A 57671-nucleotide genomic window follows, 5' to 3' on the forward strand; every position below is an offset into this window, starting at 1 on the left:
CCCCCGGGCGGCCGGGTGCCCACCCCGGGGCCTCCCCCCCCCGCCCCCCCCTACCACGCGCGGCCCGCCCCCCCCCCCCCGCGCCGGCCGCAGCACGTGCTGCGGCCGGCGCCTCGAGGTGCTGCTGGGTCGTGACTAGAGGCTGATGGTGCCGCTCTGGCCGTCCTGCGGCTCGGGGTCGGCGTCGGTGCCCTGGACCTTGCCCTTGAGCAGCTGGACCGCGATCGCGACCTTGCCCGGCGACTCCCAGTACGAGGCGGTGTCGGCGGTGACCGTGAGCAGCGTGCTGTTCGGGTCCTCGGGGCCACCCTCCATCCACGCGCTGGCGGAGGAGTCCCACAGCCGCTCGAGGAGCGCGCGGTCGTCGTTGCGCGCCCCCGTGCCGGCCAGGCTCACCCAGCCCTTGTCGGAGGAGTAGGCGACGTTGACCTGCGGGTTCGCGGCGATGGCGTGCATCTTGTCGGTGTCGGCCTCGGTGATGAAGTGCACGCGGCCCGGGTCGTCGAGGTCCTGCGTGCCCATGGGCGTCGAGACGAGTCGACCCTGCGCGTCCACGTAGGTGAGGATCGCGATGTGGGTCTCTTTCATGATCTCGGCGACGATCTCGTGGGGGTCCTGCTCAGCCATGTCAGCTCCTGACGGTCGACGGGTGGATTCGTCTCGACGGTAGGCCAGGCGGAGGGGCCGACGGGGTCGGAGCAACCTGGGCTGTCCAGGGTCCGTCCGGACCGCTCAGAGCGAGCGCATGAGCCCCTCGAGCCGCTCGGAGGCCTCGCACCCGCAGCGGGCCGGGCCGGCGAAGGCGACCCGGATGTCGCGGTGGCAGCCGGGCAGCTCCTCGCGCAGGACGATCCCGCCCTCGTCGGCGAGGACCGGGCGCACCCGGGCGGCCGCGTCGAGCGAGGTGACCGACCCGGCGAGGCAGCGCAGCGACTCGCCGTGGCACGCGTCGAGGTGCGCCATCCACTCGTCCTGCCACCCGCCGAGGGGGTCGACGAGGGCGCCGGCGAGGCGGTGCGGCTCGACCGGCACCGGCCCGCCCGCCCCCGCGCCGCTCTCGACGTGCCACTCGAGGGTCACCGAGCGCGGCACGACCCGGGCGACGAGCTCGCCGGGTCGGGCGCCGAGGCGCTCGACGAGGTCGTCGGAGGGGTCGGTCACCGTCTCGAGGACCCCGGAGAGCCGGACCGTGCCGCGCACGCGGTCGGCAAGCGGCACCGAGGTGACGTCGGAGGCGACGGCGTGCACGAGCGGCCCCTTCGCCCCGGGCACGACCCGGTCCGCGCACTCGGGCGCGAGCCGCGCGAAGGGGAAGAGCAGGCCCCCGGTCTGCTCGACGGCGTGGCGCCACAGGCGCACCCGCCGGCCGGCGCAGCCGACCTCGACCGAGGTCGCCGTCGCGAGGACGGTCTTGGCCCGACGTGCTGCATCCATGACGCCACCCTTCGTGAAGTTAGGCGACCCTAACCTAGGGAGGTCGTCGTGCGCACCCCCTCGTCTCAGGACCGGGCGAGCGCCGCCTCGACGAGGACGCGCGCCGTCTCCTCGCCGGCGGCGATGGAGGCGGCGTCCGGCTCACGCAGCATCGACACGATCGTGCCGGCGTAGGCGATGCCGACCTGGCGCACGAGCGCAGCAGCCGCCTCTTGCGTCAGCGGCAGGTCGGCGACCGTCGCGGAGATCCGGTCGTGGAGCATCGCGCGCTCCTCGGCGAGCACCGCCTCGAGCTCGGGGCTCGGGTCGGGCACGGCGGAGGTCGTCGCGGAGAAGGCGCACCACCGCTCGCGCAGGTACTCCTCCTGGTAGGCGCGCAGCGCCGGGAAGACGGCGAGCACCCGCTCGACCGGGTCGTCGGTCGCGTCGATCGCCCGCTGCCACACGCCTGCCCACACGTCGAGCCGTCGGCGCAGCGCCGCCGCGAGGAAGCCGTGCTTGTTGCCGAAGTGGGCGTACAGGCTCGGCGGCGAGGCGCCCGCGGCGCGGCAGATGACGTCGACGGGCGTGTGCACCGAGCCGTCGACGAAGAGGACCTCGTCACCGGCGTCGAGCAGACGCTGGCGGACCGGGGTGCTTTGACGAGCCATGCCCCAAATCTATAACGTGCGTTACTGAAACGTGCGTTATCGGCCGTTCGACTGACCGGCCGCCCCGACCGAGAAGGAGAGCGATGTCGAGCCTCTACGTCGACGGCCAGTGGCAGGCCGCAGCGTCCGGAACCACCCGTGAGATCCGCTGCCCGGCCGATCAGGAGGTCGCCGCGACCGTGAGCGAAGGGGGGCCGCAGGACGCCCGGGCCGCCGTCGCCGCCGCGCGTCGGGCCTTCGACCACGGGCCGTGGCCGACCACCCCCACCCCCGAGCGGGCCGCGGTCCTCACCCGCGTCGCCGACCTCCTCGAGGCCGAGCTCGAGGAGGTCGCCCGCCTCGAGTCGCTCGACACCGGCAAGCGGCTCGTCGAGTCGCGGATCGACATGCAGGACGTCATCGGCGTCTTCCGCCACTTCGCCGCGCTGGTCCAGGGCGAGGCCGGCCGGGTCGTCGACACCGGCATGCCCGACGTCGCGTCGCGCGTCGTCCACGAGCCGGTCGGGGTCTGCGCGCTCGTCACGCCCTGGAACTTCCCCCTCCTGCAGACCTCGTGGAAGGTCGCCCCGGCCCTGGCCGCCGGCAACACCTTCGTCCTCAAGCCCAGCGAGCTCACCCCGCAGAGCGCGATCTGGCTGCTCGGCGCGCTCGAGCGGGCCGGCCTGCCCGCGGGCGTCGCCAACCTGGTCCTCGGCACGGGCGCCGAGGTCGGCTCGGTGCTCAGCGAGCACCCCGACGTCGACCTCGTGTCCTTCACCGGCGGGCTGCAGACCGGCCGCACGATCATGGCCGCCGCCGCCCCCACCGTGAAGCGGGTCGCCCTCGAGCTCGGCGGCAAGAACCCCAACGTCGTCTTCGCCGACGCCGACCTGCCCGCCGCGATCGACAACGCCCTCACCGCCGTCTTCCTCGACTCCGGTCAGGTCTGCTCGGCCGGCACCCGTCTCGTCGTCGAGGAGAGCATCCACGACGAGGTCGTCACCGAGCTCGTCCGGCGGGCGAAGGGGATCCGCCTCGGCGGACCCTTCGACGAGGACGCCGAGACCGGCCCGCTCATCAGCGAGGCGCACCGCGCGAAGGTGCACGCCTACGTCGAGGCCGCCGTCGCCGAGGGGGCACAGCTGCTCACCGGCGGCGAGATCCCCGGTGGTGACCTCGCCGGGGGCTGGTACTACCCGCCGACGATCCTCGACGGCTGCACGCAGGAGATGGGCTGCGTCCACGACGAGTCCTTCGGCCCGGTGCTCACCGTCGAGACCTTCTCCGGCGCCGACCACGACGCCGCCGAGGACGCCGCGGTCGCCATCGCCAACGACACGATCTACGGCCTCGCCGGGGCCGTGTGGACCCAGGACGCCGGCCGTGCCGAGCGGGTGGCCCGCCGGCTGCGCCACGGGACGATCTGGATCAACGACTTCCACCCCTACGTGCCCCAGGCCGAGTGGGGCGGCATGAAGCAGTCCGGTGTCGGGCGCGAGCTCGGCCGCGCCGGTCTGCACGAGTACGTCGAGACCAAGCACGTCTGGCACAACACCCGTCCCGCGAGGGCCGACTGGTTCGCCGACCGCGGCTGACCCCCCTTCGCCCCCCGCCACACACCACCCACCCACCGCACCACCGCACCACCGACGCACGACGCCACCTACCCCGCGACCTACCACGCAGTACTGGTCGTGATCACGACCAGTACTGCGTGGTAGCGGGATCACCTACGGAACGAGAGATACCTATGCGCACCCGGTACGACTACGTCATCGTCGGCGGAGGATCCGCCGGCTCCGCCCTGGCCAACCGGCTCTCCGCCGACGAGAGCACGACCGTGCTCGTCCTCGAGGCCGGCCGCTCCGACGTCCTGGCCGACCCGCTCATCCACATGCCCGCGGCGCTGATGTTCCCCGCCGGCAACCCCCTCTACGACTGGGCCTACGAGTCCGACCCCGAGCCGCACATGGACGGCCGGCGCATCCCCCACGCCCGCGGCAAGGTCCTCGGCGGCAGCTCCTCGATCAACGGCATGATCTTCCAGCGCGGCAACCCCGGCGACTACGACGCGTGGGCCCGCCACGACGGCATGGAGCAGTGGGACTTCGCCCACTGCCTGCCCTACTTCCGCCGGATGGAGACGTGCACCGAGGGCGCCGACGCGTGGCGCGGCTCCGCCGGCCCGCTCAAGCTCGAGCGCGGCCCGGCGTCGAGCCCGCTCTTCCAGGCCTTCTTCGAGGCCACCCGCGAGGCGGGCTACGCGCCGACCGACGACGTCAACGGCTACCGACAGGAGGGCTTCGCCCCCTTCGACCGCAACGTCTACCAGGGCAGCCGGATGTCGGCCTCGCGCGCCTACCTGCGCCCGATCCGCGACCGCAAGAACCTCGACATCTCCACCCTGTCGACCGCCACCGGGCTGCGCTGGGAGGGCACCCGCGTCACCGGTGTCGACTACCGCCGGATGCGCACCCAGCACAGCGTCGACGCCGGCGAGGTCATCCTGTGCGGCGGCGCCTTCGCCTCGCCGCACCTGCTCCAGGTCTCCGGCGTCGGCAACCCCGACGTCCTCTCGGCGGCCGGCGTGCAGACGCGCGTCGCGCTGCCGGGCGTCGGCGAGAACCTCCAGGACCACCTCGAGGTCTACCTCCAGCACACCTCGCTGCAGCCGGTCTCGATCGCGCCGTGGCTCAAGAAGTGGAAGGCGCCCTACATCGGCGCCGAGTGGCTCTTCCGCAACCGCGGGGTCGGGGCGAGCAACCACTTCGAAGGGGGCGGCTTCATCCGCACGAACGACGAGGTCGAGTACCCCAACCTCATGTTCCACTTCCTGCCGATCGCCGTGCGCTACGACGGCACCGCGGCGGAGGGCAAGCACGGCTACCAGGTGCACATCGGACCGATGAACTCCGACGTGCGCGGTCGGCTGCACATCACGAGCGACGACCCGTCGGTGCGCCCGTCGATCCTCTTCAACTACCTCTCGACCGAGCGCGACCGCCGCGAGTGGGTCGAGGTCGTGCGTGCCGCGCGCCACATCCTCTCCCAGCCGGCGTTCTCCCCCTTCGACGGCGGCGAGATCAGCCCCGGCCCCGGCGTGCAGAGCGACGAGGAGATCCTCGACTGGGTCCGCCGCGACGCCGAGACCGCGCTGCACCCGAGCTGCTCGGCGAAGATGGGCGTCGACGAGATGTCCGTCGTCGACCCGACGAGCATGCGCGTCCACGGCACGCAGGGGCTGCGCGTCGTCGACGCCTCGGTCTTCCCCAGCATCACCAACGGCAACATCTACGCGCCCGTGATGATGGTCGCCGAGAAGGCCGCCGACCTCATCGCCGGCAACACCCCGCTGGCCCCCCAGGACGTGCCGGTCTACCGCGCCGGCCAGGGCATGCCGCTCTACCCGCAGGGCGACCCGCGCAACGACGCCTGGGACGCCGCGGCCGAGCAGCCGAGCGCCCTGACCGCCATGGCCCGCGCGACGGAGGAGACCCGATGAGCACGACCACCACGAGCACGCCGCCAGGTCCGAGCACCACCCGCACGAAGTGGCCCGTCGTCCTCGCCGTCGGCGCCGTCACCGCCGTCGTCGCGCTATGGGCGCTCATCGCCCCCGAGCGCTCCGAGGAGGTCCTCGGCTCCGTCGTCGGGTGGACGAGCGAGTGGTTCGGGTGGTTCTACATCCTCCTGGCCACCGTCATCCTCGTCTTCGTCGTCTACGTCGGGCTGCGCTACGGCAAGGTCCGCCTCGGCCGTGACGACGACCGGCCCGAGTTCTCCACCTTCGCCTGGGCCTCGATGCTCTTCGCCGCCGGCATCGGCACCGACGTGATGTTCTTCGCCGTCGCCGAGCCCGCGAGCCAGTACCTCGCCCCGCCGCAGGGCGAGGGCGGCACGCTCGAGGCGGCTCGCGAGTCGACCGTGTGGACGCTCTTCCACTACGGCATCACCGGGTGGGGCATGTACGCCCTCATGGGCATCGCGCTCGGCTTCTTCGCCCACCGCAAGGGCCTGCCGCTCGCGGTGCGCTCCGCCCTCTCGCCGATCCTCGGTCGGCGCACGAAGGGGGCGGCCGGCGCGGCCGTCGACATCGCGACGATGCTCGGCACGATCTTCGGCATCGCGACCTCGCTGGGCATCGGCGTCGTCATGCTCAACGTCGGCCTCGACATCCTCTTCGGCATCCCGCAGGGCGTGCCCGCGCAGATCGGGCTCGTCGTCCTCGCCGTCGGCGTCGCGACGGTCTCGGCGGTCACCGGTGTCGACCGCGGCATCCGCGTGCTCTCGCAGCTCAACGTGCTGCTCGCGCTGCTCCTCGCCGCGTGGGTGCTCGTCACCCGCGACACGGCCTTCCTACTGCGCGCCGCGGTGATGAACGTCGGCGACTTCGTCTCGCTCTTCCCGGGCATGACGATGGACACGATGGCCTTCGACTACGACGCCGAGTGGATGGGCGGCTGGACGCTCTTCTTCTGGGCGTGGTGGATCGCCTGGGCGTCCTTCGTCGGGATGTTCCTCGCCCGGATCAGCAAGGGGCGCACCATCGGCCAGTTCGTCGTCGGCACGCTGACGATCCCCTTCTGCTACATCGTCATGTGGGTCACGGTCTTCGGCAACAGCGCGGTGCAGAAGATCATGGAGGGCGACACCGGCTTCGGCGAGGCAGCGGTCAACACGCCCGAGGCCGGCTTCTTCGCCCTGCTCCAGGACACCCCGGGCGCGCTCGTCCTCGTCGCGCTCGCGACCTTCGTCGGGCTGCTCTTCTACGTCACCTCGGCCGACTCCGGCGCGCTCGTCATGGCCAACCTCTCGGCCGAGCTCGAGGACCCCGACACCGACGCCGCCCCGTGGCTGCGCATTCTCTGGGCGGTCGCGACGGCGGTGCTCACCATCGCGATGCTCGTCGTCGGCGGGATCCCGGCGCTGCAGAACGCGACGATCATCATGGGGCTGCCCTTCGCCGTCGTCATGGTCCTCGTCATGTGGGGCCTGCACCGGGCGCTCGAGGAGGAGCGGGTCATGACGGACGCGATCCGCACCTCGCTCGCGAGCTCGTTGGCCGGGCGCTCGCGCGGTGCCGGGTCCTGGCGTCGTCGTCTGTCCGAGGGCTTCGGCCGGGTCTCCCCCGAGCAGGCCGCACGGCGGCTCGACCGCGTCGTGCTCCCCGCGCTGCAGGACGTGCGTGAGGGTCTGGCCGGCGAGGGCCTCGACGCCGTCGTCGAGGAGTCCGAGGGCGAGGGCCGGCTCGTGCGCTGCGCCGCGCTCGTCGTGCCCGGCGAGGTCACCGACTTCCGCTACGCCGTCGAGGTCCGCCGCTCTCCGGCGCCGAGCTACGGCGCGGGCGTGCGCGAGGCCGACGACATGACGACGGTCCTCGAGGTCGTCCTGCCGACCGGCGGTCGCTACAGCCTCATGGACCGAAGCCAGGACGAGATCTGCCACGACGTCCTCGACCACTACGAGCGCTGGGCGACGAGCTCCGCGACGACGGCCGAGATCGTCGGCTGACCGAGCCGCACCACGGCGAAGGGGGCGGGTCCAGCACGACGGGACCCGCCCCCTTCGCCATGGGCTAGGACCAGCCACCCCCCGTACAAAACCCTGCTGGCTGGGTCTTGATGAGCCAGCAGGGTCTCGACAGGGTCCTGGCACGTCGAGAGGCTGCTGGCAGGGTTTTGTAGCCGGGGGCGGGCAGGACGACGAAGGGGGCGGGCCCAGCACGGCGGGGCCCGCCCCCTTCGTCATGCGCCCGGGACCCGGTACTTCTAGGACCCCGTGCGCCTAGGACCAGCGCGCCACCATGACGTCGTAGGGGCCGGCGGGGGTCGTCTCGCTCGCCGCCGAGGCGGGCACGACGTTGCGCATCGTCATCGCCGTCGAGCCCTCGCCGAGGTCGAGCTCGACCTGCCAGCCCCACTCCTGCTCGTACGTCGCCTCGAGGCGCAGGTGCCTGCCCTCGCGGCGACCGGTGAGCGTCATCAGGCCCGGGTGCTGGTGCCACGTGTCGTACCAGGCGGCCTCGACCGCGCCCTCCTCCGCGCGTCCGACGAGCAGGCTTCCGTGCTGGTCGCCGTCGGCTGGGTGGGTCCAGCGGTAGCCGAGGACGACCGCGCCGTCGGGCAGCGTCGTCAGGGTCGCGCTCGACGCCGCCTCGGCGAGGGGGTCGTCGGGCATGAGGCGGAAGGAGCAGCTGCCGGTGAGCGTCACGACGTCGGCCATGAGGCCAGTGTGCTCCGCCGCGGAGGTCGGCGTCAGGCGCCGGGGACGAGACCGGCGACGGCCTCGCCCGCCCGACGGTGCCAGCGCCACGGCCGGTCGAGCATCGCGTGGTTTCCCCCAGGCACGCCCTCGAAGGTCGCGTCGACGCCGGCGCGCACGGCCCGCTCGACGTAGGCCCGCGAGCGCACCGGGCTGCACACGGTGTCGGCCTCGCCGTGGATGACGCGCACGTGCGCGTCGGAGCGGACGAGGTGGTCGACCCCTTCGCCCTCGTCGACCCACGGGGCGAGGGCGACGGCCCCGGCGACACCGGGCTCGTCGGCGATGCGCAGGGCCGCCCACCCGCCGCTGGAGTGCCCGAGGAGCACGACCGGCAGCCCGTGGGTCTCGCTCAGCCCGCGCACGAGGGCGCGCGCCTGGACGAGCCCGCTGCCGGACGAGGCGATCCACCCGCCGTGGGTGTTGTGCACGAGGTAGGGGGCGACCCGGCCGCGGGAGGCGCGCATGACGGCCATCCCGAAGGGGAGCATCCGCAGGTAGGAGATGTCGCGGAAGCGGTCCGGCTGGGTCTTGACCGAGCGCCCGCCGTGGAGCAGCAGCGCGATCGCGCTCGTGCGCCGGGTGACGCGCAGGCTCCCGGTCCGGATGTCGGCGAGCAGCCGGTCGACGTCGTGGTGAGGAGGGGTCACGAGACCACCTTCGCACCGCCCACCGACGGTCCACCCCTCGCTGTCGAGGTGCGTCAACTCCCTAAGGGACTTAGGTTTGGCTTACCTAACCAAACGTAGGAGGACTGACGTGCGCGACCGCACCGACTCTCGCACCCCGGAGCGGGTCGACCTGCTCGGGGTGGGGCTCGGCCCCTTCAACCTCGGGCTGGCGGCCCTCACCGAGCCGCTCGGCGCCGCGAGCACGGCCTTCGTCGAGGCCGACGCCGACTTCCGCTGGCACCCGGGGATGCTCATCGAGGGCTCGACGATCCAGCTGCCCTTCATGGCCGATCTCGTGACGCTCGCCGACCCGACCTCGCCGTACTCCTTCCTCGCCTACCTCAAGGCGTGCGGGCGGCTCTACTCCTTCTACATCCGCGAGGACCTCAACCCCCTTCGCGCCGAGTACGAGCGCTACTGCCGCTGGGTGAGCGACCAGCTGCAGACCCTCCACTACGGCGAGCTCGTCGTCGCCGTCGAGCGCGACGCCGAGGGCTTCGTCGTGACGAGCGAGCGCGACGACGGAGCCCCCGTCGAGCGGCTCACCCGGCACCTCGCGCTGGGCATCGGCACCGAGCCGAGCTATCCCGCCGCCGCGGCCGGCATCACCGGCACCGTCGTGCACAGCGGGCACTACCTCCAGCGCCGCGACGACCTCGCCGCGCTCGACCACGTCACCGTCGTCGGCTCCGGCCAGTCCGCCGCCGAGATCTACCACGACCTCCTCCAGCGGGCCGAGGGCACGGGCCGGCACGTCGCCTGGGTGACGCGCAGCCCCCGCTTCTTCCCCATGGAGTACACGAAGCTCACGCTCGAGATGACCTCGCCGGACTACGCGCGCTACCACCGCGAGCTGCCCGAGCCGGTCCGCGCCGGGCTGGCCCGCAGCCAGCGCCATCTCTACAAGGGGATCAGCAGCGCGCTCGTCGACGCCATCTACGACACCCTCTACCGGATCGAGGTCGAGCAGGGCGGCGTCGCGACGACGCTCGCCACCTCGAGCGAGCTGCGCGGCGGGCGCGACGAGGACGGGCGTACCGTGCTCGACCTGCACCACCTCGAGCAGGACCGCGGCTACACGCTGACGACCGACGCCGTCGTCCTCTCCACCGGGTACACCCCGCGGGTCCCCGCGATGCTCGACCCCGTGCTCGGGCACCTGCGCCGCGACGAGCGCGGCCGTCTCGTCACCGACGCCGCCTTCCGCGTCGACCTCGCCGAGCCCGACGCGCCCCACGGCCGCGTCTACATGCAGAACGGCGACGAGCACGTCCACTCGCTCATCGCCCCCGACCTCGGCATGGGCGCGTGGCGCAACTCCGTCATCCTCGCCGACCTGCTCGGCGAGGAGATCTACCCCGTCGAGCGCCGGATCGCCTTCCAGGACTTCGGCGTCCCCGCCGGGGCGGGCGCCCCCGCTCCCGCCCGCCCGGCCCGCCACCTCGAGGTGACCCGATGACCGCCACCCTCGAGACCACGACGACGAAGGGGGCGACGGTCACCCCTTCGCCCCGCCTGCGCCTGCCCTCGCCGATCGGCGAGATCACCATCCGCCCGCTCGACCTCGGGCTCGACGCCGACCGGCTGCACGCCTGGGTGACGACGCCACGGGCGCGCTACTGGCAGATGGAGGGCTGGAGCGCCGAGCAGGTGCGCGAGGCCTACGCGCAGATCGACGCCCGCGACGACCACGACGCATGGGTCGGCGAGGTCGACGGCCGCCCGACCTTCCTCGTCGAGACCTACGACCCGGCGGGCAGCGAGCTCGCCGACCTGCCCGAGATCGCCCGGGGCGATCTCGGCATGCACGTCCTCGTCGCGCCTGCCGAGCACCCCGTGCCCGGCACGACGACCGAGGTGATGCGCGCGGTGATGGAGCTGTGCGTCGGGCCGCTCGGCGCGCTGCGCGTCGTCGTCGAGCCGGACGTGCGCAACGACGCGATCCACGCGAAGAACGCCCTCGCCGGCATCCGCGTGCAGCGGGCGGTCCCACTCGCGGGCAAGACGGCGCTGCTCGGGGTCGTCACCGCGCACGAGTACCGCACGAGCGAGCTCGGGCGACGCACGCTGCTGGCCCACCTGCGGCCGGACGTCGCGGAGCGGGCCCACCGCCACGTCGCCGCGAAGGCGCTGGGCGAGCTGACGCACGAGCACCTCATCACCCCAGAGGTGGTCGAGGAGGTCGGTGGTCTCGAGGCTCGGGCGCAGGGCGCCCGTCGCACCTCGACCAGCGACCAGCGCTACGTCGTCACGACGCCGAGCGGGGCGCGGTGGAGCTTCGCCGCGACGCGGCACGCGCTCGAGCACTGGCGGGTCGACCCGGCCTCGGTCGAGCACGACTCCGGCCCGGTCGACGCGCAGCTGCTCCTCAGCCAGCTCGCCCCCGTCCTCGGCATCCCCGAGCACCTGCGCTCGGTCTACCTCGAGGAGATCGCCTCGACGATCGCCTCCTTGTGCCACAAGTGGACCCACCAGCGCCGCACGAGCGCCGAGCTCGTCGACGCCGACTTCCAGGACGTCGAGCAGGCGATGAGCGAGGGGCACCCGGCCTTCGTCGCGAACAACGGGCGGATCGGCTTCGGCGTGCTCGACCACGCCCGCTACGCCCCCGAGTCCGGTGCCCCGGTGCGCCTGGAGTGGCTCGCGGCCCGCCGCTCGCTGACCCACCTCGCGCTCGGCGGCGACCTCACCGAGGAGCGGCTCTACCGCGAGGAGCTGGGCGAAGGGGTGATCGAAGGCTTCCGCGTGCACCTCACGGCGCTCGGGGAGGACCCCGACGACTACGTCTGGCTGCCGGTGCACCCGTGGCAGATGGAGCACAAGATCGCGGTGACCTTCGCGCCCGACCTCGCCCGGCGCGACCTCGTGCACCTCGGGGCCGGCGAGCAGCACTACCGGGCGCAGCAGTCGATCCGCACCTTCTACCCGCTGGAGCGGGAGAGCCGGTACGTGAAGACCGCCTGCGCGATCCAGAACATGGGTTTCCTGCGGGGGCTCTCGCCGGCGTACATGCGGGTCACCCCGGCGATCAACGCGTGGGTCCTCGACACCCTCGACGGCGACCCGGTGCTCGCGTCGTGCGGCTTCACCGTGCTGCCCGAGGTCGCCTCGATCGGCTACACCGGCGACGCCTACCACCAGCTCGGCACCCGCACCGCGCACACGAAGATGGTGGCCGCGCTGTGGCGCGACCACCCGGCTCCCCTGCTCGCCCCCGGCGAGCGGCTGGCGACCCTCGCCGGGACGCTGCACCGCGACCGCGAGGGGGTGTCGCTGCTCGGGGCGTGGATCCGCGCGAGCACGGTCGACCCGGAGCAGTGGGTGCGTGCGCTGCTGCGCGCGTACGTGCGCCCGGTCGTGCACTGCCTGCGGGTGCACCGCATGGCCTTCATGCCGCACAGCGAGAACCTCGTGCTCGTCCTCGGGCCGGACCACGTGCCGGCGCGCGCGATCATGAAGGACATCGGCGAAGAGGTCGCCTACCTCGGCTCGGGGCCGCTGCCCGAGGAGGTCGAGCGGGTGCGGATGGCCGACGACGTCGAGCTCACGGCGCAGTCCTTCTTCACCGACGTCATGGACGGCGTGCTGCGCTACGTCGCCGAGATCCTCGCCGACGACGGGCTGCTCGACGGCGACGACTTCTGGGCGCTCGTGCGCGAGTGCGTCGCCGAGACGGTGCGCGACGGCGGCCCGGTGGCCGCCGACCTCGCGCTGGACCGGGCGACCGTCGCCCACTCGTGCCTCAACCGGCTCCAGCTGCGCAACACCCTGCAGATGGTCGACCTCGCCGACCAGGCCTCGTCGCTCACCTACGTCGGCGAGCTCGTCAACCCGATCGCCGATGCCTGAGGTCACGCCGGCGCTCGTCGCCTCGGGCCCCCGGTGGCGGGTCGAGCACGACGAGCACGGCATCGCCCGGTGCGTCGGGAGAGGGCTCGACGACCTCGCGTACGCCCAGGGCTGGGCGTGCGCGCACGACCGGGCCTGGCAGGTCGAGACCGACCGGCGCCGCAGCGTCGGCGGGCTCGCCGACTGGCTGGGCGACGAGTCGAGCCGACCCGTCGACGAGCTCGCCTCCCGGGCACGGCTCGACGCGCTCGCGCTGCGCTGCTGGGCGCGGCTGCTCGAGGAGGAGCCCGAGGTCGCGGCCTGGTTGCAGGCCTACGTCGACGGCGTCAACGACGGCATGCAGATCGGTGCGGCCCGCTCCCCCGAGATGGCCGCCGCCCGGGTGCAGCCCGGGCGGTGGGCGCCGTGGTCGCCGATCGGGGTCCTCCTCGTCAACCACGTCCTCTTCGGCAGCTACCCCCACGAGCTGTGGCGCGAGCACGTCGAGGGCGTGCTCGGCGAGCGGTGGGCCGACGTCCTCGCGCCGACCCACGGTCACCCGGCCCTGTCGGGCAGCAACGCGTGGGCGGTGACGCCGTCGCGCAGCGCGACCGGTGCCCCGCTGCTCGCGGCCGACCCGCACCGGCTGCTCGAGTGCCCGGGCATCTACCAGCAGGTGCATCTCGTCGCCGAGGACGACGGGGTCGACGTGCTCGGCCTCGCCTTCCCCGGCGTGCCCGGCGTGCCCCACTTCGGGCACACGGGCGACGTCGCGTGGGTCATCACCAACGCGATGGCGCACTACCAGGAGCTCGTCGACGACGGGCCCCAGGTGGACGAGGCCACGGACGGGCCGGTCGTGCTCGACCCCGTGGCCGGGCGGCCCGCACGTCGGCTCCGGACTCCCGCGTGGGTGGGTTCGCGGGTCGGCGTGCGGGCCTGGCGCGACCTGCTGGTCGCCCACGACGTCGAGGACGTCGACGCCGCGCTCGAGCACTGGGTCGAGCCGGTCAACGCCGTGCTCGTCGCCGACAGCACGGGGCGGGTGCTCGAGCGGGTCGCCGGGCTGACCGCCGCGGGGCCGACGACGCGGACCACCCGCGTCGTGCCCGACGGGTCGGTCGCCGTGCACGCGAACCACGCGAGCGCGCTCACCGCCCCGTGGGGCCGGGCCTTCGCGCCCGACCACCGGGCGCGACGGGTCGAGAGCCTCCTCGAGCCGCACGACCAGGTCACCCTCGACGACTGCGCACAGATCCAGCGGGACGCGGTGAGCGGGTCGTGGCCCGTCCTGCGCGGGCTGCTCGCCCGCCCGGTCGTCGGGCGTGGCCTCGACCCGGCCGCGGCGCAGGTCCGGGAGGAGCTGCTCGGCTTCGACGGCGCGATGGTCGCGGCGAGCGAAGGGGCGGCGCTCGCCGCCCGCTTCCGCCTCCACCTCGCGCAGGCCGTCCTCGACGACCCGGCGCTGCTCCCCCTTCGCCCCGGGACGGGTCTGCCCGATCTCTACGCGCCGTGGACCGACCCGCTCGCCCGGGTGACGACGAGCCTGGAGCGCGTCGTCGAGCGCGGCGAGGGGCTGGGCCTCGCGCTCGAGCCGGCGACCCGGGCGGCCCTGCACGCGGTGGCCGCGGAGGGTCGGCCGGCGACGTGGGGCGAGCTGCACCGGGTGCTCCCGCTCGTGCCGCCGGGCTCCACGACCCCGCAGCTGCGGACCCCGGTGAGCGGGGCCGACGACGCGGTGTGCGCGACGAGCACCCACACCGGCACCGGGCACGACGTCGTCCGCGGACCCGCCGCCCGGGTGCTGTGGGACCTCGGCGACCGCTCGCGCAGCCGGTGGGTCGTCCCCTTCGGCGCCGACGGGGTGCTCGACGCCCCTCATGCCCTCGACCAGGCCCCGCTGTGGGCCGCCGGCACCACCCTCCCCGTCCCGACAGGAGACCCGATGACCGTGACCATCCCGCTGCCCGGGGGCGCCGCTGCGAGCGCCCGTCTGCTCGACCCGCGTGGTGACGCCGCGCTCGTGCACCGGTGGGTGACGCAGCCGCGGGGGCGCTTCTGGGGCATGGGCGACCAGAGCGTCGAGGAGGTCGCGCAGACCTACGAGTACGTCGCGTCGCTGCCCGCGCACGACGCGTACCTCGTGCACGTCGACGACCGGCCGTGCGCGCTCGTGCAGCTCTACGACCCGGCGCAGGACCCCCTCGGCGAGGTCGTCGAGGTGCGCGAAGGGGACCTCGGCCTCCACCTCTTCGTCGGGCCGGGGGCGGTCGGCGTCGCGGGGCTGGACCGGACCGAGACGGCGATGATCGCCGCGATGCGGCTCGCCTTCGGGCGTGACGGGGTGCGGCGGGTGGTCGCCGAGCCCGACGAGCGGAACGTCGCGATGATGCGCCGGCTGGCGCAGGCCGGGGCAGACATCGGCGAGCGGATCCGCGTGCACGACAAGGACGCTCGCTACGTCGTGCTCGACCGCGAAGCCTTCGAGCGGGCGGAGGCGCGGGTCCTGGCGGCGTCGGTGGCGCGGGTCTGAGGGCGACCGCCCGGCGCAGGACCATGCCGGACGACCCGTGTCGTGAGGCGGCGGGGCGGTGACCTGGGCATACTGCTGCCATCTCGCACCGGCGACGCCACGTCCGGTGCCTGCAGGGGAGGTACCACCCGATGCGCGCTGCCCACCGCACCGCTCTCGCCGTCGCCGCTGTCTCGCTCGGGCTCGCCACGCCCGTGCTCGCGAGCCCGGCCCTCGCCGCGGCCGGAGGTGCGCTGTGCGAGCCCGGCACGACCGTGACGATCACCAGCGCCGCCGACGCCGCGACGACCGATGCCGTGCGCGACGCCCTCGTCGCCCGGGGGCTGGCCCCGGCGGCGTCCGGGGGCGCGCTCACCGCGACCCTCGCGCCGGCCGACACGCTCGTCGCCGGGGGGTCGCCGTCGGTCATGGCGCTTGCGCTCCACGCCGGCGAGCTCGACCCGGCCGCGGCCGTCGAGGGCTCGGACTGGGCGCCCATCGGTCTGACCGGTGGAGGCGCGGCGACCGAGTCGCTGCTCACGCAGGCATGCGGTGCGCCCGAGGTGCCCGCGGTCGAGGCGCAGGCGCCGGCTCAGGCGCCGGCGCCGGCTGCTGACGCGGCGCCGGCTGCTGACGCGGCTCCGGCTGCTGACGCGGCTCCGGCCGCCGCACCCGTGGCCGCTCCCGCCGAGGCCCCGGTGGCCGCGCAGCAGCAGGCGCCCGCCGCAGCACCGCAGGTGGCAGCCCCGAAGGCTGCCGCTCCCCAGGCCGCGCCGAAGTCCGTGCCTCGGGCCGCGACGAAGGCTGCGGCACCGAAGGCCGCCGCACCCAAGGCGGTCCCCGCGGCCAAGGCTGCGCCCGCGAAGCCCGTCGCTGCAGCACCGAAGGTCGCCGTGCCGGCGGTCGGTCCGAACGACAAGGACTGCCGCGACTTCGGCTCGCAGGCCGAGGCGCAGGCGTACTACGTCAGCAAGGGTGGCCCGACCGCCGACCCGGACGGTCTGGACGCGGACCGCGACGCGGTCGCGTGCGAGACGTGGGACTACGGTTCGTCCGACCGCAACGGAGCGATGCTCATCGACAGCGGCTTCGGCGACCAGGCCGACCTCCTCGGTCTGCTCGGCGGCAGTCTCCTCGTCGCCGCCGGTGTCGGCTGCGCCCTGCGGATCCGCCGCGTCGCCTGACCCGCCGCTGATCCCCCTTCGACCGCTCGTGACGGCACCCGCGTGAGCCCGGACGCGAAGCGGGCCACCCTGCTCACCCTCGCCGTCGCGCTCGTGAGCGTCGGCGGGCTCGTCATCTGGATGTCCCTGCGCACCGAGCCGCCGGTGGCCGCGCTGAGGCCGAGCGAGACGTACGTCGTCGCCGAGCCGACGCCCGACCCGGTGACCGCGGCGCCGGTCGAGCCGATCCCGGACGACTCGTCCTCGAGCGCGCCGGCAGACCCGGTCGGGCAGATGGACCCCGACGACATGGGGCCGGACCGGCTCTACGTGCCGGCTCTGCGGATCTACGCGAGCCTGGCGCCGGTGCGCTTCAGCGGAGGTCGGCTCACGGTGCCGGACCAGCCGTGGCGGGTGGGCATCGACACCGAGTCGGCGGGCCTGACCGCCGGTGAGGGCACGACGCTGCTCGCCGGTCACGTCGACCTCGGCGGCACCCCCGGGGCGCTGTCGCCGCTGGCGCAGATGCCGGTCGGCGCGCGCGTCTACGTCACCGACGAGCAGGGCCGGCGCAGCGACTTCGTCGTGTCCTCGCTGCAGCAGTACTCGAAGGTCGCCCTCCCCCGCGAGATCTTCGCGACCGACGGCACCCGCCAGCTCGCGCTCGTCACGTGCGGCGGCCCGGTGATCTCCGACGGCATGGAGCGCCACTACCGCGACAACGTCGTCGTCACCGCCCTCCCCGTCTGACTGCTTCTGGTGGCTGAGGTGCGAGGACGCTCAGCGCCCGAGCTTGTTGCTGGTCGAGGTGCGAGGGCCGCCAGGCCCGAGCCTCGAGACCACCACCACCCGCCGAGCGGTCACCCCTTCGCCCGCTCCTCCGCGAGCGCCTTCAGCTGCACGAGCCCGCGCTCGAAGTCGCCGCCGAGCTTGTCGTCGAGACGCAGGACCTTCGCGAAGACCTGGCCCGCGACGCTCCGAGTGCCGCGCATCGTCCACGTCACGTCGGTGCCGCCCTGGGCGGACGGGACGAGCGCGAAGGTCACCTGGTTCGTCGCCTTGAAGGGCTTGAGGAAGGCGAGGTCGACGTCGACCTGCTGCGGGGTCGAGCTCGTGACGGTCATCGAGCCCTGACCGGCCTTGGCGTTGCCGCGCCACTCGTAGCGCGCGCCGGTCCCGCGCTCGGCACGGGAGTACGTGCGCTGCAGATCGGGGTCGCTGCCCTCCCAGGGCGACCACGCGACCCACTCGTGGAAGTCGTCGACGCACGCGCGGACGACCTCCGGGTCCGCGGCGACGTGGGTGGAGCGCGAGATGACGAAGTCGGCCATGGGCCGATCGTAGGACCGCGGTGGCACGCTGGTCAGATGACTGAGCAGACCCGCCCGACCCCCGCCCTCGACGTCATCCGCGAGGCCTTCGAGCGTGTGCGCGACGGCTTGCCCGACCAGGTCCGCGGTCGCTCGGCCGACGACCTGCTGTGGCGCCCCGCGCCCGACGCGAACCCCGTCGCGTGGCTCGTCTGGCACCTCGCGCGGGTCCAGGACGACCACCTCGCGGGGGTGGCGAAGGGGGTGGGTCACCCCGTCGAGGAGGCGTGGTCGCAGTGGGAAGAGCGCTTCGGGCTGCCGTACGACTCCGACTCGATCGGGTACGGGCAGAGCAGCGACGAGGTCGGCGAGTTCTCGGTGGGTGACGCCGAGCTGCTGCTCGGCTACCTCGCGGCCGTGCACGAGCGGACCGAGGAGGTGCTGGGGTCGATGAGCGACGAGGACCTCACGACGGTGGTCGCCACCTTCGACGGCGAGGACGTCACCGCGCAGGCCCGGCTCGTCTCCGTCATCGGGGACATCACGCAGCACCAGGGGCAGATCGGGTACGTGCTGGGGCTGATCGAGCAGCGGTGACGGATCAATTCTCGGTCTCGTCGAGCAGACGCTCCACCTCGTCGGCCGCCGCGGCGGGGTCGACGTGCTCCCAGATGCGCAGGACGCGCCACCCGGCGGCCTCGAGCAGGCCGTCGGTGTCGCGGTCGCGGCCGTAGTTCGCGGCGAGCTTCTGCTCCCACCAGGCCGAGTTCGCCGCCGGCCTGGTCCCGTGCTCCGGGCACCCGTGCCAGAAGCAGCCGTCGACGAAGACAGCCAGCCGCTGCCGAGGGAAGGCGATGTCGATCGTCCGCCGGTTGTTGCCGGGCACCTTGACGACAAGTCGGAACCGTCGACCGCGGGCGTGCAGCTCGCGGCGAAGAGCCACCTCAGGAGCGGTGTCGCGTCTCCTCGCGACGGACATGCGGGCCGAGAGCGAAGGGGATGAAGCCCCGGGATGACGGGGGACGTTGAAGGTCGCCACGGTCCGTCCCCCTTCGTTGTCGGTGCTCGATGGTGAGATCTCGGCTCACGATCAATCACACCATCTGCAGGGTCGAGCGGGGGTGCCGACCTGCGGAGGTAGCGTGCTGCAACAATCGTTCGACCTCGACCTGAGGACACCCCGAAGGAGCTCCCAAATAGCTGACGCTTCAGCTGCTAAGCTCGTACACGTGAACGAGCTCACCAGCGTCAACCGGCACGACCGACCGAGCGACCTCGCGTCCCCGGGCGCTGCTCCGGCCTTCCGCTACGTAGACCTGTTCGCCGGGATCGGGGGCTTCCACGCGATGCTCGACCACGCCGGTGGCGAGTGTGTCTACGTCTCCGAGATCGACCGCGAGGCACGCATCACGTACGCCCGCAACTGGATCGACCCGCTCCCCGAGCACCGCCGCCCCATGGTCAACACGGACATCACGCTGGACACCCCGGAGGACGAAGAGGTCGGGGTCCCCGAGCACGACCTGCTCGCCGCCGGGTTCCCATGCCAGCCCTTCTCCAAGTCCGGGTACCAGCGCGGGATGGACGAGGCCCGTGGCACGCTCTTCTGGAACATCGCCCGGATTCTGCAGGACCGGACGCCCGCCGTGGTGCTGCTGGAGAACGTCCGGAACATCGCCGGGCCGCGCCACCGGCACGAGTGGGAGACGATCATCCGCACGCTGCGTGAGATCGGGTACCGCGTCTCCGAGACGCCGACCGTCTTCTCCCCCCACTTCCTGCCGCCGAAGATGGGTGGCACGCCGCAGGTGCGCGACCGGGTCTTCATCCTGGGCACCTTCATCGGACCTGAGCGCGTGCGCAAGGAGCTGGAGGCAGGCTTGCAGCCTGCTCCGACGGTGGTTCGCGCCCCAGTCGACGGCTGGAAGGCCACGGACTGGCGCACGGAGTGGGTCCTCGACGCAGACGAGTCGATCAAGGACATCCAGCGTTACCGGCTGAGCGCGGACGAGGTCGCCTGGGTCGACGCCTGGGACGACCTCGTGCAGCGCATCTGGTCCAGGACTGGCACGCGGCTCCCTGGCTTCCCGCTGTGGGCCGATCACTTCGTGCCGGAGCGCACGCTTGATCCCCTCGAGCTCGAGGCCCTCCCGCGGTGGAAGAGCCAGATCCTCATCAAGAACGCTCGCTTCTACGACGACAACAGGACGGTCGTCGACGAGTGGCGCAAGGCCCACCCCGGTTTCAAGGCCTTCCCGGCTTCCCGTCGCAAGCTTGAGTGGCAGGCGCAGGACACCGCCAGCCTGTGGGACACGGTGATGCACTTCCGCCCGTCCGGCATCAGGGCGAAGGCCGCGACCTACCTTCCCGCCCTGGTCGCCATCACGCAGACCTCGATCTACGGACCTCGGCGTCGGCGCCTCACCCCGCACGAAGCCGCTCGTCTGCAGGGCTTCCCCCGCTCCTTCACCTTCGGCGACCAACGGGACTCGGCCTCGTACAAGCAGGTCGGCAATGGCGTTGCCGTCGGCGCGGCCTGGCACGTGCTCCGCTCTCACGTCGAACGCGACGCAGCCGACCTCCCGGCTGAGCTCGTGAGGTCTGTCCTCCACGCGGAAGACAACCCCGCCAGGGACGCCGTCTCCAGTAACGGCCGGCAGGCCGCCGACGTCGCCACCTCGGAGCCGGTGCGGCCGGTCGCAGTCTGAGCGCGGTCAGGACCGCGAGGGCGCAGGCTGGTCGACCGTGTGGGAGTAGATCAAGAAGTTGTCGACGTTCCTCTTCTTGATCATCACCTTCAGCGCCCGCGCCGCTCCGTCAGGTTGCTGACCCTGGGCAAATTCGCCAAGTACGACACCGGCGTTCGCGTCGTTGACCTCGAGGACTGACATCCGGGTGAACCGCACGGACTCCTTGAAGCGGCGGGCGTAGGAGAGGGGGTTGTAGCCCTTCCGAGCAAGATGTCCCGCCGATCGCCTCCACTCGTTCCAGGCGATCGTGGCCACGTCACCGTTGTCGCGCGCGTGGACGGTTTCGTGCTCGTAGACCACGTACCAGAACCGCCCGAACTCCGCCAGGCACCGGGCGAAGTCCTCAGCGTCGTTTCCTGGCGATTCCTGCTTGACGACATCTGACGCCTTGAGATCTCCGTAGTAGGCCACGGTGGCGCCCGACTTGAAGGCAAGGTCGTAGTCGTAGCGTCCATTGGCCTTGACCTTCTGGAACTCGACGAGGCCTTGGACGCCCTCCGTCCTGACGAAGCGGTCGAACTCGTACTCGAGGAAGAACCCAGGCCACTCCCCCTGGAATCGGTCGGGCCAGCGCACCTCATGCATCGCGTTCACGGCAGTCAACGCGTCGATACGCCCCATGGAGAAGAGGTGCGAGCTAAAGGCGCGGAACACATCCAGCCTCGGCTGGTGAGAGTCGTACCCCTCGATCAGGTAGCGCTGCAGCGAGTCGGCCCTGACGCTGGTCACCACGTTGCCGCTTCGGTCGACCCGCCTGAACCGGCCATTCACCTGCGCCTGGTGCAGATCATTGGTAGCGACGTGGGCCGCAGAGTTGTTCGCCTTCTGCCGCGCGTATCTCGCGGGATCGAAGTCGACGAAGATCGTCACGCCGCAGTAATGGTAGATGCCGACGAATCGCGTCTGGAGATCACTCGCGGACGCCTGGCGCTCGACTTCCAACCAGGTGCGGGGGATCTGGATGCGCTTCTTGAAGCCAGGCCAAGGCCTGCCCAGATGAGTCACCTGCTTCTTGAGGATGACCTGATCGCGAAACCGCACGACCCGGACCCCGGCCACCACGTCCGTCACCGCGCCGGGCAACGCCTCGAGGAGTAGACGACTCTTGGTCTCCTCGCTCAGACGTGGGTCGACATCGAGCAACAGCTCCCCATCGGGTCCGATCTGGTCAACGACCTCTCGTGCCAAAACCTGCTCCCCATAACCTCGGATGTAGGGCGAGAGTACAGATGGACCACCCTGGCATCGCCCCCTTCTACCACCCCAGCTAGACGTGCAAGCGATCTCTTCGACCGTGCGCAAGGCGAAGTACATCCAGTTATTAGTCGATCAGAGAGGAGAGCCCGATTGGAGGATGACCTGGGTCGATGTGTCCACACTCGACACTGAAACGCACTTCTGTGACCCCATGCGGCACAGCCCCGACTCTTGGAATGTCCGAAGCTCGTAGAATCCGCATCGAATCAATAGCCTGCTGAGCGTCGAAGGCTCGCTTGACATGCCGATACCACTCAGGGCCAAGAGTTGACGATACAACTTCGTGCACCCGCATCTGGCGCTCGGGGTCACCGCTGAGCGACTCTTGAATGGCGGCAATCATCCACTGCAGGCTTGACCCAGCCAACGTCTCTGTCGTCATTATGGAGACAACGCTGGTAACTGCACCCTGCACCGGGAGCAACTGCTCAAGCGAGAACTTGTGCCGCCGCTCACTGAGCGTGGTCGTCTTTACTTCGAGACGACTACCCGGCGCCGCGAAATCAAATCGATCATCAATATTGCTGTGCCAAGAATCAAGAGCCAAAGTCGTGCTACCCATCTGGCGCAACAGTAGCAACTCACCCCAGAGCCCTAGCACACTGCCGCGCGGGGGCGCAGCGGCGTCGAACAAGCGCACCAACCGCCGCATCGCGATACTCACGCGACCAGGCTCAGGGTCCTGACCAACAACATTTACAACGTTTGCGATCACGGACACAAACGTATCTAGATACTCAACTTCACCAAGATTAAGCTGGACGAGGCCCCACCATCCCTCCTCGATAATGCCGTTCGGGTGACGCACTTGTAGACGCGCACTTGGCTGCAGTGAAATCCGCTGGAGCTGCGTGGGTGGCTCCGGCGCAGTGTCGGCCGGGGTCAGCAGGACTATGGCTGCGCCCTCGGCCCTGCCGACCTTGAACCCTGGAGCCGCCGGAATATCTATTACGTCAAACCCGGCCCAATGAGTCGGGATCACTTTGCCGATGCTTTGACGAATCCCATCGGCGGTTATCACTCGTCTGCCTTGTACTGAAAAATCGCAGCACCAGATAGATCCTCCGGTACACGAATACGCAGCCCCACCGCACCCCAGACCGGCTGACCGTCCTGGTTCATCACATTGTGCAACTGAACCGTCAACACGTCACCATCGAACGACTGCCCATCGCCCTGATAGCCTATCTTGGGGTTGCGTCCTTGGGCCAAATTGACTCTGTCACCGTCGGCACCAAGGGAGCGCTTACGAGGCTCGAAACCATCCATCGAGTAGACGGCAACTCTTAGGGTCGGGTCATCGTCGAGATGGGCCTGCATGACCAGCGTGAGCTGCTGCAACACAATGGCATCCTCGACCGGCCCCTCCCAGTCAGCCAGCAGTGCCAGAACCTCGCCTAGAGGTACATAGAACCGGTGATTACCCGGGTTGGTCCGAGGATCCATCGGGTCCAACTCGATATCGGAAGCGTATCTCGCCCGAAGGAGATCGACCGCACGCCTATTTTTAGACGCCTTCGCGGACGGCATCTTCCCCAGACGATCGACCGACGTCCACGACCCGCCCCGGAATTTGTTGTGCAGGATCGGGAGTTTGATGACTGCTCGACGTGTCGCCTTCATCGAGGCGTCCAGCAGCATCTTTCGAGTCCACTGCTTGAGATTGATCCCGTCAGCCTGTGCTTGTCGCATCTCCTCTCGGAGGTGCTTTTCGTGATCTACGTAGTCTCGATAAGCCTGCGCCAGATCACTGGACATCCATGCATGGCACAGATCCTGGTAGCTCTTCTTGTACCCGAAGAAGCGGGCTCTCTGCTGGATCGTGTCTGCATTTCCGACTCCTGCACCACGGGGCATATACGTGATTGCAAGCCCCTGGATTGTGAATCCACGATCTAGGGCGTTCCCGCCGATGACGATCCAAGCGGGCGCCTCGTCCCATGTGAGGTCGCTCGTCTTGTCGCTGTTCACAACGCGGACTCTTGTCACGGACATCCAAGCGGGTAGGGTGGCGAGCATCTCGTCGAGCGGGGGTACCTCCCGTCCGCCCGCGGCCAGCCGCTGCACCGCCTGCTCGAAGTGGGCAGCCACCAGCTCATCACGGTCTGGTCCGGCGCTGTTGAGGAGTTGCGACCACGCACTCATGAGGGAGTTTACGTAGCCCTCATAAACTGTGTGCAGGTCCTTCGTGTGCGAAGGATGCACCAACATGGAAAGAACTTCCTCTGGCATCTGGGTCTTCGCCAGAAGAAAGGTGGCTAGAGCATCTTTTAGTGACTCTGGTGGGGACCCGCTCGACGTGTCGAGCGCCTCAGACAGGTCTGCTGCAGACATCACCGTCACGAAGTCATTGTCATTCGCGTCAGACCCGAAGAAGTCCTGACCTCCGGTATAGCCTGAGCCAGGCGTGAGCACGTTGACGAACTCGGGTGAAAGTGAATCGGCGAGGCTGATCAATAGAGGTGCTTGCGGCGTTGCGGTGTACATGACGTACGAGTTATTTGGCACCTTATTGCGCAACTCCACTATGGTCGCATAAGTTGGAGTCTCCGACTTCTCTCCCCCATCAGCCTTACCGGCGTTCATACCCGCCTGGTCGGCCTCGTCATCAATAAGAATCACCGGCAGATCGGTAGTGTCGACACCCTGGGTCGGCAACTTGGCCAGCAGTCCGGCCACCTTCATCATCCGACTCTTGTTCTTCATGACTGTTATTACTGTCGTCTGACGAAATTGCGGTGGCATCTTCGGATCGAGCGTGTTCTTGAGCTGCGTCGCCAGCTGAGCGACCGAGGTGGCGGAGTCATCAGGATTGGTCATTACCGCCCAGGGACTAATCCCACCCTTTCGCTCTACCCGAAGGTCGCTTCGCAGGCGAGCAACCGTCTGCGCGTGCAGATTCGTCTTGGTTCCTGCTAGCAGGATCACGAGCGGGATTTCATTGTCCCGCGCCATGGCTGTGAGAGTTGTGAATGAAAGAGTCTTCCCGCTTTGCACCTGACCAATGACTAGGCCGGCTATCCCATGTACAGGTTCGACTGCTGGACCTGCACAGCGCGCAAGGATCTGCTGAGTTTCAGCTAAAACTCGGGCTCGTTCATACTCGTCTGTAAGGGCGCTCTCCACAACTGAAAGCGTCTCTCCTCCAATAACCGGCACCCAATGAGATAGCGGGTCATTAGAGTCGTTATTAAAGACGACTTTCGCGAGTTGCTGGTCAGTCATCAGACAGCCTTCCTGGAAAGATAGGTCCTGAGCAGTTCATTTGTGGCATGGACGACGAGCGACGGCATCGTTGCGCCTCCCTGTCGTGCCAGCGCCTGTCCTATTCCCAGAGCGATCGCCACTCTGTACACCGGCTCCAACTCGGTGCCGGGTAGTTCGCAGTACGCACGCATGAAAGGATGGGCTTGATTGACCTTCAACTGGATCGCGCGCGGATCGCTCATGTCCTCCCTGACGTCCAGCCAGTTGCTATTCGCCTCGTCAGCTGTCAACTCAAAGTCGACGTGCCAGGTAGTACCGTGGCGTTGGATTGTCATGCTGCGATTCGCAGAGACGACCTCGTCTGTGAACGGTTGGTCGGGCAGTGCGTCTACCTTGGGAAACTCAACTTCTATACTGGTCGGCAGAGGTGGTTCCGTTTGATCCTGCTCCGGCCCACGAGAGGCGGCGAACGATGAAGCTACGCTCTCAAGTAGGTCGCTTGCAGTTTTCTGCGGCGTCTTCTCCACTCGTCGCGATCGGTATTCTTTGGCTTGGCGAAGGACAGGCCACGGGCCCCCCTCTAGCTCAGCCCTCAAGGCTTCGAGGAAATCGTCTTCCTCGTCGTACCAGACCAGCGCATCCTTCGTATACGTCACGTTGAAGTCGTCCATGTGCAGCTCGCCAAAGAGCCGTTGAGAGCGGAAGTCGTTCGACGCACCAAAAATTTCGCGCGGGCGGTAAGTCTCTTCACCGGCCCCGGTGACCACCTTGTTCCGGTAGAAGAGGGCTAGGCCAGCAGATGCAGTGGCCCCCTTCTCTCGAATTCCCACAAACCCAAGAACACGCCGCCCGGAGTCAAGTCGAAGATTCACCTCGTGCCGCCACGTATGCATCTCACCCTCTGGATCAGACCACAGAGGAGCGGTCAACACTGCAGGCTCGACGTACTCGATCGCATCACCGTTAAAAGTGATTACTACGTCACCGTTGCGGAGAAACTGTCGATAGATCCCACCGAGATATGCATGGATCTTGCTGATGGTCCGAGTCTGCGGTTTCCGGTACAGCATCTCCATGCGCACCTCTGTGAAGTGCACACTGGCTGCATGTGACTCGGTGATTACCTCTAGCGTCTCGTCTCGTGTCTCCACAATCATCGGAACGTCGAAAACGACTGCCCTCCCCTCCGTCTCACCTAACGCGGAAGAACGGACTGACCACCTCTTCGCGAACCAACAACAGGCCGCCTTCATCCCTACTCCGAACTGCGACAGGCCGCTATTGTCAGACGGTGGGTCGGCAACCCGAAACGCTCGTTGCCAGTCGGCCGAGGCGATGCCTGCGGCATTGTCGCGAACGGTGATCGTGTCGCTGACTCGATCTACCTCGATCTCGATTCTCAGCCGGTAGTCTGCGCCTTCGGCATCTCGCAGGGAATCGCGGTTTGCGATATAACTCTGAATCGCATTGTCGACGAGTTCGCCCAGCGCATACCATGGCTGGTACTTCATGTTCGGGAAAAGGTTAAGCATCCCAACCTCTGGCCGAATGCTTATACTGGTGTTTATACCGGTGCTCGTCATTGCGCCCCTATCGCAAGGTGGTGAAGAGGTCGAGCCATCAGAATTTCATTCGCGCTTGTTCAGGACGATTTCTCGGCATGGCGTGAGCCCATTCGAATACTTCGATCCCGCCGCTTCGGCCCAGCGGTCCAAACGGTCCACGGCCCGCAGGCGTTTTCGGAGCGGAGTCGAGTGCTGGCCCGAAGGTCCTCATGCGACCAGCCTGTCAGGTCCGCCCGTCCCGGGGGCGTGATTTGTACAGATTGCACCAAGAAGATCGCTTCAGCCGCACGCCCGCAGTGCTCTCACCCGCTTGACGAGGGGTCTTCCATGTCATCCGTGAGGTGAGCGCGGATCTCGTCGCACACCTCCGTGATCTCCTCGTCTGCCACCTCCGCAGCTGCGTGCCTCCCCTGCCCGCCGGACCTGCAGGCCGTCGAGCGTCAGAATCATGTGCACCGGACGCCCGTCCGCGTCGACCTGATGGCGCGCCAAGGTGAGCGTCCGGGTGAAGTGCGACGCCCGGTGCGTCGACATGTAGTGGTGACCCATGACGTATCGACGGGACGCACGGGCAGCTCGTCGGCCGAGTGCGTTAGCTCGCACTTCTTCGCCCGCTGCCGCCACAGCTGCCAAGCGGGTCGGCTCGCCCTTCGTAGACCCGACGGGATCTCGTACTCCCAGATCCCTCCCTCCAGCCGTCCGCCGTCACCCAACTCGATCGGTCCGAACTGCGTCGCTGAGGTAGCCCGTGCCGTCAATCTTCACGACGATCGCGAGATGCGGTCGCGGGGCCCTCTGTCGGTCGCCCACCCGCGAGAGCCGCAGCTGCGCGTCGCACCCGAGCGCGGTCACCACGGCCGGAGGAGCGTCGCGTGCTCGAGGCAGTAGCCGCCGCGCCCACCTTCGACCCTCAGGTGCACGTGAGGTCAACTCCCGCAACGACATCCGTGCGATGCTCGGCCCCGTGACGAGCAGCGCGCGCAGGGTCCGAGGCCGGCAGTCCCCGGGTCGGCTGCTGCTCGACGAGATCTCGCCGTACACGTGGGGGCTCATCGGGCTGCTCGCCGTGGCGAGCATCTACGGCAGCTACGACAGCCTGAGCGACGCGTACGGCGACCGGCACCTCGGTCAGGTCCCGCTCGCCGCGCCGTCGGTGGTCGCGGTCTGGGCGAGCTTCGAGCTGCTGTGGCGTCGGACGGCCCTCCCGCTCGCGCAGCGGCTCTTCATCGCCTGCATCCTCACACCGCTGCCCAGCGTCATCATCTCGACGGTCGTGTGGGTCGCCTTCGGCGCGAGCGGGTACGGCCAGGACCTCATCACCTCGACGAGCGAGGGGATCTACGACCACTACTACTGGCCGCGTGACGCGCGGGGCTTCGCCGCGGCACCGCTCATGTTCTTCGGCGGGTGGGGCGTCGCCGGCTTCATGGGGTTGATGTCGCTGCTCGTCGTCGTGCTGCCGGTCAAGGCCTTCCTCGCCACCCGAGAGGTCATGGACGGGACGCGGCTCGACCCGGCGGCCGCCACGAGCGCGGCCGTCGTGCGCATCGCCTTCGGCGCGATGTCGATCGGCACGCTCACCGCGATCTCCTGGGCCGCAGGCGGCCCCGCGGCGCTCACCCTCGGGCTGCTCGTCGTCACCGCCGCGCTGCTCGGCTGGGCGGCGGCCACCGCCGTGAAGCTCCCCCGGCGCTGACCCGGCCAAAATCGCGTCGACGCTGTCCTCCCCCTTCGCTAGCCTGACAGCGACCGACGTCGGCGGTGACAGCACCGACGCCCTGCCACCCAGAAGAGCCGAGATGACCGAGATCCGCGGAGCCGCGACCACGCGCTGACCCGACGACCACGCATCGTCGACGCACCCGTCAGCGCCCCGACGCTCGACAGGATCTCCCATGGCCCAGCCCGCCATCACGCTCACCCACGCCCAGCTCGTCTGGCCCGACGGCACCGTCGTCTTCGGCCCGCCCGAGGGCCTCACCGGATCCCTCGGTCACGGCACCACCGGCCTCGTCGGCCGCAACGGCGCCGGCAAGTCCACCCTCCTGCGCCTGCTGGCAGGAGACCTCGCGCCTACCGCGGGACGGGTCGACACCAGCGGCACCGTCGCGACACTGCCGCAGCACCTCGCCCTCGGCCCGGGCACCGTGGCCGACGCCCTCGGGGTCGGTCCCGTCCTGCGCGCCATCGCCGCGATCGAGTCCGGTGACGTGTCGACGGAGGTCTTCGAGACCGTCGGCGACCGCTGGGATGTCGAGGCCGAGGCCCTGGCCACCCTCGCCGGCCTCGGTCTGCGCGGCGACGCCGCCCTCCTCGCGCGCCCGGTCGCCTCGCTGTCCGGGGGCGAGGCCGTGCTCGTCGGCCTCGCCGGCATCAGGCTGCAGCGAGCCGACATCGCCCTGCTCGACGAGCCGACGAACGACCTCGACGCCACCGCCCGCGCGCTCGTCCACGAGGCCGTCGCCACGTGGCGCGGCACCCTCGTCGTCGTCAGCCACGACACCGCGCTCCTCGAGCGGGTCGACCGCATCGCCGAGGTCCGCGGCTCCGAGCTGCGGACCGTCGAGGGCCCGTACTCGGTCTACCGCGAGGCGGTCGAGGCCGAGCAGGCCGGGGCCGCCCAGGACGTGCGGGACGCTCGCGCCGAGGTCCGGCGGGAGCGAAGGGAGCGCATCGAGGCGCACGAGCGGCGGCAACGGGCCGAGGCGGCCGGGCGTCGGGCGCAGCTCGCGGGCGGGATGCCGAAGATCCTCGCCGGCGGGCTCGCCGCGCGCTCGGAACGCACGAGCGCTCGGTCCAAGGCACTGCACGAAGGGAGGGAGGCAGGCGCGCAAGCGGCCCTCGAGTCGGCGGAGGGTCGGGTGCGCGACGACGCGACGATCCGCGTCGACCTGCCGCAGACCCGGGTGCCGACCGGGCGCGACGTACTCACGCTGCAGCCCGCCGACGGACCACAGGTCGTCGTGCGCGGGCCGGAGCGCATCGCGCTCACCGGGCGCAACGGCGCCGGCAAGTCCACGCTGATCGGCGCGATCATGCGACACGGGACGCAGGACTCCACGCCTGACGGCGCTCCCGCGCCGGTCGCCGGGGTCGTGCAGCGCGTCGCGGAGACCGGGCTGCTGCCGCAGCGGATCCGCTTCGACGACGAGGACGCGACCCTCGTCGAGACCGTCCGGGCGGCCGCGCCGTCACGCACGCCGCACGAGGTGCGCGCCCAGCTGGCCCGCTTCCTCTTCCGCGGGTCGCGGGGTGATCAGCACGTGCGCGAGCTCTCCGGTGGGGAGCGCTTCCGTCTCTCCCTCGCGCGGGTGCTGCTCGCCGACCCCGCGCCGCAGCTGCTGATCCTCGACGAGCCGACGAACTCGCTCGACGTCGAGTCCGTCGAGCAGCTCGTGCAGGCGCTGTCGGCCTACGAAGGGGCGCTGCTCGTCGTGAGCCACGACGAGGACTTCCTCGGCCGGATCGGGCTGACGCGCCGGTGGTCGATCGAGGACGGGGCGCTCGTGAACGGGGCGGTCTGATTCCTACTCCCGCCAGAACTCCTGACGCTCGCAGATGGGGTCCATCGGATCGACCAGGTGCGAGGAGCCCGCGACCTCCCAGCTCTGCCAGCGGATTGATCGCGACGTCACGCCCTTACCCATGTCAAGGACGGTGGCACGCAGGGTCTGGCGCCCCGGCTTCAGGCGCACGCTCTCAAAGGCCTGGGAGTAGTCCTCCTGGAACATCAACTCCGGCGTGAACTCCGCTGGGTACTCGAGACTGCCCGTGAAGAAGAGGTCATACGACCGCGGGTTGGTCAGCGTGACCTCGACGCGCGTCAACTTGCCGATGTCGTACTTGTCCGGCCGTGTGCTCGTCACCTCAACCCGCCCTGCCAATTCGCTCCAGGACGGGCACGCCGGAGGAGGAGGCGGCTCAGACGGCAACTCCCAATCGTCTTCCGGCTCTACGTCGTCAAGGGTTGGCGCGGGGTCGGGGGCTGGCGCGGGGTCGGCCGTAGTGGTCGGTGCGGGAGCGGGCTTACGCGCGGGACTCTTGGCCTTCTTCGCAGCGGGCTCCTGGTCAGCTGAGCCGAGGTCCGAGTCGCCGAAGATGTCCTCATCCGCCAGGCTGTCGGGCTCGTCGAGCAGGACACCACCCGGACACAGCGTCTGCTCCGCGAGCAGTGCAAGGGCTCTGATTTCCACCGCGGTTACATGCTCCGGACCCTCAGGAGACGACGCCTCCATATCCATCGCGTCTTCAATGGAGAGCGGCACGATCTCGCAGGTCTGGACGCCTATGAAAAGGATGCCCGCGTCGTTCGCTGTGTACTCGTCCAGCAGCTCCCTCGCCCCGGCGATCCAGCTGCTCACGTCCATCTCGTTGCTCGTCGTGTCTGCGACGGGATCGGGCGCCGCCGGTTCGGAGCTGGGCGGGTCAGGCTCGGTCGAGTAGCCCTCGGTCGACGCGTCAGGTGACGGGCTCAGCGTTGACGTGCTTGAAGACTGCTCAACTTCGGGCCCTGTCGCCACTGCGGAGCAACCAGCGAGGAGCAGAAGCCCACTGAAGCCAGCCAGAGCACGTCGCACCGCCGCGATTGGATTCAACACAGACGGCCGGCCGCCGGGAGCCTTGCAAGTGTTCACAACGAAGAGTTGCCCGGCCTCCTAGACCTCCGGTGCGACTTGGCAGAAGTGACAGCCTCTGACGCAGACCTGCACCCCCTCAGAAGATCGAGGTCGAGCGGGTGGTTTCGAGGCTCCTTCGTCGCACCTCAACCACCAGGGGGCCGTCGCTCCTCAACCATCGACTCACCCCCTTCGCCGGCGCCACTCCCCGACCGCATCGGTGGCCCACAGCGCCCAGGCGACGAGCAGGGGCTGGAAGACCAGGCGAGCCGCCCGGGCGCCGTCGCTGTCGAGCCCGAAGGCGTCACGGCGCTCCGTGAGCTGGGCGATGTTGCCGGGGAAGACGGCGACGAAGAGCAGACCGGTCGCTGCGCCGACGAGGGCACGGCGGGGCTGCCGCCAGGTCGCGAGCAGCGCCGCGCCGACGGCGATCTCGACGACCCCGGACGCCAGCACGACGAAGTCCACGTCGAGCGGCACCCACGGCGGCACCTGCGCCTGGAACTCCTGACGGGCGAAGGTGAGGTGCCCCGTCCCGGCGAAGAGCATCGCGCCCCCGAGGGCCACCTGCGCGACGCGGCGCAGCACCCCCGTGCTCGATCCGTCGGTCTCGCGGCGCGCAGGTGAGCTCATGCCACCCATCCTGCCGCCACCTCGACACCCCGACCAACGCCCGCGTGACCTCAGCCGTGGAGGAAGTGCAGCACCTGGCTCGTGAACTCCTCTGCGTGCTCGGTCTGCAGCCAATGACCGCACCCGTTGATGAGGTACAGCCGCGAGTCGGGGATGAGCGACGTGAGCCGCAGCGAGTGCTCGAAGTGCACCACCCGGTCGTCCCGTCCGTGGAAGAGCAGGGTCGGCGCGGTGATGCCGCGCAGCCGAGCGTGGTCGAGCTCGACGACGGGGCGCTTGCCCGTGCCCTCGATGAAGTTCTTCGCGTGCTCGGGATGGGCCAGCACCATGTCGGCGCGGCCCTGGATGAGCTCGTCGGTGGCGAAGGTCGAGTCGAAGGTCATGATGTCGACGAGCTCGCGCATCGTCTCGAAGGAGGGCTGGCGATACCCCTTCTGCAGCACCTTGAGCCCCTCGGTGAGCCCGGCCGGACCCATGAGCGTCGGCCCGCCGGAGGAGGAGCCCATCGTGATGAGCCGCTCGACCCGCTCGGGGTGCTCGTACCCGAAGCGCAGCGTCGTCCCGCCGCCCATCGAGTTGCCGATGACGGCCGCCGCGCGGTCGATCTCGAGCGCGTCCATGAGATCGGCGAGGGCCGTCGAGTGGTCGCGGTCCTGCCAGGACACCGGGTCGGACTCGCCCCAGCCGGGCATGTCGACGGCGATGACGCGGTGGTCGCGCGCGAGCGCCGGGATGTTCTGCGAGAAGTTGCTCCACCCCGTCGCGCCCGGGCCGGACCCGTGCAGGAGGAAGACGACGGGGCCGTTGCCGGCCTCGTTGACATGGATCCGCCACTGGCGCGTCTGCACCATCCGGCTCGTGGAGTCGTACGTCAGCTCGCTCATCGCGGCGTGTCCTCTCGTCGTGCGGTCATGACCCCGAAGCCGGCGATGAAGTGCCGGATCGGGCGGTAGTACTCGTAGCCGACCTCGTAGCGGCCGGTCGCGCCGAGCGCGGAGAAGGCCGCGACCCAGCCACGCACCTCGTGGCTGGAGTTGCCCGCCTCGGCCGCCATCTCGCCCGCCTCGTAGGCGTCGAAGGCGGCGGTGTCCTGCGCCGCGCAGACCCGCATGAACTCGCGGTCCCACTCCGGGTTGAGATCCTGGATGCCGGCCTCGCCCTCGGCGAAGGCGAGCGCGGTGTCGACGACGCGCTGCTCGCGCGCGGCCCGCGCCTCGGGCGTCGGGTTGCGCCCGTCGAGCAGGCCCTCGCGGACCTCCGGGGGCGCCGTCGCCCACCGCGGCACGGGCGGGTCGTGGCTCAGCCCGCCCGACGCGATGAGCAGGATGCGCTCGGGCCGGTCGGCCGCCCACCGGCCGATGGCTTCGCCGAGCGCACGGATCCGCGCCATGGGGACGAAGGGGGCGGCGACACCGTTGACGAAGACGGGGATCGTCGGGAGGGTGTCGACCCCGCCGAAGATGACGTCGAGCGGCTGGACGGCGCCGTGGTCGACACCCATCCGCCGCGACACGGTGAGGTCCACCCCTTCGCCCTGGACGTACCCGGCGAGCTCCTCGGCGAGCTCGGACGGGACGTCGAGCTCGCCGGTCGGCGTGCCGTAGTCGCCGAGCCCGAAGGCCCCGAGCCCGAGGCAGAAGGGCGGCATCGTGTCGTAGAAGAAGCCGTTGTAGTGGTCCGGCCCGAAGGTGATGACGAGCTCGGGGTCCACCTCGCGCACGAAGTCGCGGGCCGCGGTGAAGGCCCCCTCGACCTCGCCGGAGATCTCCGGGCCCGGGTCGATCCGGCGCAGCAGCGGCGTGTGGGACATCGCGACGAGCGAGAGACTCATGCGACGACCTCGAGCGAAGGGGTGGCCGCCCCGGCGTGCGTGGCGTCACCGGCGACCTCGACGGCTTCGGCGACCGCACCCGGCGCGACCGGCGTGGCGTGCATCGCGGTGCGCAGCGAGGCGAGCGCCTTGCCGGCCTCCTGAGCGAGGCATGCGGCCGCGACGAAGCGATCAGGCCGGAGGAAGACCACGCCCATGGCGCGGGTGTCGAACCAGCTCTTCAGAGCGCCGTCGACGCAGCCGACGACGAGCGTCTCGGGGTCGGCGAGGTCATCCTGCGCCCACGCCCGCTGCGACTCGGAGGTGAAGCACACCAGCTGGGCGCCCATGTGCCGCAGCTGCTCTCGCTCCTGCGGGGTGAAGAGGCGGGCCGGGTCGTTGCCCCACGCGGCGACGGTCCACCACGGGCCGACGACGTCGTCGAGACGCGCCTCGTGCACGTCCGCGGTGCGCACCCGGGGCTGGATGAACTGCGTGCCGACGGGGGTGACCTTCGAGACGGCGTTGCGCACGGTCATGAAGCGCGAGCGCCGCGTGCGCTCCTGGCGCCCGGGGCGCAGGGTGTCCGGCTCGACGACGACGCCCTCGGCGTAGAAGGGCATCGGCTTGAACTTCATGTCCGCGAAGTAGTCCTTGACCTGCGGGCTGAGGTTGAGCACCCGGCTGGCGACGTCGCGGGCACCGCACACGACGCGGTTCGTCGGCTTGATGACGTTGCCGAGGGTCATCGACAGGTCGATCATCGCCTTCGCGTGGTCGCGCCGCTCGGACTCGTAGCTGTCGAGGATGCCGTCGTCGGCCTGGCCGGACAGCACGCTCGCGAGCTTCCACGACAGGTTCGTCGCGTCGCGCATGCCGGAGTTCCACCCCTGGCCCATCCACACTGGCATGAGGTGCGCGGCGTCGCCGGCGACGAGGACGCGACCCTCGCGGAAGTGGCTCGCGATGCGCCCGTGGTGCGTGAAGACGCGGCGGCGGATGACGTCGAGCAACGCGGAGTCCGGCACGTGCTCGCGCAGCAGCTCGGCGACGAACTCGTCGTCCTCGACGCGCTCGCTCGGCTCGTCGTCGAAGAGCATGAACTCCCAGCGCCGGATCGCGTGCGGCAGCCCGATCGAGACGTAGGGGCGGGCCGGGTCGGCACCGAGGTAGACGTTGGGCACGCCGAGGGGGTCGTTGCGCACGTCGATGACGACCCACCGGGTCGAGGGGGACTCCCCGACGAAGTCGACGTCCATCGCCTTGCGGGTCCGCGAGGACCCCCCTTCGCAGCCGACGAGGTACTGAGCGGTGATCGTCTCCTCGCGCACGGTGCCGTCGTCCTGCGCGACCGAGACGGTGACGGCGACGTGGTCGCCGTGGTCGACGTGACCGGTCACCGTGTGGCCGAAGCGGACGTCGACGTCGTCGTAGCGCTGCGTGCCGCGGTAGAGCTCACGGTCGACGAGCGGCTGGATGAAGCCGAACTTCCGCGGCCAGCCGAAGGGCTCGCCCGTCGGGTCGTTGGTCACCATGACCTCGCCCTTGCCGTTGACGAGCCGCATGACGTGGCGCGGGATCGTGTACGGGACGACCTCGTCGGTCAGGCCCATCGTCTGGATCGTGCGCATCGACTCGTCGTCGAGACCGACGCCCCGCGGGTAGTCGATGAGGTCCTCGCGGGCCTCGAGGACGACGACCTTGCGGCCGTACTGCCCCAGCAGGTTGGCCAGTGCCAGGCCGCACGGCCCGGCGCCGGCGATCACCACCTCGGTCTGCATGTCTGCTCCTTCGCACGACGATGTACGCGTTGTCCTGGCGGACGCTACGAAGGGGGACACCGCCCCGGCGAGGCCACGTGCCACCGAGTGGCACGCGGGTGCTGGTCGAGGTGCGACGAGCGCAGCGAGGAGCCTCGAGACCACCCTCGACCAGCGAAGTGGCCGCCCTCAGATCGAGCGGGGGTGCGCGACGAGGTCGTCGGCGTCGGCGTCGCCGACCGCGGCGAGCGCCCTGCTCGCCCGGGCGCACACCTCGAGCACGACCTGCTCGTTGCCCACACCCAGCACCGCGCCGGCCGGCCCGGTGACCGCGAGCGAGGCGACCGCTGCCCCCGACGCGTCCTTGACGACCGAGGCGACGCTGCCCACCCCTTCGACCGTCTCGCCGTCGTCGAGCCCGACCCTCGTGCGCGCGACCCGGGTCAGCTCGACCCGCAGCGTCTCGCCGTCGGTGATCGTCCGGCTCGTGAGCGCGGGCAGCGGACGCGAGCAGACGCGCTCCGCGGCCGCTCGGTCGAAGGCGAGGAGCGCCTTGCCGAGCGAGGTGCAGTGGGCGGGCTGCCGCCCCCCGATGCGCGAGGGCGAGTGCGCGCGGTGGATGCCGTGGAGCTTGTTGAGGAAGAGGATCTCGTCGCGATCGAGCACCCCGAGCTGGCAGGTCTGCCGGCTCGCCTCGTACAACGACGCGAGGAAGGGCGTGAGCACGACCTGCAGCCGCGCGACGAGCGAGTTGCTCGGGATCGCGAGGTTCGTGCCGAAGAGCGGGCCCGTGCGGTAGCCGTCCTCGTGCCGCTCGACGGCGCCGTTCTCCTCGAGCGTCGTCACGAGACGGAAGACCGTCGACTTGGGCAGCCCCGTGCGTCGGGCGAGCTCGCTCACGCCGAGCCCGTCGGTGCCGAACTGGTCGACGACGGCGAGCAGCTGGACCGCGCGGTCGACGGAGGTGACCCTCTTCGGTGCCATGCTGGGTCCCCCTTCGTCGACCTGATCAGGCTACGCCCGGCGTGCCGCCTGGTGGCACGACTCCTGGTGCGCCCGCCCGCGGACCCCGCCAATGAGGACGGTCACCGCTTCCGTGAAGGGACCCCCATGATCAACGACGATCTCCGCTCGACGGCGCCCGCCGCCCCGCCCGCGGCCCTGGCCACCTCGACGCCGACCGAGCGCCGGCGCGCGCAGGCCTCGAGCTTCCTCGGCTCCGCGGTCGAGTACTACGACTTCCTGCTCTACGCGGCGGCCGCCGGTCTCGTCTTCCCCGAGCTGTTCTTCACGGGGATGGACCAGGGCGTGGCGATCCTGCTCAGCTATCTCACCCTCTTCACCGGGTACATCTCGCGGCCCATCGGTGGTCTGCTCTTCGGGCACTTCGGCGACAAGATCGGTCGCAAGCGGATGCTCTTCATCACCCTCATGGTCATGGGGCTCGTCTCGATCGCCATCGGCCTCATGCCGACCGCCGGCTCGATCGGCATCGCCGCCCCGATCCTTCTCGCGCTCATGCGGCTGCTGCAGGGCTTCGCCGTCGGCGGCGAGTGGGCCGGCGCGATGCTCATGTCGATGGAGCACTCGAAGTCCGAGTCCCGCGGCATCGGCGCGTCCATCGCGATGGCGGGTGCCCCCTTCGGCGCGGTGCTGGCCACCCTCGTCCTCGCGCTCACCTCGTCGGCGACCGGTGACGCCTTCCTCGAGTGGGGCTGGCGGGTGCCCTTCCTGCTCTCCGCGGTCGTCGTCGCCGTCGGTCTCTACCTGCGCACGCGGGTCTCGGAGAGCCCGGAGTTCGAGGCCGCTCGCGAGCGCGGCGAGGTGCACACCGGTCTGCCCGTCGCGATCCTCGTGACGAAGTACCGGCGCGCCGTCCTGCTCGGCACCCTCGGCGTCATGGCGCCGCTCTTCATCCAGAGCCTGCTCGCCGTCTTCATGGTCCCGTACGTCGTCGAGGCGGGAGTCGTCACCCGCGAGACCGCCCTGTACATGCTCACGCTGAGCAACTTCGTGCATGTCTTCACGATCCCGTTCTTCGCGTGGGTGAGCGACCGGGTCGGGCGGCGCCGCACGATGGTCGCGGGCGCGATCTTCTCCGCCGTCGCGATCTGGCCGATGTTCGCCCTCTTCGACAGCTCGTCACCGGGCCTCGTCGCGCTCGCCTTCCTCGTCGGCAACCCGCTCATCCAGGCCTCGATGTTCGGCCCGGTCGGCGCCTACCTCTCGGAGATGTTCGAGCCCACCGCGCGGTACTCGGGCGTCTCGGCGACCTACCAGCTCGGCTCCCTCCTCGGCGCCGGCCTCGCCCCTCTCGTCGCGCAGGAGCTCGTCACCGCCGACGCCGGGACGCGCGACCTCGGTCTGTACATCGTGGCCGCGTACGTCGTCAGCGGCCTGGCCGTGTGGTTCTCGCGCAACGCGGGAGAGCGAAGGGGTGACCCCACCGTCGCTGAGCCGGCCCGGACCCCGGTCGACGCCTGATCGACACCGCAGAGTGAGCGCGAATCGCCGGTACGCCTCGTGGGTAGCGGCGATTCGCGCTCACTGAACCGTGCGAAGGGGGTCACGTGCCGTCGTCGTCACCGACCCGGTGATCAGATCGCTGTGTACCCACCGTCGATGACGATGTCCTGACCGGTGAGATAAGAGGACGAGTCGCCCGCGAGGAAGGTCACCAGTCCTGAAAGGTCCTCCGGCCGGGCCATCCGCCCCTGGGGGATCCGGGCCACCCAGTCGTCGTGCAGGGCGGGCTCCTCGTCGAGGATGGCCTGGGTGAGATCGGTGAGGACATACCCCGGGGAGATCGAGTTGACCCGGATACCCGATGCCGCCCACTCCACCGCGAGCGACCGGCCGAGGTGAGCCACGGCGGCCTTCGACGCGTTGTAGGACGCTGCCCACTGAGGCACGTTGACGATCGAGCCGGACATCGACGCGATGAAGATGGCGCTGCCCGACGTGCCCGCGTTGAGGAGCCCGTCGCCGAAAGCCTGCGCCGAGAAGAAGGTCCCCGAGAGGTTGACGTCGATGACCTTGCGCCACTGCTCGGCGGTGACCTTGACGGAGTCTCCGTTGATCTCTATCCCCGCGGCAGTCACGAGGACCCGAGGTACGCCGAGCTGCTTGCGCACAGCCTTGAAGGCCTCGGCGACGGCAGCCTGGTCGGTGACGTCGACCCGCCTGCCGTAGGACTGCACGCCGAACTCCTCGGAGATCGCCTCGGCCTCTACCTCGACGGAGTCGAGGAGGTCGAGGATCGCGACCCCGACGCCCTGAGCGGCGAGCGCGCGGGCCAGCTCGAGGCCGATGCCCCGGGCGCCGCCGGTGATGACGGCGCTGCGGCCGTCGAGTGTGCTGGTCATCGTGGATCTCCTTGTCGGACGGTGGGTGATCGCGTTGCGTGAATCAGGGGTGCGCCCGGTCCCACCCGGCACGCGTCGCGGCGATGAACGCCTGGGCGGCTGCGAGTGGATCGGGAGCGTGGACGACGCCGCTGGTCGACCCGGTGCCGTCCGCGCCCGCAGCCATGAGCGCCTCGGCCACAGCGGGCGTGGCGACCCCACCGGCATGCATGGCGAGGACGTCCTCGGCGCGACCGCGGATCGCCTGCGTCGACCCGCCCACCCAGTCCCGGGGTCCGCTGCCCGCGGTGCCGATGAGCTCCGCCGGCTCGAGGAGGACCACCGTCGGCCGCAGGTCGGCGGCCCTCATGGCCTCGTCGCAGGTCGAGGCGCACACGATCGTGCGCAGTCCGTGGTGACGGGCTCGGCCCACGAGGGCGGTGAGGACCTCGTCGGTGAGCGGGTCAGCGTCGTGGTTGAGCATCACTCCGTGAGCTCCCGCGTCGACGAGCGACTCGGCCGTCACCCTGTTCATCGACGGCCCGGCCGTCTCGCGATCCATGCCCTGCGCGAAGACGAGCACCCCGTAATCCCCGTCTCGGATCGGGGCGATCATCGCCGTCGGCACCGTCACGACGACGGTGACCTCGTGCTCGGCTGCGGCCCGGCCGGCGACGGCCGCCAAGGCCTCCACCTCGCTGCGTCGCATGAGGTTCTTCGGACCGATCTCGAAGAAGGGACCGACGAGCTCGGGCGTCATGCACCCATGAGCGCACGCAGACGCTCCGCCGTCGCCGGGAGCGACTCAGCGGGGTCGCCCTCCGTCGAGCACTCGAGGTTGACCGCCCCGGTGAAGCCGATCTCGTGGAGCGCTCCGAAGATCGACTCCCAGTCCAGTCGCCCATGGCCGGGCAGGAGCCGGTTGTTGTCGCCCAGGTGGACGTGAGCGACCTTCTCGCCAGCTGCGAGGATGGACGACGCGACGTCGACCTCCTCGATCGACATGTGGAAGGTGTCGGGCAAGAGCGCGGCGTTGGGGTGGTCGACCGCCTCGATCATCGCGAGGTTGTCGGCCACGAGGTTGAGGTACCGGCACTCGTACCGGTTGATCGGCTCGAGCAGGACCCGGCCGGGCGTGCCCTCGACCACCTCGAGCACCTCGCGGTAGAAGTCGAGGAACCTGTCACGCTGACCCTCGTCGAGCTGCTGGAACGGGTGGAAGAGCGGTAGAGGATCCCGAGCCCCGTACTCGTACTCGATCTCGGTCACGGTGCCGATCTCGGCGCAGACCGATGCCGCGTCGAGGTACATCGCGCGGCAGCGCGCCCTCAGCTCGGGATCGGGGTCCATGGCGTGGCCGTATATGTCGTCGATGAGCACGAACTCCACGGGACGGATGCCGGTGCGGCTCTCCAGCGACGCGAGCTCACGCCGTACGCCGTCATCCCACTCAGCCAGGGGCTGGAAGACGGCGAGGGCGTCGTAGCCCCACCGCTTGAGCAGCTCTGCCTTCTGGGTGAGGGTGTGGCCGGGGATCATCGGGGACGAGGCGGCAAGCTTCATCGTCGGTCTCCTTCGGTGGTGACGAACAGTCGTTCGAGGTACGTCTCGAAACGGCGGTACCGCTCGTCTCGGTGGTGTCCAGGGCTGGGTGAGTACGTCCGGGTCTCCGGGGCTGCGAGGCTTGTCGCATCGGCGACGTCCCCGATCAGCCCCGCCGCCACAAGCGCGAGGGCAGCAGCGCCGCGGCAGGTCGCCTCGCGCTCGTCCGGGACGAGCACGTCGATGCCGCACACATCGGCCTTCAGCTGGTTCCAGAAGGGCGAGGACGCCCCGCCCCCGGTCGAGACGACGCACCCGGTGCCGCTCGGGCTGAGGTACTCGACGTTGCGGCGCAACAGGTGGGCGACCCCCTCCTCGACCGCGTACGCGAGATCCGTCGACGTGTGCCCCAGGTCGATCTCGAGGAATGCCCCACGCGCGTGAGTGAAGAAGTCAGGGGGGTTCACGCCGGTCAGGTACGGCAAGAAGATCGGGCCACGGGCACCGTCACCTCTTCGGACAAGAGCGGATTCCAGGTCGTCGTACCGCATGCCGCCCAGCGCCTCGCGACGGAACCACTCGAGCGACACCCCTCCGCTGTCGACGCCGTTGAAGAGGACGATCTCGTCGGGCCGCAGCCCGGCATGGAAGGAGACCTTCCGGCTCGGGTCGAAGGACCAGCCGGCGGTGAGCATGGACAGCGAGAGGACGGTGCCGGCCGACTCGCTCACGACGTCGGGGAGGTAGCTCCCGGTCCCGACCATCGCGCAGAAGTGGTCCAGGGCTCCCACGTTGACCCGGTACGAGCTCGCTGGCGGCAGCTGCTCCGCCACGTGGTCCAGAACAGGCCCGAGGTCGACACCTGCCTGGACGACGGGGGGCAGCGTCTCCTCGGGCACTCCCACCACGTCCAGCATGTCCCGCCAGTAGCAACCGGCTCGCACGTCGTAGAGGTAGGTAAAGCCCCGCGTCGTCACCTCCCCCACGCACGTCCCCGTGAGGCGCCGGGCGATCTCGTCCTTGATCATCAGCACTGACGCAGCACGTTCGACCGAGCGCGGTTCGTGGCTGGCCAGCCAGCGCAGCTTCATGGCCGGCCAGGTGGCGGACGGGGTCGGCTGCCCCGTGACGGCGAAGGCCTCGTCGACCCCGAAGACCTCACCGATGTGTGCGGCCTCCGCGGTCGCCCGGTCGTCCAACCATGACATCGCAGGGCGTACAGGCTCCCCGGCACGGTCGTTGATGACGAGCGACTCGGCCTGCCCCGTGAGGACCACGACCGCAGGGTGCCCCGCCAGGTCGTCCTGGGTCCGGGCGCACTCCCACATCTGGTCGACGACCAGGTCGAAGAGAGCGGATGCGGAGAACTCGACACGCACGCCCGACGTCACGTACCTGGATGGGGCGGACGACACCGCGAGCCGACGCAGCTGTGCGTCGAAGAGGACGACCTTGACGTTGGTCGTCCCCAGGTCGACGGCGTAGATGAGCACGCTAGTCACCCATCACGTGCAGGTGCACGGTCCGGGTCCGGGGTCGCACCGAGTCGAGGTCGCCGAAGTAGACCCGGCCGAACTCGCCGAGGAGCGGTGCGCCGTCGACGACGGGCATCACCTCTGAGCGGCCGAGGATGGACGAGAGGATGTGGCCGTCGGTGTTGAGCCCCCACTCCGGCAGCTCGTCACGCAGCTCGCCCGCGTTGCGGATGTGGATGGGGCCGGGGTGCAGGTACTGGCCCTCGTGCCGGGTCGGCGGGGCGATCTTGGCCAGGACGTTGAGGGTGTCCTGCAGGAGCAGCTGCGTGCCGTAGTAGGTCACGTCCTCCGACTCCTCCTGGAGCAGCACGCAACAGCTGGTGTGAGCCGAGTAGGCCACGGCGATGCCGTTCCGGACACCGCTCTCGGCGACGAGCTCCTCGACCCGCGAGGTGATGTCGAAGAACTCCTGCCGGGCGGGCGTCTCGATCTGGACAGATGCGTGATGGGCGGACATGACTTCCTCTCGTCGCGCCGGTGAGGTCGGCCTGATCAGGCTGTCGACGAAGCACCGTCAACGGAAGCCAAAAATTGCGATGATGAGATAACCAGCGGTTATCAGAGGTATGAGGAGGCGTGGTGAACAGGGACGTCAGCCTTCGGCTGTTCAAGTACTACGAGGCGCTGGCGACCGATCTGAACTACCGCAAGGCATCCGAGCGGCTCTTCATCTCCCAGCCCGCGCTCTCCGCTGCCATCCGCCAGCTCGAGGGCCATGTGGGCGAGCGCCTCTTCGACCGCGACACCCATTCCGTCGCCCTGACCGCAGTTGGGCGCGAGTGGCTGCCCTACGTCCGGTCCGCCCTTCGCGAGGTGGACAGCGCTCTCGACGCCGTCGAGACGCTGGTCGGCAGTGCGCAGATCCGGGTCGGGTACCTCACCGGCATGGGGGCCGACCTCCTCTTCGAGCTGTTGGACGGCGTCGAGGACGAGCTGGCGGACATCACGGTCGAGAGCACCGAGTTCGACTTCACCGACCCGACGGCCGGCCTCGCGTCCGGGAGCACCGACATCGCTCTCCTGCGACCGCCCGTCGACGTCACCGACCTCGAGATGGTGGTCGTCGCAGAGGAGTCATGGGTCGCCTGCCTGCCTCGCACCCATCGGCTCGCCGGGCGCGAGGAGCTGCGGATCGACGAGCTCCTCGACGAGCCGATCGTCGTCGCTCCCGTCTCAGCCGGCCGCTGGCGCGACTACTGGATGGCCGCGGACGCGAGGAAGGGTCGGCCGGCGACGATTGCCGCCGAGGCGGCCACCTACGAGGCAGAGACGACCCTCATCGCGCGCGGCGTCGGCATCAGCTTCACGACCTCCTCGCTCATGCGGCTCTACGACCGACCGGGCATCCAGTTCGTGCCCATCGTCGACCGGCCGATCAGCTACACGGCTCTCGCCTGGCGCTCGGGCAGGCTCTCGGCGTCGGGACGGCAGCTCGTGCAGCACATGCTCTCGCGGACACCGAGCACCTCTCTGCCCCCGTCATAACCTCCGCTTAACGGCAGATAAGACATCGGTCCTTCCGGTCGCCCCGCACCGGACGGTTCACTGCTCGACAACCTTCGGCACCGCCGCCCGAGGATCTTCGTCAGCAGAGGAAGTCGTCATGACCGCTCAGGTGTCCGCCCCCTTCGCGCCCCGTCCCGTGCTGCCCATGAGACCGAGAGTCCCTGACCCCAGCGCTCAGGGAGGGGGCGACCTGCGATGAGCACCGCCACGACGAGCACCGAGTTCGCGCTCACCGCCCGAGGCGTCCACGTCTTCTACGGGCAGGTCCACGCCCTGCGGGGCGCAGCCTTCGACTGCCGGCCCGGCGAGGTCACCGCTCTCATCGGGGACAACGGCGCCGGCAAGTCCACCCTCGTCAAGGTGCTCTCCGGTGCTCTCGCCCCGGACGAGGGGTCGGTCGAGGTCGACGGTCGACCCTTCCTCGCCCGCACTCCCTCGGATGCTCAGGACGCCGGGATCGAGACGGTCTACCAGGACCTCTCCCTCGCGGCCGACCTCGGACCCGTCCAGAACATGTTCCTCGGACGGGAGATCCGCAGACCTGGGATCCTCGGTCGGCTCGGCTTCCTCGACGACAAGGCCATGGCTGCCTCCGCCGTCGAGGACTTCGCGAAGCTCGGGCTGCGGGTCGACCCGCGGCGAGGGTCCGTCCGCGAGATGTCAGGCGGCCAGCGCCAAGGGGTCGCCGTGGCGAAGGCCGTGAGCTGGGCCAAGCGCGTCGTCCTGCTCGACGAGCCGACCGCGGCACTGGGCGTCGTCCAGACCAAGGGCGTGCTCGACATGGTGCGTCGGGTCGCCGACCAGGGGCTGGCGGTAGTCCTCATCACCCACAACATGACAGACGTGCTCAGCGTCTCCGACCGTGTCGAGGTCCTTCGTCTCGGCCAGCGCGTCGCGAGCATCGAGCGGCGCGACGCCACCCTCGAACGACTGGTCGCCGAGATGACGGGCGGGACCGCCCCCGAGAGCGAACCCACGACCGACCTCAGCTCGGACCAGGAGGACCAGCGATGACCACCACGACGACCACTCAGACACCGGCCTCTGCCGACACCCTGACGGCGCCCCTCGGTCGCCGGATCACCCAGCACCCGCTCTTCGTCGTCACGACAGCACTCGTGCTCCTCTTCGTCGTCTTCACGGTCGTCAACGGCCCGACCTTCCTCAGCGAGGCCAACCTGCGCAACATGGCCCTGGCCGGCGCGATCATCCTCATCCTCGCCGTGGGGGTGACGATGGTCATCATCACCGCAGGCTTCGACCTCTCGGTGGGATCGGTCCTCGTGCTCTCAGGGGTCTTGTCGGTCATCGCGATGCGCGCGGTCGGGGACACCGGCTGGACGAGCGCGATCATCGGGCTGCTCGTCGCCGCGGCCAGCGGAGCTGTCCTCGGCGCGATCAACGGGGCACTTGTCTCCTACGCCGGGCTCAACCCCATCATCGTCACTCTCGGCACCCTGGGCGCCGCTCTCGGGCTCGCCCAGGTGGTTACCGGCGGGCCTGACCTCAACGACGTGCCGATGGTCATGGCCGACTTCGGCGTCGCACGCGTGCTCGGGGTGCCGTGGGTCGTGGTCGTCGCCGCCGTCATCGCGATCATCGCCGGGATGGCCATGCGCTATACCGCGTTCGGACGACACACCTACGCGATCGGCTCCAACTCCGAGGCCGCCACCCGCGCAGGCATCAAGGTCAAGGCGCATCTCGCAGCCATCTACATGATCTCTGGGCTGCTCGCGGGGCTGGCCGGCTGGCTGTCGCTGGCGGTCTACGGCACGACCAACATCAACGGCCACTCGCTCGACGCACTCAGCGCGGCGACGGCCGCCCTCCTGGGCGGGGCGAGCCTCTTCGGCGGGGTGGGCACGATCGGCGGCACCGTCCTCGGGAACGCCATCCCGGTCGTCCTGTCCGCCGGTCTGGTGATCGCCGGGCTCCAGTCCTTCTGGCAGCAGTTCGTCACCGGCGTCGTCCTCATCGGCGCCGTGTACCTCGACCGCGTCCGCCGCCTCGGCCTGGGCCGACGCTCTCCCCGCCGCACCCGATGACCCACCCTCGTACGAAAGGCACGACCATGAACGCTCGAAGCCGCCGGGCCCGCACCGCCCTCCTCCTTCCCACGATCCCCCTGACGATCGCCGCCTGCTCCAGCGGTGCGGCGAGCACCGAGGCGGGCACCGTCGAAGGGGCCACCGTCGCGATCGTCGGCCCCCTCTCCGGTGACCCGTACTACCAAGAGGTGGCCTGCGGGGCGCGGACGGCCGGGAAGAGGCTCGGGATGGACGTCGGGGAGCAGCAGGCGTCCCAGAACCAGAGCCAGGCCGCCCAGAACACCATCGTCCAGAACGTCCTGAGCAAGAGCCCACAAGCACTCATCTACACCCCGGCAGACCCGGTGGCCGGCGGTCTGCCGCTGCGAACCGCTCGAGATGACGGGACGACCGTCATCGACGTGGACGCGCAGCTCGAAGACGCCGACCTCTACGACTCTTTCGTGGCCTCGGACCACTACGAGGGCGCCAAGCAGATCACGAAGGAGCTGGCCGAGATGATCGGCGGCAAGGGCAAGGTGGCGGCCATCGGCTCGCTGCCGAGCAACCCGATCACCCAGGCCCGCATCAAGGGTTTTCAGGACGCCTTGAAGGACTACCCGGACATCGAGGTCGTCTCGACCTCCTACCCGGACCTGTCGCCCGCGGCCATCCAGTCCAACGCGTCGGCCACGCTCGTCAAGCACCCAGACCTCAAGGGCTTCTACACGACGAACTACCTCAACTCCTCTGGTGCTGCGGTCGCGCTGCGTAACGCCAACCAGGTCGGCAAGGTCAAGATGGTCAGCTGGGACACGGGCGTCGACAACGTCAAGCTCATGCGGGAGGGCGTCGTCCAGGCCACGGTGGCCCAGCAGCCCTTCAAGATGGGAGAGCTCGCCATCGAGCAGATCGCGAAGTCGATCAAGGGTGAGAAGGTCGACAAGACCGTCAACGCCCCCGTCTCGATCCTCACCAGCGACGAGGTCGACACCGCCAAGGGCAAGGAGCTCTGGTACCAGGGCTCGTGCGACGTCTGAGAAGGAGCGCGATGACCCTCGTCGGATACCTCGACCGGATGTCGGCCGCCGCCGGGTCCTCGGTCGACTGCATGATCAGCTCGACGATCGCCGACGTGGAGGTCGACGTCATCCGGCTCCTGCACGGCGACACGAACGCCGCCGGACCGGGACCGCAGGTCGCCGAGCTCGACCTCCCTGCTCAGCACGTCGTCGCGACGGAGCAGCAGACGTGGACCGGGTCCTGCGTCGTGGTCGACGGCCTGACGGGGGCCTCCGCGCTCTCCGGTGTCTCGTTCTCCGTGCTGCTCCAGCCCACCCTCGCCCACGGTGGTCGCCGGCAGGTGGTGATGAGCCTGCTCGACGTAGGCGACCCGGTCCTCGTCCTCGCCGTCGACGAGTCCGGGTCGCTCGTCGTGGAGACAAGGAGCTCAGCGGTGGGGATCGTCGTCGGCTGGCGTCGTGACACCTGGTACCGGGCAGAGGTGAGCACGAGCGACGAGGACGTCATCCTGCGTCTCGTGCGGGTCGTCACACGGCCGGACGGCGTCGAGCACGTCGTCGTGGGCGAAGGCCGCGGAGCGGGGCCGGGGCGCACGGCGTCCTACGACTCCGTCGTCATCGGTGCGCAGACCTGCACCCGGACCGGTCGCCGGTGGGCCCCCAGCCACTGCTTCAACGGGAGGGTCGAGAACCCCGTCCTTCGTTCAGCCGGCGGCACCATCGTCGGGGACTGGCGCTTCGAACGACAGCAGCAGTCCACGGTGGCGGAGGACGCGAGCGGCAACGACAACCATGGAGTGGTCGTCAACGCCCCCACCCGTGCCGTCACAGGGCACCGATGGGCGCGGCGAGTCGTCGACTCCACCCGTGCGCCCGAGCAGTACGCGGCCATCCACCTCCACGAGGACGACCTGGACGACGCGGGCTGGGACGTCGGGGCGACCGTCGAGCTGCCGCCGGATCTTGCCTCTGGCGTGTACGGCGTACGCCTGCGTGCGGGGGACGAGGAGGACGTCATCCCCTTCGCCGTCGTGCCGGGACCGGCATCGGTGCGTGCAAGAGTCGCCGTCCTCCTCCCAACCTTCACCTATGTTGCGTACGCGAACGAACGGATGGTCGACCGTCTCGACTTCGAGGGGGAGGCACTCACCGACCACCCGGTCACGCCGGGGCCGTACGACCTGCTCCTGCGAGATCACCCCGAGTGGGGCCTGAGTCACTACGACATCCATGCGGACGGGACCACCTGCGTCTTCTCGACCAGTCTCCGCCCGGTGCCGAACCTGCGAGCCGACTACCGCGCCTGGCTCCAGGACGCGCCCAGGCACCTCGGCGCCGACCTCTACCTCGTGCACTGGCTAAAGCACCTCGGTCAGGAGGTCGACATCATCACCGATCACGACCTCCACTCCTCCCCGCGCGACCTGCTCGACGCCTACGACGTGGTGATCACGGGTAGCCACCCGGAGTACGTCAGCGAGCAGATCCTCGACTCTCTGGAGAGTCACCTCGACGGCGGCGGATCCTTGATGTACCTCGGCGGCAACGGCTTCTACTGGGTGACCAGCCAGGACCCGCTTCGACCCCACCTGCTCGAGGTCCGCCGCGGCCCTGCAGGCACCCGACCCTCCGAGGGTGCCGCATGGGAAGGCGTCCACAGCACCACGGGCGAGCCCGGCGGACTGTGGCGCACCCGAGGCAGGTCGCCCAACCGCCTCACAGGGGTGGGGATGACCGCTCAGGGATGGGACGAGAAGGCGCCGGGCTACGCGCGGATGCCCGACAGCCACCTGCCCGAGGCTGCCTTCCTCTTCGACGGCATCGGTGAGGACGAGGTCATCGGAGACTTCGGGCTCATCATGAACGGTGCGTCCGGTGACGAGCTCGACCGCTTCGACATCAGTCGGGGCAGCCCGGAGGACACCCTGGTCGTCGCCCGCTCGACGGGCCACAGCGACTACTACCAGCTCGCCGGCGAGGACCTGCTGGCCACCCGGCCGGGCGTCGGCGGCGCCGAGTGCGAGGACGTGAGGTCTGACATGACGCTGCGGCGTCACGAGGGTGGCGGCTGGGTCTTCAGCGTCGGGTCCATCGCCTTCACAGGATCGATCTCGCACCAGGGCTACGACAACAACGTCGCGAAACTCCTGGGCAACGCGCTCGCTGAGTTCCTCAGGACGGATCCAGAGCGCACGACCTGATCGGGGCGCCGAGCGAGGGAAGACCCGGGCACGACGAAGGCCCCGGGACCATGTGGTCCCGGGGCCTTCGGCATGTGGTGCGAGAGGGGGGATTTGAACCCCCACGCCCATAAGGACACTGCCACCTGAAGACAGCGCGTCTGCCGTTCCGCCACTCTCGCGTGAGTGCGCCGACGACCGAAGTCGCAAGCGCGCCCATTGTGCCCTACCAGCGGCCCTTCGACCAAAGCGGTTGCGGCTACCCCGTCGGCGGCGGGCTGATCGCGCCGGCTCGCACGGCGACGTCCTGCTGGGCGAGGCGGCGAAGGGAGAGGAGCACCGGGTCGACGAGGACCGTGCCGAGGACGACCTGGCGGACTGCCCCGGCCGGGTCGGCGGGGACGCTCGAGACGTCGGTCTCGGCGACGCCGTGCATCGAGGTCGCGTACCGGCGCATGCGGTCAGCGTCGAGACCGATCCCCGCGTCCGAGCACGCCGACCACGCCTCGTCGAGCGCGGTGAGGGCGGGGTCGTCGGGGTAGATGTGCCAGCCGAGGTCGTCGACGAGCTCGCGGGCCGCGGAGCCGTCGCCCTTCGAGGCTCCTCGCTGCGCTCGTCGCACCTCAGGGACCTCGGGCTCGGGTTCCAGCTCCGGGTCGTACAACGACGCGGCGGCAGCGGCCATGACGTCGGTCGGGCCGACGCCCGGGGCCTCGATGACCTCGAGCACCCGGCGAACCGCGGCGATGGACAGACCGCCCACCCCGGTGAGCGCCCGGACGAGGCGCACGCGCTCGACATGGCTGTCGTCGTAGCTCGCCTGGGTGCGCGAGCGCACCTCGCCCGCGTGGAGCACCCCTTCGCGCAGGTAGTACTTCAGCGTCGGCACGCCGACGTCGGTCGCGCTCGCCAGCTCGGAGATCTTCACCGCCAGACCCTTTCCCTCTTGACATTGGATAGTACTAGTACCCAATACTGGATACCAGCACTATCCAACGACGGAGGAGCAGTCATGGCCGATCGCAGGACCCACGCCCACGACGGCGACGTCGTCGTCTTCCTCATCGGCATGCGACCGACGAAGTGGTGGCGCGTCGACAAGCTCGCCCCCGTCTTCGCCGCGATGCCCCGCATGCTCGCCGAGCTCGAGCGCAACAAGGCTCGCGCGGCGCAGGGCCTCGAGCCCCACCTCGGCTACCTCGGCTCGCGCACCGCCATCGGCCCCGGCGGACCCGTGGTCATCCAGTACTGGCGCAGCACCGACGAGCTCTACGCCTACGCGAGCAACCCCGACGCCGAGCACGTCCCGGCCTGGCGCGCCTTCAACCGCGCCGTCCGCAGCGCGCCCGGCGCGGTCGGCATCTGGCACGAGACCTACGCGGTGCCCGCGGCCGGCATCGAGACCATGTACGTCGACTCCGTGGTGGGTCTCGGTGCCGCCACCGGCACGGTCCCCGCCGGGCGTCGCGGCAACCGGGCCGCGGAGCGCCTCGGCACGACGACCCAGACCGATGCCGGGACGGACGCCGAGGTCGCCCCCGCCTGACCGGCCACCCCGGCCCCCCACCCGTCGGTCCGGCGGAGCCAGTCGACCGACCCCAGACCCCTCAGTACCCGAGACGCCCGTCGACGGCACCGCGCAGCATGTCCATGTGCCCGAGGTGCCGCGCGTACTCCTCGACGAGGTGCACGAGGATCCACCGCACGTTGACCGGCTTGCCGTGGCGCAACCCCTTCGCCATCTCCTCCGCCGACCCGACCCCGGCGAGATGCCGGCGGGCCTGCGCGACCTCGTCCTCGAAGCGCTCGAGATCGGCGGGCGCGCTCTGCGGCGTCCCGAGCTCGAAGTCTCCCTCCGGCGCCTCGCGGTGGCTGTAGATGTCGGGGCTGTCCTCGCCGAGCAGCACGTCGGTGAGCCAGTAGCGCTCGACCTCGATAAGGTGCCGCACGACGCCGAGCAGGCTGAGGGTCGACCCGGGCACCGGCTGGCGGCACAGCTCCTCGCCGGTGAGCCCGGCGACCTTGAGCGGCACGGTCGCGCGGTACATCTCGAGCCACTCGAGCAGCCCCGGCAGCTCGTCGGCGGTCATGTCCAGGTCGGGTCGCTCGTCGGCGACCTCGGGTGCGGTCCACGTCATGGGCGCCACCCCACCACGTCGCGCGACCGCCGGGCCACCGACTTACCGGGCGAAGGGGGTCAGCGCAGGATCCCGAGCGAGCGGGCGGCCGAGACGGCCGCGGTCCTCGAGGTCACGCCGAGCTTGGAGTACACGTGCACGAGGTGCGACTTCACCGTCGCGTCGGTGATGTGGAGGCGCCCGGCGATCTCGCCGTTCGACGCGCCCTCGGCGACGAGGGCGAGCACCTCGATCTCGCGCGCCGACAGGCTCACCCGGGGCGCGCGCATCCGCGCCATGAGCCGGCTGGCCACCGCCGGCGCGAGCGCGCTCTCCCCCGCCGCGGCGGCCCGGACCCCGGCGAGCAGCTCGTGCGGCGGCGCGTCCTTGAGCAGATAGCCGCTGGCCCCCGCCTCGACCGCACCGAGGATGTCGCCGTCGCTGTCGTAGTTCGTCAGCACGAGGACGTACGGCGGGGCCTCGAGGGCGCGGATGCGACGGGTCGCGTCCGCCCCCGAGAGCTCCTGGCCGAACTGCAGGTCCATGAGCACGAGGTCGGGCACGAGCGAGCCGGCGAGGTCGACCGCCGCACCCGGGGTCTCGGCCTCGCCGACCACCTCGACGTCCTCGGCGGTGCTCAGCAGGGCCCGTAGCCCGGCCCGCACGACGGGGTGGTCGTCGGCGATGACCACGCGGATCACGGCGCCGCCTCCAGGGTCACGGTGAGCGTCGTCCCCTCGCCCGGGGCGCTGTCGACGACGAGGTCGCCGCCGAGCTGCTCGACCCGCTCGGCGATGGCCCGCAGCCCGAAGGAGTCGCTGGCGCCTCCCCCTTCGCGCACCACCCCGGGGTCGAAGCCGACCCCGTCGTCGGCGATCACCAGCCGCGCGCCCCCGCCGAGATCGGTGAGCGCCACCCGCACCTCGCTCGCCCCGGCGTGCTGCGCGACGTTGGCCAGCGCACCCTGCGCGACCCGGAGCAGCGCCGTCTGGACGTCCATGCTCAGCGCGGGGTCGCCCGGCGGCACGATCACGTGCACGCGCATCCCGTCGCGCTCCCACCGCTCGCCGAGCCGCACGAGCGCCGGCCCGAGACCGGCGTCGAGCGCCGGCGGGGCGAGCTCGCGGATGAAGCGCCGGGTGTCGGCCAGGCCCTCCGCGGCGGTGGACCGGGCCAGGCGGATGTGCTCGAGCCCCGGCCGCTCCCCGTCCGCCGCCTCGGCGGCGTGCAGCAGCATCTGGATGCTCGACAGGCCCTGGGCGACGGTGTCGTGGATCTCGCGGGCGAGACGCGACCGCTCGGCGAGCACCCCCTGCTCGCGCTGCGTCGCCGCGAGCCGGTCACGGGTCGCGACGAGCTCGGCGAGCAGCGCCTCGCGCTCGACCGCCTCGCGCGCGAGCGCCCGGTAGCCCAGCCCGATGAGCAGGGCGACCCCTGCGCCGACGAGCGGGCCGACCACCCCGCCGACGGTGAAGCCGCCGTGCAGCCCGAGCGCGACGACCGCCACCCCGGTCGCGAGCACGACGGCGACCGGACCGGCTGCGCCCGGCAGCACGTGGAGGTAGAGGAAGAAGATCGGGAAGACGAGGTAGGCGGCCTCGGGCACGAGCCACAGCAGCGCGACCCAGACGAGCGTCAGCGCCCCCACCCACAGCGCCGACGCCGCGGCCCGTCGCGTCCCGGTCGTCGCGGCGAGCCGCGCCCCGAGCACGTAGACGAGCGCGAAGAGCGCGGCGAGCACGAGCGCGACCCACGTCGTGCCGTCGTGCCGCGCGAGCACCTGCACGACGACGAGCGCCAGCAGCGCCGCGAGCAGCACGTGCAGCCCGGTGCGCAGCCCGACGAAGACGGGGGTGAGAGAGCTGTGCCGCATGACGACCTCAGCCTACGAAGGCCGAGCCCCTCCCGGATCAACCGAAAGGTGGATCGCGAGACCAGTCCTCACGGCGATGGATCGCGCCGTCGTCCTCGCGAGGCTGGAGAGGACACCGGGGAGACCCCCCGCCCCACCCAGACAGGAGATCTCGTGTTCGTCGCCTGGCGCGACCTGCGCTTCGCCCGCGGTCGCTTCGCCCTCATCAGCGCGGTCGTCGCGCTCATCACCGTGCTCGTCGGATTCCTCGCCGGGCTCACCGGTGGCCTCGCGTCGCAGAACGTCTCGGCGGTCCTCGGGCTGCCCGGCGACCGGCTCGTCCTCGCGCAGCCCGCGAGCGGGCAGCCCTCCTTCGCCGAGTCCTCGATCGACGCCGGCACCGCCGAGGCCTGGCGCCGCGCCCCGGGCGTCACCGACGTCGTGCGCATCGGCGTCACCCAGGGCCGGGCGACCGGCAGCCCGGCCGCGGGCCCGGTCGCCGTCGCCCTCCTCGGCATCCCGCACGACGCACCGACGTCGGCGACGACCGACCTCGCGCCGCCCGCCGAGGACGAGGTGGGCCTGTCGCAGGGTGCGGCCGAGGCCCTCTCGGTGGCGAAGGGGGATGACGTCACCCTCGCCGGGCGGGCCTACCGGGTCGCCCTCGTCGGCGGCGACAGCTGGTACAGCCACACCCCCGTCGTCGCGCTGACCCCCGACGCGTGGTCGGCCGCCGACCGCGCCCTCGGCGGCTCGGGCGAGTCGACGCTCCTCGCCGTGACCGGCTCGCCGGACTGGGACGCCGCGGCCGCCGTCACCGGCACCTCGGCGGCCACGCCGCTGCGCAGCCTCACCGCGCTCGAGACCTTCCGCTCCGAGGTCGGCTCGCTCGGGCTGATGATCGCCATGCTCTTCGGCGTCTCGGCCCTCGTCGTCGGCGCCTTCTTCACCGTCTGGACGATGCAGCGCGCCGGCGACGTCGCCGTGCTCAAGGCCCTCGGCGCGTCGACCGCCTCGCTCGTGCGCGACGCCCTCGGCCAGGCCCTCGTCGTGCTCGCCCTCGGCATCGGCGTCGGCACGGCCCTCGTCGTCGGGCTCGGGCTGCTCGCCGGCGGCACCCTGCCCTTCCTCCTCAGCCCGCTGACGACCGCCCTGCCGGCCGCCGCGCTCACCGCGCTCGGTCTCGCCGGGGCCGCGGTCGCCCTTCGCTCCATCACCTCCGCCGACCCCCTCACCGCCCTCGGGAGCGCCCGATGATCACCCTCGACGACGTCGCTCTCACCTTCCCCGACGGCGACGCCCGCGTCACCGCGGTCGACCACGTCACCCTCGTCGCGCCGGACGGCGCCGTCACCGGCATCACCGGTCCGTCCGGCTCGGGCAAGTCCTCGCTGCTCGCCGTCGCCGGCACGCTCATCCGGCCCGACTCCGGACGCGTGCTCGTCGACGACGTCGACACCGCCGCGCTCACCCCGCGCGAGGCGACCGCGCTGCGCCGCGAGCGCATCGGCATCGTCTTCCAGCAGTCGAACCTCCTGCCCTCGCTCACCGCGCGAGACCAGCTGCTCGTCATGGCCGAGCTCGGCGGTGACGGCCGCCGACGCCGGGCCGCCGTCCGCGAGCGCGCCGACGAGCTGCTCGACGAGGTCGGTCTCGCCGGGCAGCAGCACAAGCGGCCCGCCCAGCTCTCCGGCGGTCAGCGCCAGCGCGTCGCCATCGCGCGGGCCCTCGTCGCCGACCCCTCGGTGCTCCTCGTCGACGAGCCGACGAGCGCGCTGGACCAGGAGCGCGGCGCCGAGATCATGGAGCTCGTCGCCCGCCTCACCCACGAGCGCGGCACGGCGACCCTGCTCGTCACCCACGACCTCGTCCACCGCGACGCGCTCGACGCCCTCGTCACCGTCGTCGACGGCCGGGTCGTCGAGCCGGCTCTCAGCCCGGGGTGAGTCAGCCCGCCGGGACGAAGGGGGCGGCGAGGGCGACCACCGCGGCGGCCACCTCGTCGGGGGCGTGGAGGTGGTGGAGGTGCGCGCCCTCGAGGACGCGTACGGGCCAGTCCCACGACCGAGCGGCCTCGATCTCCTCGGTGTAGGTCTGCCCGAAGGCGAGGAACGCCGACGGCCGCGTCGCCCACCCCTTCGGCGCCTCGAAGGTCTCGTCGACGTACGCGACGGGCAGCCTCGGGCAAGCGGCGTCGAGCTCGGCGAGACGGTCGGCGGGCACGACGTCGTCGAGTGCGCCGGAGGGCCACCAGTGGGTCCACGGCGGCAGCAGCCCGTCGGCGTCCGCGAGCGCGGTGAGCATGTCGCGCAGCGCCGGCGGGGCGAGCGCGTACCGGCCCTCGGCCGGCGGCAGCGCGGCGTCCATCGCGACGAGGGGCACGTCGAGGCCGGTGGTCTCGCGCACGAGCGGGGCGAGGTAGCCGGCGTTGCTGTGGGCGACGAGCACGTCGCTCAGGCCGACCTCGCCGGCCCAGCGCTCGACGAGGTCACCCGCGCCCTCCCCTTCGCCGAGGTCCGCGGCGGCCACCCGGGCCGACCACCCCGTGCGCGTCAAGGCATCAGCGAGCTCGGCGTAGGCGAGCGCCGGGAGCAGCGGGCTCGGCAGGACGAGAGCCCTCACCACCCGGCCATCACCACCCGCGAGTCCCCGGTCCGCCCTTGAAGGGGCCGGTGATCCACGAGGTCACCCACCCGCCGTAGAAGTCGCCCTCCTGCGCGACGACGACCTCGCCGTCGACCCGGCACTCGTCCATGAGCCCCGGCATGAGGGAGACGTGACCCCGCAGGTCGGCGAAGGCGGGCGTCGGGTCGGGGTAGGTCCACACCGCGCGGGAGATGACCCGGTCGCCGACGACGACGTCGAAGTAGCTCGCGACGCCCTTGAACTCGCAGATCGTGCGCCCGCCGTCGACCGGTCGCAGCAGCGAGGTGTCGACGTCGGCGAGCGGCAGGTAGTACGTCGGCGGGTGGCTCGTCTCGAGAACCCGCAGCGCGGAGGTCGTGCGGGCCAGACGCTGCCCGGCGACGTCGACCTCGACGAGGCCGTCGAAGGGGACGAGCGCGGGCGGGCGCGGGTAGTCCCAGACCGACTCGACGGGGTGCTCGCTCATCTGGCGATCGTCGCACCGCGGGGGCGGCCGGAGGGCTCAGAGCAGGCGGCGGATGGCCTGGGTCGCGCCGTCGAGGTAGCGCTGGACGGCGGCCCGGTCGGCGTCGGTCATCGCGTCGTCGAGGGCCTGGAGCGGGCCGAGCATCGGCAGCAGGTGGCCGAGCATCTCGGTGCGACCGGCGTCGGAGATCTCGACGAGCGTGCGCCGCCCGTCCTCCGGGTGCGGGGTGCGCACGGCGTAGCCACGGGCGACGAGCCGGTCGACGATGCCCGAGGCGGCCGCCGAGCTCACGGAGAGGGCGCGCGCGATCTCCGCCGGTCCGTGCGGTGCGTCGCTCAGCAGGTCGAGAACCGCCATCTCGTTGTGGGAGAAGCCGGCACGACGCGCCATCGCCCCCGGCACGCCTGCCGCGACCTGGACGAGGGTGCGCAGGGAGCGGGCTGGACTAGAAGTGGACGGACCACCTCGCCCCGTCGTACCTTCGTTCACGATATAACTCACTTAGTTAGCAATCTTCTTCGACACCAGGAGTCTACGGTGCGTCATCGCGTCGCCGCCCTCATCACGGGCAAGCGGTCCGCCTGGGCCGTCATCGTCCTCGGCCTTGTGCTCATCGGCGTCGTCATGTCGCTCGGCGCCGGCACCCGTCAGGCCACCCCCACCGACTCGCTGCCCCGGGGCTACGACTCGACGGCCGCGGCCGAGCTGCGCGAGCAGCTGCCCCAGCAGGACGGCACCCAGGCGCTCGTCCTCTTCACCGCCGACGAGGGCACGATCGACAAGGCCGAGCTGCCCGAGCTCGCGAAGGCCGCCGGCCTCGGCGAGGACGCGACGGTCGTCCCCAGCGAGGACGGCACCGCGGCCATCACCTTCGTGCCGATCGAGACGACGGACAGCCCGAAGATCCGCGACGCGGTGCGCGACCTGCGCGCCGACCTCGGCGAGCGCACACCGGACGGCATCACCGCCGAGGTGACGGGACCCGCGGGCATCACCGCTGACCTCGCCGCGGTCTTCGACGGGGCCGACACCCGCCTGCTGCTCTCGACCGCCTCGATCGTCGCCGTCCTGCTCATCCTCACCTACCGCAGCCCTGTCCTGTGGATCATCCCGCTGACCGTCATCGGCGTCGGCGACCGCACCGCGACGGTCGCCGCGACCCAGGTCCTCGAGCGTCTCGGGATGACGTGGGACGACTCGACGACCGGCATCCTCTCGGTCCTCGTCTTCGGCGCGGGGACGAACTACGCCCTGCTCCTCATGTCGCGCTACCGCGACGCGCTGCGGGTGACCGAGGACCGGCGCGAGGCGCTCACCGAGGCCCTCGCGAAGACCTTCGAGCCCGTCCTCGCGAGCGCGACGACGGTCGTCGTCGGCGTGCTCTGCCTCCTGCTCTCGCTCACCCCGGGTACCCGCGGCCTGGGTCTGGCGAGCGCGATCGGCATCGTCATCGCCGTCCTGTCGGCGCTCGTCATGCTGCCCGCAGTGCTCTCGCTCTTCGGGCGCTGGGTCTTCTGGCCGAAGGTCCCCCACGCCGGCGAGACGACCCTCAGCGACGGCCGCTCGCTGTGGCGTCGCATCGGCGACGCGGTCGCCCGCCGACCCTCCGTCTTCGTCGGCGGTGCCGTCGTGCTCCTCGCGGTGATGTCGGCCGGCGTCTTCTCGGTGCGCCTCGGCCTGCCGCAGTCCGAGCAGTTCCTCGACAAGCCCGAGGCGATCGTCGCCGCCGAGCGCCTCGCCGAGTCCTTCCCCGCCGGCTCCTCCGACCCCGCGGTCATCGTCACAAAGGCCGACCCGAAGGAGGTCACGAGGGTCGCCGAAGGGGTGGACGGCATCGAGTCGGTCCGCCCCGGGGCCTCGGGTGACGGGGTGAGCGAGCTCCAGGCGGTGCTGCCCGGTCAGCCCGACAGCCAGGAGGCCGAGGACGCGGTCGTCGCGCTGCGTGCGGCCATCGCGGACGCCGATCTCACCGACACCTATGTCGGCGGGACGACCGCCGAGGCGGTCGACGTCGGCGACGGAGCC

General features: G+C 70.5%; 51 protein-coding genes and 1 tRNA gene (1 of these 52 running past the window's edge). 22 read left to right on the top strand and 30 right to left on the bottom strand.

Going from position 1 to position 57671, the window contains the following annotated elements; all coding sequences use genetic code 11:
* Positions 1-135: 135 nt before the first annotated feature.
* The 3 genes from LIV55_RS06085 to LIV55_RS06095 all read right to left on the bottom strand — a co-directional run bounded on the left by LIV55_RS06085 (position 136) and on the right by LIV55_RS06095 (position 2084).
* Positions 136-627 carry a pyridoxamine 5'-phosphate oxidase family protein gene (locus LIV55_RS06085; protein ID WP_123093177.1) on the bottom strand — a complete coding sequence of 164 codons (492 nt, stop codon included), beginning with the start codon at positions 625-627 and terminating at the stop codon, positions 136-138.
* Positions 628-732: 105 nt separating this feature from the next.
* Positions 733-1434 (bottom strand): hypothetical protein, encoded by a 702-nt coding sequence (locus LIV55_RS06090; protein WP_229299606.1) that lies wholly within the window; start codon positions 1432-1434, stop codon positions 733-735.
* A gap of 65 nt (positions 1435-1499) precedes the next feature.
* Positions 1500-2084: a TetR/AcrR family transcriptional regulator gene (locus tag LIV55_RS06095; protein ID WP_229299608.1), complete on the bottom strand. Its 585-nt coding sequence runs from the start codon at positions 2082-2084 to the stop codon at positions 1500-1502.
* An 83-nt stretch (positions 2085-2167) separates the two neighbouring features.
* Between LIV55_RS06095 and LIV55_RS06100 the strand changes: the two genes are divergently transcribed.
* From LIV55_RS06100 to betT, 3 genes are all read left to right on the top strand, one after another.
* Positions 2168-3658, top strand: coding sequence for an aldehyde dehydrogenase family protein (locus tag LIV55_RS06100; RefSeq protein WP_229299610.1), 1491 nt, complete (start codon positions 2168-2170; stop codon positions 3656-3658).
* 155 nt (positions 3659-3813) lie between these two features.
* Positions 3814-5565, top strand: coding sequence for a choline dehydrogenase (gene betA, locus LIV55_RS06105; RefSeq protein WP_229299612.1), 1752 nt, complete (start codon positions 3814-3816; stop codon positions 5563-5565).
* Positions 5562-7574: a choline BCCT transporter BetT gene (gene betT / locus LIV55_RS06110; protein ID WP_229299614.1), complete on the top strand. Its 2013-nt coding sequence runs from the start codon at positions 5562-5564 to the stop codon at positions 7572-7574. The genes betA and betT overlap by 4 nt, the downstream gene beginning before the upstream one ends.
* Before the next feature lie 273 nt (positions 7575-7847).
* Here the strand turns inward: betT and LIV55_RS06115 are convergent, their stop codons facing one another.
* Entirely contained in the window at positions 7848-8285 is a 438-nt protein-coding gene (locus LIV55_RS06115) for a hypothetical protein (protein WP_229299616.1), read from the bottom strand.
* Between the two features lie 32 nt (positions 8286-8317).
* Positions 8318-8974 carry a dienelactone hydrolase family protein gene (locus LIV55_RS06120; protein WP_157089984.1) on the bottom strand — a complete coding sequence of 219 codons (657 nt, stop codon included), beginning with the start codon at positions 8972-8974 and terminating at the stop codon, positions 8318-8320.
* 109 nt (positions 8975-9083) lie between these two features.
* Between LIV55_RS06120 and LIV55_RS06125 the strand changes: the two genes are divergently transcribed.
* The 5 genes from LIV55_RS06125 (at position 9084) to LIV55_RS17120 (ending at position 17248) form a co-directional block, all read left to right on the top strand.
* Positions 9084-10454 carry a lysine N(6)-hydroxylase/L-ornithine N(5)-oxygenase family protein gene (locus tag LIV55_RS06125; protein ID WP_229299618.1) on the top strand — a complete coding sequence of 457 codons (1371 nt, stop codon included), beginning with the start codon at positions 9084-9086 and terminating at the stop codon, positions 10452-10454.
* Positions 10451-12844, top strand: a complete 2394-nt coding sequence (locus LIV55_RS06130) for a GNAT family N-acetyltransferase (RefSeq protein ID WP_229299620.1) — start codon at positions 10451-10453, stop codon at positions 12842-12844. The genes LIV55_RS06125 and LIV55_RS06130 overlap by 4 nt, the downstream gene beginning before the upstream one ends.
* The gene (locus LIV55_RS06135; RefSeq protein WP_229299622.1) at positions 12837-15356 is read left to right on the top strand and encodes a GNAT family N-acetyltransferase; all 2520 of its coding nucleotides are present in this window, start codon (positions 12837-12839) and stop codon (positions 15354-15356) included. The genes LIV55_RS06130 and LIV55_RS06135 overlap by 8 nt, the downstream gene beginning before the upstream one ends.
* 131 nt (positions 15357-15487) lie before the next feature.
* Entirely contained in the window at positions 15488-16519 is a 1032-nt protein-coding gene (locus LIV55_RS06140; RefSeq protein ID WP_229299624.1) for a hypothetical protein, read from the top strand.
* A gap of 42 nt (positions 16520-16561) precedes the next feature.
* Positions 16562-17248, top strand: coding sequence for a class F sortase (locus tag LIV55_RS17120; RefSeq protein WP_229299626.1), 687 nt, complete (start codon positions 16562-16564; stop codon positions 17246-17248).
* A gap of 110 nt (positions 17249-17358) precedes the next feature.
* Here the strand turns inward: LIV55_RS17120 and LIV55_RS06150 are convergent, their stop codons facing one another.
* The gene (locus LIV55_RS06150; protein WP_229299628.1) at positions 17359-17829 is read right to left on the bottom strand and encodes an SRPBCC family protein; all 471 of its coding nucleotides are present in this window, start codon (positions 17827-17829) and stop codon (positions 17359-17361) included.
* 36 nt (positions 17830-17865) lie between these two features.
* On the opposite strand from LIV55_RS06150, the gene LIV55_RS06155 reads away from it, so the two are divergent.
* Entirely contained in the window at positions 17866-18405 is a 540-nt protein-coding gene (locus tag LIV55_RS06155; RefSeq protein WP_229299630.1) for a mycothiol transferase, read from the top strand.
* Between the two features lie 4 nt (positions 18406-18409).
* Here LIV55_RS06155 and LIV55_RS06160 read toward each other — a convergent pair whose 3' ends face one another.
* Positions 18410-18787, bottom strand: a complete 378-nt coding sequence (locus tag LIV55_RS06160) for a very short patch repair endonuclease (protein ID WP_229299631.1) — start codon at positions 18785-18787, stop codon at positions 18410-18412.
* Between the two features lie 250 nt (positions 18788-19037).
* On the opposite strand from LIV55_RS06160, the gene LIV55_RS06165 reads away from it, so the two are divergent.
* Positions 19038-20516, top strand: a complete 1479-nt coding sequence (locus LIV55_RS06165; RefSeq protein ID WP_229299632.1) for a DNA cytosine methyltransferase — start codon at positions 19038-19040, stop codon at positions 20514-20516.
* Positions 20517-20522: 6 nt separating this feature from the next.
* Here LIV55_RS06165 and LIV55_RS06170 read toward each other — a convergent pair whose 3' ends face one another.
* From LIV55_RS06170 to LIV55_RS06185, 4 genes are all read right to left on the bottom strand, one after another.
* Positions 20523-21701, bottom strand: coding sequence for a hypothetical protein (locus LIV55_RS06170; RefSeq protein WP_229299633.1), 1179 nt, complete (start codon positions 21699-21701; stop codon positions 20523-20525).
* A 178-nt stretch (positions 21702-21879) separates the two neighbouring features.
* The gene (locus LIV55_RS06175; protein ID WP_229299634.1) at positions 21880-22836 is read right to left on the bottom strand and encodes a PD-(D/E)XK motif protein; all 957 of its coding nucleotides are present in this window, start codon (positions 22834-22836) and stop codon (positions 21880-21882) included.
* Positions 22833-25040, bottom strand: a complete 2208-nt coding sequence (locus LIV55_RS06180) for a Z1 domain-containing protein (protein WP_229299635.1) — start codon at positions 25038-25040, stop codon at positions 22833-22835. Before LIV55_RS06180 ends, LIV55_RS06175 begins: the two co-directional genes overlap by 4 nt.
* Positions 25040-26605: an ATP-binding protein gene (locus LIV55_RS06185; protein ID WP_229299636.1), complete on the bottom strand. Its 1566-nt coding sequence runs from the start codon at positions 26603-26605 to the stop codon at positions 25040-25042. Before LIV55_RS06185 ends, LIV55_RS06180 begins: the two co-directional genes overlap by 1 nt.
* 946 nt (positions 26606-27551) lie before the next feature.
* Between LIV55_RS06185 and LIV55_RS06190 the strand changes: the two genes are divergently transcribed.
* Positions 27552-28283 (top strand): hypothetical protein, encoded by a 732-nt coding sequence (locus LIV55_RS06190; RefSeq protein WP_229299637.1) that lies wholly within the window; start codon positions 27552-27554, stop codon positions 28281-28283.
* Between the two features lie 199 nt (positions 28284-28482).
* Complete coding sequence (locus LIV55_RS06195; protein WP_229299638.1) at positions 28483-30111, top strand: ABC-F family ATP-binding cassette domain-containing protein; 1629 nt, start codon at positions 28483-28485, stop codon at positions 30109-30111.
* 3 nt (positions 30112-30114) lie between these two features.
* Here the strand turns inward: LIV55_RS06195 and LIV55_RS06200 are convergent, their stop codons facing one another.
* From LIV55_RS06200 to LIV55_RS06225, 6 genes are all read right to left on the bottom strand, one after another.
* On the bottom strand, positions 30115-30948 hold the full coding sequence (locus tag LIV55_RS06200; protein ID WP_229299639.1) for a hypothetical protein: 834 nt from the start codon (positions 30946-30948) through the stop codon (positions 30115-30117).
* Positions 30949-31386: 438 nt separating this feature from the next.
* Positions 31387-31845, bottom strand: coding sequence for a DoxX family protein (locus LIV55_RS06205; RefSeq protein WP_372456503.1), 459 nt, complete (start codon positions 31843-31845; stop codon positions 31387-31389).
* Positions 31846-31886: 41 nt separating this feature from the next.
* Positions 31887-32720, bottom strand: a complete 834-nt coding sequence (locus tag LIV55_RS06210; RefSeq protein ID WP_229299642.1) for an alpha/beta fold hydrolase — start codon at positions 32718-32720, stop codon at positions 31887-31889.
* Positions 32717-33667, bottom strand: a complete 951-nt coding sequence (locus LIV55_RS06215; protein WP_229299643.1) for a 3-carboxyethylcatechol 2,3-dioxygenase — start codon at positions 33665-33667, stop codon at positions 32717-32719. Before LIV55_RS06215 ends, LIV55_RS06210 begins: the two co-directional genes overlap by 4 nt.
* Positions 33664-35427 carry a bifunctional 3-(3-hydroxy-phenyl)propionate/3-hydroxycinnamic acid hydroxylase gene (locus tag LIV55_RS06220; protein ID WP_229299644.1) on the bottom strand — a complete coding sequence of 588 codons (1764 nt, stop codon included), beginning with the start codon at positions 35425-35427 and terminating at the stop codon, positions 33664-33666. Before LIV55_RS06220 ends, LIV55_RS06215 begins: the two co-directional genes overlap by 4 nt.
* Positions 35428-35595: 168 nt before the next feature.
* Complete coding sequence (locus LIV55_RS06225; RefSeq protein ID WP_229299645.1) at positions 35596-36390, bottom strand: IclR family transcriptional regulator; 795 nt, start codon at positions 36388-36390, stop codon at positions 35596-35598.
* 126 nt (positions 36391-36516) lie between these two features.
* Here LIV55_RS06225 and LIV55_RS06230 point away from each other — a divergent pair, with 126 nt between their 5' ends.
* Positions 36517-37890: an MFS transporter gene (locus LIV55_RS06230; protein WP_229299646.1), complete on the top strand. Its 1374-nt coding sequence runs from the start codon at positions 36517-36519 to the stop codon at positions 37888-37890.
* Positions 37891-38003: 113 nt separating this feature from the next.
* On the opposite strand, the gene LIV55_RS06235 is transcribed toward LIV55_RS06230, so the two are convergent.
* Genes LIV55_RS06235 through LIV55_RS06255 form a run of 5 tightly spaced genes read right to left on the bottom strand, consistent with a single transcriptional unit; the run spans position 38004 to position 42284 of the window.
* Entirely contained in the window at positions 38004-38771 is a 768-nt protein-coding gene (locus LIV55_RS06235; RefSeq protein ID WP_229299647.1) for an SDR family oxidoreductase, read from the bottom strand.
* Positions 38772-38814: 43 nt separating this feature from the next.
* A complete protein-coding gene (locus tag LIV55_RS06240) occupies positions 38815-39510 on the bottom strand; it encodes a triose-phosphate isomerase (protein ID WP_229299648.1) in 696 nt (231 codons plus the stop codon).
* Positions 39507-40313 carry a sugar phosphate isomerase/epimerase family protein gene (locus LIV55_RS06245; protein WP_229299649.1) on the bottom strand — a complete coding sequence of 269 codons (807 nt, stop codon included), beginning with the start codon at positions 40311-40313 and terminating at the stop codon, positions 39507-39509. The genes LIV55_RS06240 and LIV55_RS06245 overlap by 4 nt, the downstream gene beginning before the upstream one ends.
* Entirely contained in the window at positions 40310-41785 is a 1476-nt protein-coding gene (locus LIV55_RS17125; RefSeq protein WP_229299650.1) for an FGGY-family carbohydrate kinase, read from the bottom strand. Before LIV55_RS17125 ends, LIV55_RS06245 begins: the two co-directional genes overlap by 4 nt.
* 1 nt (position 41786) lies before the next feature.
* Complete coding sequence (locus LIV55_RS06255) at positions 41787-42284, bottom strand: secondary thiamine-phosphate synthase enzyme YjbQ (protein WP_229299651.1); 498 nt, start codon at positions 42282-42284, stop codon at positions 41787-41789.
* Between the two features lie 122 nt (positions 42285-42406).
* On the opposite strand from LIV55_RS06255, the gene LIV55_RS06260 reads away from it, so the two are divergent.
* From LIV55_RS06260 to LIV55_RS06280, 5 genes are all read left to right on the top strand, one after another.
* Entirely contained in the window at positions 42407-43312 is a 906-nt protein-coding gene (locus tag LIV55_RS06260; protein ID WP_229299652.1) for a LysR family transcriptional regulator, read from the top strand.
* Between the two features lie 216 nt (positions 43313-43528).
* Complete coding sequence (locus LIV55_RS06265) at positions 43529-44347, top strand: ATP-binding cassette domain-containing protein (protein ID WP_229299653.1); 819 nt, start codon at positions 43529-43531, stop codon at positions 44345-44347.
* Positions 44344-45381 carry an ABC transporter permease gene (locus LIV55_RS06270; protein ID WP_229299654.1) on the top strand — a complete coding sequence of 346 codons (1038 nt, stop codon included), beginning with the start codon at positions 44344-44346 and terminating at the stop codon, positions 45379-45381. Before LIV55_RS06265 ends, LIV55_RS06270 begins: the two co-directional genes overlap by 4 nt.
* 26 nt (positions 45382-45407) lie before the next feature.
* Positions 45408-46403: a substrate-binding domain-containing protein gene (locus LIV55_RS06275; RefSeq protein ID WP_229299655.1), complete on the top strand. Its 996-nt coding sequence runs from the start codon at positions 45408-45410 to the stop codon at positions 46401-46403.
* 11 nt (positions 46404-46414) lie between these two features.
* A complete protein-coding gene (locus tag LIV55_RS06280) occupies positions 46415-48586 on the top strand; it encodes a N,N-dimethylformamidase beta subunit family domain-containing protein (protein ID WP_229299656.1) in 2172 nt (723 codons plus the stop codon).
* 75 nt (positions 48587-48661) lie between these two features.
* Here LIV55_RS06280 and LIV55_RS06285 read toward each other — a convergent pair.
* Together LIV55_RS06285 and LIV55_RS06290 are read right to left on the bottom strand one after the other, a co-directional pair.
* Positions 48662-48747, bottom strand: a tRNA-Leu gene (locus tag LIV55_RS06285).
* A 77-nt stretch (positions 48748-48824) separates the two neighbouring features.
* Positions 48825-49493 (bottom strand): MerR family transcriptional regulator, encoded by a 669-nt coding sequence (locus LIV55_RS06290; RefSeq protein WP_229299657.1) that lies wholly within the window; start codon positions 49491-49493, stop codon positions 48825-48827.
* An 84-nt stretch (positions 49494-49577) separates the two neighbouring features.
* On the opposite strand from LIV55_RS06290, the gene LIV55_RS06295 reads away from it, so the two are divergent.
* Entirely contained in the window at positions 49578-50111 is a 534-nt protein-coding gene (locus tag LIV55_RS06295) for a DUF4188 domain-containing protein (RefSeq protein WP_229299658.1), read from the top strand.
* A 61-nt stretch (positions 50112-50172) separates the two neighbouring features.
* On the opposite strand, the gene LIV55_RS06300 is transcribed toward LIV55_RS06295, so the two are convergent.
* From LIV55_RS06300 to LIV55_RS06310, 3 genes are read right to left on the bottom strand one after another with little or no spacing between them, the layout of a single operon-like run.
* Entirely contained in the window at positions 50173-50703 is a 531-nt protein-coding gene (locus tag LIV55_RS06300) for a DinB family protein (RefSeq protein ID WP_229299659.1), read from the bottom strand.
* Between the two features lie 59 nt (positions 50704-50762).
* Positions 50763-51383, bottom strand: coding sequence for a response regulator (locus tag LIV55_RS06305; RefSeq protein ID WP_229299660.1), 621 nt, complete (start codon positions 51381-51383; stop codon positions 50763-50765).
* Positions 51380-52555: a sensor histidine kinase gene (locus tag LIV55_RS06310; protein WP_229299661.1), complete on the bottom strand. Its 1176-nt coding sequence runs from the start codon at positions 52553-52555 to the stop codon at positions 51380-51382. The genes LIV55_RS06305 and LIV55_RS06310 overlap by 4 nt, the downstream gene beginning before the upstream one ends.
* A 153-nt stretch (positions 52556-52708) precedes the next feature.
* Here LIV55_RS06310 and LIV55_RS06315 point away from each other — a divergent pair, with 153 nt between their 5' ends.
* Both LIV55_RS06315 and LIV55_RS06320 read left to right on the top strand, forming a co-directional pair.
* Positions 52709-53791, top strand: coding sequence for an FtsX-like permease family protein (locus LIV55_RS06315; protein ID WP_229299662.1), 1083 nt, complete (start codon positions 52709-52711; stop codon positions 53789-53791).
* Positions 53788-54480 carry an ABC transporter ATP-binding protein gene (locus tag LIV55_RS06320; protein ID WP_229299663.1) on the top strand — a complete coding sequence of 231 codons (693 nt, stop codon included), beginning with the start codon at positions 53788-53790 and terminating at the stop codon, positions 54478-54480. The genes LIV55_RS06315 and LIV55_RS06320 overlap by 4 nt, the downstream gene beginning before the upstream one ends.
* Before the next feature lies 1 nt (position 54481).
* Here the strand turns inward: LIV55_RS06320 and LIV55_RS06325 are convergent, their stop codons facing one another.
* Genes LIV55_RS06325 through LIV55_RS06335 form a run of 3 tightly spaced genes read right to left on the bottom strand, consistent with a single transcriptional unit; the run spans position 54482 to position 56036 of the window.
* Positions 54482-55159 (bottom strand): hypothetical protein, encoded by a 678-nt coding sequence (locus LIV55_RS06325; protein WP_229299664.1) that lies wholly within the window; start codon positions 55157-55159, stop codon positions 54482-54484.
* A gap of 7 nt (positions 55160-55166) precedes the next feature.
* Positions 55167-55646, bottom strand: coding sequence for a DUF427 domain-containing protein (locus LIV55_RS06330; RefSeq protein WP_229299665.1), 480 nt, complete (start codon positions 55644-55646; stop codon positions 55167-55169).
* Between the two features lie 36 nt (positions 55647-55682).
* A complete protein-coding gene (locus tag LIV55_RS06335) occupies positions 55683-56036 on the bottom strand; it encodes a MarR family winged helix-turn-helix transcriptional regulator (RefSeq protein ID WP_123093204.1) in 354 nt (117 codons plus the stop codon).
* Positions 56037-56183: 147 nt separating this feature from the next.
* Here LIV55_RS06335 and LIV55_RS06340 point away from each other — a divergent pair, with 147 nt between their 5' ends.
* Positions 56184-57671, top strand: the 5' portion of a protein-coding gene (locus LIV55_RS06340) for an MMPL family transporter (RefSeq protein ID WP_229299666.1). Its footprint extends 525 nt past the window's final position; the window shows 1488 of its 2013 coding nt (coding positions 1-1488); it begins with the start codon at positions 56184-56186; its stop codon lies off the right edge, out of view.

Source organism: Janibacter melonis (assembly GCF_020567375.1).
GTDB lineage: Bacteria > Actinomycetota > Actinomycetes > Actinomycetales > Dermatophilaceae > Marihabitans > Marihabitans melonis.

Coding starts and splice junctions, on each gene's coding strand:
- LIV55_RS06085 (WP_123093177.1), bottom strand. CDS start 627: ATGGCTGAGCAGGACCCCCACGAGATCGTCGCCGAGATCATGAAAGAG.
- LIV55_RS06090 (WP_229299606.1), bottom strand. CDS start 1,434: ATGGATGCAGCACGTCGGGCCAAGACCGTCCTCGCGACGGCGACCTCG.
- LIV55_RS06095 (WP_229299608.1), bottom strand. CDS start 2,084: ATGGCTCGTCAAAGCACCCCGGTCCGCCAGCGTCTGCTCGACGCCGGT.
- LIV55_RS06100 (WP_229299610.1), top strand. CDS start 2,168: ATGTCGAGCCTCTACGTCGACGGCCAGTGGCAGGCCGCAGCGTCCGGA.
- betA (WP_229299612.1), top strand. CDS start 3,814: ATGCGCACCCGGTACGACTACGTCATCGTCGGCGGAGGATCCGCCGGC.
- betT (WP_229299614.1), top strand. CDS start 5,562: ATGAGCACGACCACCACGAGCACGCCGCCAGGTCCGAGCACCACCCGC.
- LIV55_RS06115 (WP_229299616.1), bottom strand. CDS start 8,285: ATGGCCGACGTCGTGACGCTCACCGGCAGCTGCTCCTTCCGCCTCATG.
- LIV55_RS06130 (WP_229299620.1), top strand. CDS start 10,451: ATGACCGCCACCCTCGAGACCACGACGACGAAGGGGGCGACGGTCACC.
- LIV55_RS06135 (WP_229299622.1), top strand. CDS start 12,837: ATGCCTGAGGTCACGCCGGCGCTCGTCGCCTCGGGCCCCCGGTGGCGG.
- LIV55_RS06140 (WP_229299624.1), top strand. CDS start 15,488: ATGCGCGCTGCCCACCGCACCGCTCTCGCCGTCGCCGCTGTCTCGCTC.
- LIV55_RS06150 (WP_229299628.1), bottom strand. CDS start 17,829: ATGGCCGACTTCGTCATCTCGCGCTCCACCCACGTCGCCGCGGACCCG.
- LIV55_RS06155 (WP_229299630.1), top strand. CDS start 17,866: ATGACTGAGCAGACCCGCCCGACCCCCGCCCTCGACGTCATCCGCGAG.
- LIV55_RS06160 (WP_229299631.1), bottom strand. CDS start 18,787: ATGTCCGTCGCGAGGAGACGCGACACCGCTCCTGAGGTGGCTCTTCGC.
- LIV55_RS06180 (WP_229299635.1), bottom strand. CDS start 25,040: ATGACTGACCAGCAACTCGCGAAAGTCGTCTTTAATAACGACTCTAAT.
- LIV55_RS06185 (WP_229299636.1), bottom strand. CDS start 26,605: ATGACGAGCACCGGTATAAACACCAGTATAAGCATTCGGCCAGAGGTT.
- LIV55_RS06195 (WP_229299638.1), top strand. CDS start 28,483: ATGGCCCAGCCCGCCATCACGCTCACCCACGCCCAGCTCGTCTGGCCC.
- LIV55_RS06205 (WP_372456503.1), bottom strand. CDS start 31,845: ATGGGTGGCATGAGCTCACCTGCGCGCCGCGAGACCGACGGATCGAGC.
- LIV55_RS06210 (WP_229299642.1), bottom strand. CDS start 32,720: ATGAGCGAGCTGACGTACGACTCCACGAGCCGGATGGTGCAGACGCGC.
- LIV55_RS06215 (WP_229299643.1), bottom strand. CDS start 33,667: ATGAGTCTCTCGCTCGTCGCGATGTCCCACACGCCGCTGCTGCGCCGG.
- LIV55_RS06220 (WP_229299644.1), bottom strand. CDS start 35,427: ATGCAGACCGAGGTGGTGATCGCCGGCGCCGGGCCGTGCGGCCTGGCA.
- LIV55_RS06225 (WP_229299645.1), bottom strand. CDS start 36,390: ATGGCACCGAAGAGGGTCACCTCCGTCGACCGCGCGGTCCAGCTGCTC.
- LIV55_RS06230 (WP_229299646.1), top strand. CDS start 36,517: ATGATCAACGACGATCTCCGCTCGACGGCGCCCGCCGCCCCGCCCGCG.
- LIV55_RS06235 (WP_229299647.1), bottom strand. CDS start 38,771: ATGACCAGCACACTCGACGGCCGCAGCGCCGTCATCACCGGCGGCGCC.
- LIV55_RS06240 (WP_229299648.1), bottom strand. CDS start 39,510: ATGACGCCCGAGCTCGTCGGTCCCTTCTTCGAGATCGGTCCGAAGAAC.
- LIV55_RS06245 (WP_229299649.1), bottom strand. CDS start 40,313: ATGAAGCTTGCCGCCTCGTCCCCGATGATCCCCGGCCACACCCTCACC.
- LIV55_RS06255 (WP_229299651.1), bottom strand. CDS start 42,284: ATGTCCGCCCATCACGCATCTGTCCAGATCGAGACGCCCGCCCGGCAG.
- LIV55_RS06265 (WP_229299653.1), top strand. CDS start 43,529: ATGAGCACCGCCACGACGAGCACCGAGTTCGCGCTCACCGCCCGAGGC.
- LIV55_RS06270 (WP_229299654.1), top strand. CDS start 44,344: ATGACCACCACGACGACCACTCAGACACCGGCCTCTGCCGACACCCTG.
- LIV55_RS06275 (WP_229299655.1), top strand. CDS start 45,408: ATGAACGCTCGAAGCCGCCGGGCCCGCACCGCCCTCCTCCTTCCCACG.
- LIV55_RS06280 (WP_229299656.1), top strand. CDS start 46,415: ATGACCCTCGTCGGATACCTCGACCGGATGTCGGCCGCCGCCGGGTCC.
- LIV55_RS06295 (WP_229299658.1), top strand. CDS start 49,578: ATGGCCGATCGCAGGACCCACGCCCACGACGGCGACGTCGTCGTCTTC.
- LIV55_RS06300 (WP_229299659.1), bottom strand. CDS start 50,703: ATGACGTGGACCGCACCCGAGGTCGCCGACGAGCGACCCGACCTGGAC.
- LIV55_RS06310 (WP_229299661.1), bottom strand. CDS start 52,555: ATGCGGCACAGCTCTCTCACCCCCGTCTTCGTCGGGCTGCGCACCGGG.
- LIV55_RS06320 (WP_229299663.1), top strand. CDS start 53,788: ATGATCACCCTCGACGACGTCGCTCTCACCTTCCCCGACGGCGACGCC.
- LIV55_RS06330 (WP_229299665.1), bottom strand. CDS start 55,646: ATGAGCGAGCACCCCGTCGAGTCGGTCTGGGACTACCCGCGCCCGCCC.
- LIV55_RS06335 (WP_123093204.1), bottom strand. CDS start 56,036: ATGGCGCGTCGTGCCGGCTTCTCCCACAACGAGATGGCGGTTCTCGAC.